The following is a 57,671-nucleotide window of genomic DNA, read 5'->3' as shown; positions in this document are numbered from 1 at the left end:
CGTAGCGCCACTGAGGGCCGCGCCCTCTTCACTATTCAGAAAACATTACAAACATGCTCAAGAAAATCCGTGATCACTTCTTCAAGGAAGACGAAATCGAGGCTACGCCAATCCCCAACGGGAACCAGCCGACGTTGGACTTCCTTTCCGACCGGGACATTCTGGACTACAGATCGTTCTGCAATCACGGTAGTGAGGTCGACGAGCCTTTCAATCTTCAGCATTTCAGCGGCAATGCGCGCTCCGCGATGCTGGACGGCAATCCCGTGTTTACTTTCAATGGTAACGCGAGCGTTTACCAGCTTCGTTTCAAGATGCCACGGAGCTACCACGGTAACGGCCTGCACCTCAGGTTCCGCATATCGGACTGGGAAAAGCTGAACTACATCGGTGTTGGTTACACAGTCGAGGGCAGCTACCGCCATGTGAAAATCGTGAATGCCGCCCGAGGCGAGTGGATCGATTTCACCATTGGGCACAACGACCTGGCATTCGGTATTCAAAATGACTGGGCTGTGCCCCCTGCCTGCGACTTCGAAGAAATCAAGCTCTATTTCAAAGGACAGCCTCGAGAAGAAGGCTCGACGCTGGAAATCGAGCGCCTCACCTGCTGGCATGAAAACGACAAGCCCGCAGCCTGGCTGACCGATAATTTTGCAAGAGCGCCTCTGCCCGAAGCGCTTCGCGACTCCCTGTATGCGTACATGGAGAAATGCTTCAAGGATGTCCCCACTCAGGCGAATGACTACCTGCAGAAGGGCGTTTGCCCACTTTATGGAAACATTGGCCTGGACTGGGACTGGCAACTGACGCTGCCGGACGACCTTGACGCTGTTGGCACCTATCGTTTTTCGTGGCACTCGCTGCATCCGGCAATCATCCTGATGCTGCATGCTCGGCAGGAAGGTAGCGTAGCCCCTCTGTTCCCGGCGCGTGAGTTCACCAGTAACTGGCTTGAGCGAAGCTATTTCAATGCTGACGAGGACCGGAAGTTCGCCTGGTATGACCACGGCACCGCCGAGCGCCTGCTGGCGTTCCTGATGATCTGGGATATTGGTGTACTGCACCAGTTCGACACCCGCTTCATGGTGCGTCTGCGCGCAGCCATCTTCAAGCATGCCCAGTTGCTGGCTTCGGAGATGTTCTATGCCTCCCACCAGGCATCCCGCTATCACAACCATGCCTGGTTCCAGGATATGGCGCTGCTGGCGACCAGCCTGGCCATGCCTGACTTCCCGTGCTCCGAACGCTGGCAGTCGCTGGCCTTGTCACGCCTGAGCGATCAGCTTGACACCTTGATCGTTCGCGACAACGGTTATGCGGTGTTTGTGGAAAACTCCATCGGCTACCACCAAGGTGTACAACGGCTGATCGCTTTTGCCGGCGAGCTGGCGGAGCAGAGCTCGCACATCACGACCATTCCAACCGTCGCTGAAGAACTGCTCAGGTTCTCTGACTTCTTGCGCTACCCGGATAATCGTTCCCCTGCGCAGGGCGACACTTTCCGCCGCGCCAATCCGGACCTGGAAACGGTACGTAGAAGCCAAAACTACCCAACTGCCTCCGCGACTATCCTTCCGACAGCGGGGTACGCGATTATCAAGGGCAACCATGCACAGACCGCTTACATGCTGAGTATGTTTGCAACCTCGCTGTGCAAGACCCATAAGCATCAAGACAATCTGTCTTTCACTTTGTTCATGGATGGTATCGAGTGGTTGATTGATCCAAGCTTCTACTCGCATGAGTACCTCAAGCCAGTACAAAGCTTCCTGCGAGGTGCCTACTCGCATAACAATCCAGTTATTGGCGATGTGCCATACAGTATTGAACCTGGCCACGCCCAACTTGCCGGGGAGGTCATCGCCAACAGTTTTACCCTGCTGGGCTCGCATGATGCCTTCGCAGACACCCTGGTCAAACGTTGCATTACAGGTCATCTGGATCGCCTGCAACTCGATATCAGCGATGAGATTCATACCACGGTGAAAGACAAGCCGATGTTCAGCCTGTTCCACTGCGGTGACGGCACCCAGGTGACAAAGACTCCAGATGGCGTGGAGATTCATCACCCTGCGTCCAGTTATCGAATTACCATCGCTTCCAACAGCCCCTGCACGATCGTCACTGGCTGGAACGACGATCAACTTGTTAAAGGCGTCAGCGGCCTTGGATTCATGCAACAGATCGAGACCACGATGGTTGCATTTGAAATGAAAAATGCTCTGAAAGCGCAATTCACCATCACAGCACATCAAATTTGAATTAATCTCGGAACAAACATGAAAAAAATTGCTCTGTATTCGATCCTGGCCCTTTTCTTGACCGCGTGCGATGCTCCAAACACGACCGACTTGAATCTCCAGGAAGGCAACAAGATCTCTTTGAACAATGTCAAGAGCACGAAAAGCTACATGGCAACCAAGGACGATAAAGATCGGCAGTTCCATTACTTCGAAACCACTGCCGACCTGAAGACTGTATATCAAGATTTCAGCCAGGCACTAGAAAAGAGCGGCTACAAGCCAAGCATTAAAACTCAAGACGACTCAACGATTCAGGCATACTTCAGAAAGCCGAAATCCGCAATGATTGTTGCCAACTTCAAACAATCCAACCCTAACCAGGCAGTCACACAAGCAGTACTTTCCTGGGCGGTAAACTAAAACAGAAGCCCCGGAAATTCAGTTGAACCCGTAACAAGGCAAGTTATTATGAGCGAAGCAAAAAGCGCAAATCAAAATTCAGGCCGCTGGATCTACTCCGTTGCTTCCAAGGTAACTCGCAACATCCCGGGGCTTACGTTAACAATCATAATCTGCACTTTAGCCGCGCAGATCAGCTTATTGGCAGCATCGTACCTGCCCTTGAAGGCAATCATTCTTATTGGATCACCTTCCATTCCCTCGTACTTCCCTGAATATTTCAAGGCGTTCGAGCAACGGGAACTATTTGTAGGGCTTTGCCTTGCAGCGATCGCCTTCTATTTGCTTTATCTCGCTTCGGAGTCGATCACCAAGAAACTGACGGTTCTTGGAAGCGAAAAGCTGGTGAGCAACAGCAGCAAGTTGATTGTATTCGATGGGCAGGATGATGTCGCTCGCAAGGCGTATCTTCGGCTTACAAGAAGTTTAGCTGCGGTTGTGTTTCTCGCGCTAACCATCGCAGCGCTTGGATTTATATACTTAGAACTCTCAGTCGCAGTCATTTCGTTTTGGCTTTTGATGGGGGTTGTCGCCAGAGCGATAACGGCATTAAAAAAAGGCCATTCATCATCAACGAGTGAAGCCACTTATGAATTAGTGAATTCGATGGGATCATTTGGCTTCCTCGCTGCGTTTTCCTATCTCGCCTATGATCTGCTCTCAGATACGCCACCCAGCCTGCTTCCCGCAATAATCGGCGTGTTGCTCACACGTCAGATCATGCAGCGGGCTACTTTGCTAATCCAGGATGTAATCCTGCTTAAAGAACAGCGCTTACAGATTTCAGCGCTGTTCTTCAGCGGTCATAAATTAATCGGCGAAACAAAGTCTAAAGCAACACGTTTCTGGAACATTTTCACTAAAACCCAAATCGATAATTGGGTGCCAGCCTTAGTTAACAGTATCGCGCAAAAACCCTATACCGAACATTGTGTAAACTGGCATCAAAGTGGCGTGCACGATGTTTTTGCGCTCGAAGTAAATAGTAAAAACAGCCTAGGCGCTACAGACACCTATCTTATCAAAATCTTCAACACCACGCGCAGCACGTTAGCTATCAACGAAGCCACTTTACTGTCCGAACCGCATATTCTAAACCTTTGCACCATTCCCTTTATTCATGCAACCATCATGGATGGCTTCCATTGTCATATCTTCCGACCAGAGCATCTGAATAAAGTACCCGCAATTGAGTTTGGCACACACCAACTTGAACTCACCAAGCGCCTCATGAGAAGCATCCCTTCTCCATCACTTGTGCAAAAATATACCCGCTCGCGACCTCTACTGTGGGACCGTCTAAACGACTCCGCGCTGGCCAACCTTGGCGAAGCACTCGAAATCAGCAAACACCAAGAAGCATTCAGAGCCTTCATGCGTGATATAGAAAATACTCGCTATCTGCTTCGTACCCTTCCTCTTCATATTTGCAACTCTCAGGTAGGTAAGGATCAGATTTTCATTTCGAGCACTGGCGCCTTGACCGCAAGCTACTGGGGCAACTGGAGCCTTGAACCCATCGGCGCCAGTCTGCACATTTCCAAAAAGCTGGAGCCGTCGCTACCAGCATTGCTGCTCGATCTCCAAGCGCAACGCGACGACACGCAAGCAGTGACGGCTCAACATTTATATCTTTCGGCATTGTGTTTTCAACTCGATCAGCTGCTCGTGAGACAAAACTACATATCGGCCGCGGAAATCCTCCCCCAGATCTCAAATCTGACAAGTGCTCTCAATCGACCCGTTTTAGAGGTGGCCATATGCAACGTGTAGCCATGATCGTCTGGAATGAATTCCTGAATGACGCCCGTGTCCTGAAGGAGGCTCAGACACTTCAACACGCAGGCTATGAAGTTACGGTCTTTGCTCTGCACACCCCTGGCGTAACGCGTCAGCGCGAACAGCTAAAGGACGGTATTGGTGTGTTCCGTGTTGCTCGTAGTCCGCTGTGGCGCTGGCGTAAGGGAAAGGCAGAGGCGACCAAGGCCACCCACACCAGCAAAACCCAAGGCCCCATTGGAAAACTCACATTCAAGCATCAGCTTTTGCGCCTCATCGCCCGGGCTTGGACGCATACCGCTCTTCTTTGGCACATGATCCGGCATCGTCCCCATCTAGTGCATGCCCACGATGTGAACACTCTGCCTACGGCCTGGTTAGCTGCTCGTTTCAGCCGAGCACGTCTGGTATATGACGCCCATGAAATCAGCACCAGCCGCGAAGGTTATGAGAGCTTCCGCCGCATGGTAGGCTTCGTAGAAAAACTGCTGATGCCCAAGGTAGATGGCAGCATCACGACCACTGACGCAAGAGCGAAGTACTTCGCTCGCGCTTATGGAGTGGTGCGCCCCACCGTCTTGCAAAACCGCCCTCGGCTGACTCATTGCGCTACTTCCAACCAAATCCGAGAAGAGCTTGGGCTGACCGCTCCTTGGCCAATAATTATTTACCAAGGCGGCTTGCAGCAAGGCCGGGGCCTTGAAAAACTGATCCAAACTGCCAAGGAGGTGCCTAATGCCTACTTTGTGCTCATTGGTGGTGGCCGCCTGACTCAAACTCTGATTCAGCTTCGCGACACGCTCGGATTGCAGCAACGTGTTCATTTCATTCCCACAGTCGCTTTATCAGAGTTACCAAAATATACCGCATCTGCTGACATTGGCGTGCAACCAATCGAAAATACTTGCCTCAATCATTACACTACCGACTCCAACAAACTTTTTGAGTACTTGATTGCTGGCTTGCCAGTCGTGGCAACTGACTTCCCGGAAATTCGTCGAATTGTGCGAACTAACGATGTCGGGATGCTGGTACCAGCCAATAATTCGCCAGCACTGGCGCAGGCATTAAACCAGTTGGTTACCGACTTACAGCTACGGAAAAGACTTGCCCACAACGCGCGCGTAACCGCAGGAACATTGAACTGGGAAGAGCAGGAGGCTCGTTTGGTAAATCTTTACCAACAAATACTCCCAATTGCCACTCCCAGAAAACAGGCTCGATAATGACCACCCGAATTCTTCTGCTAAGCTTTTACTACCCACCGGATCTCTCGGCAGGTTCATTTCGTGCAGAAGCGCTGGTCGACGCACTACGGGCTGAGTTAGGTGAGCACGTGGCTATCGATGTGGTCACGACACACCCTAACCGCTATCACTCCTTTACAGCAAATGCGGTCAGTCTTGAACACTCCCCACTTCTAACAATCAGGCGTATTGATATACCGGCACATCGAAGTGGGATCAGAGATCAGGCAAAAGCCTTCATCAGTTTCGCCATCAGCGCGCTAAAAATCACACGAAATCAAAACTACGACCTAGTGTTCGCCACCTCGTCGCGTTTAATGACAGCCTCGCTCGGGGCCCTCATTGCGAAACGAACCGGCTGTGGATTGTATTTAGATATTCGCGACATTTTCGTTGATACCTTGCGAGACCTCCTGCCCGCTCAGTGGGGACGCTTTGCAGCTCTCATTTTTTCACCCGTTGAACGTTGGACCATAAACAACGCGACCCGTGTAAATTTGATATCGCCAGGTTTCCTGCCTTACTTTAATACTCGCTATCCAGGCCGAAAGTTTACTCTTTACACTAACGGCGTAGATGACTTATTCATAAACCAAAACTCGATATCACTCACAGCAGAGCCTGAAACAGCACCCGCTCGCATTAAAGTGGTTTACGCAGGAAACATTGGCACCGGGCAAGGTCTGCACCAGATACTTCCCGAACTGGCGAAACGGCTTACTGGCCAGGTAGAATTTCACTTGATCGGCGCTGGAAGCACGTTAAGCCACCTCAAGCTTGCACTTGAACAGGCCGAGGTTAATAACGTTCGAATTTCTCCGCCAATGAAACGAGATGAATTGCTTCAAGTTTACCACCAAGCCGACGTCCTTTTTTTGCACTTGAATAATCTAAAAGCATTTCGTCGAGTCCTGCCTTCTAAGCTATTTGAGTACGCCGCAACCAATAAGCCTATTTGGGGCGGCCTTTCTGGTTATGCCGCTCGCTTTGCAAAAAAACGGATTAAAAATACTGCACTGTTCCGGCCATGCGATATTGAAGGGGCCATTGATGCCTTACAAAACCTGAAGTTGCAGCAAACTTCCAGATCTGATTTTGTCGAGCAATTCTCTCGAAGCAATATCAAGAAGGAAATGGCCAAGGACATATTAAAGCTTTCGCCAAAGTACGTGGCTCGATCAACATTCTATGATACAAATAGCTAAGACAGCGGCCTCCTAAATAAGCAACTGTCCACTCATACCAGGCAAATCTATTTCAGCTTGACCACTCATCATCCAAGGCGCATCCACTTCAGAAAAAATTGAACTCTCTGCCCTAAAGCAGGGTCATAGGTTCAAGTCCCACGCAGCACATCGACATCAAGCCCGCCCCGTGCATGAGCAGGGGTTCGCAAGGATTTCATTCTTGTGACGCACTACGGATTAGAGCGCTTGGTAGCCGCCGCATGGGCGTTGCATTCCCCTCCCTTGCTCGGGATAATGCTATTAGCTATCCCTGAAAAAGGCATGAATTGGATCCTATATGATCGCCACTACTAACCGTCCCATGACTATCGAGCCTCATCGGCGCTTCCTGAAGATAATCAAATCGGTTACGCCCCTAGTAGTTGCGGGCTTTGTGGTCGCGCCATTTGATGCATTACCAAATTGCATCACTCCAGAAGGCTAAAATAAGACAGTGACTAAGAATCTAATTATCTATGGCAGCTGCGTCTCCCGAGACATATTCAACCTTGAGGAGACCAGCGACTTCAGTCTGTTAGAATACTATGCAAGATCCTCTATGGCTTCACTTTGCAGTGCAGCCTATATTAACGAAGAGGCATTAGCACGCATACCTTCAGCCTTTCGTCGCCGCATGGTTGCGTACGATTTCTCAAAGGCGATGTTTTCCGAGAACAACCAATTCAATAACTCGGATATAATTCTAATAGACTTGATCGATGAACGATTCGACCTGGTCGCATTGCCTTCCGGACAAATAATCACGCTGTCAAATGAACTTACCGAGAGTGGCTTGCTTGAAGACCCATCCATAGCCGGTTTCAGAATAATCCCTCAAGGTTCGATGGAGCGTCGCAAGCTCTGGTTACAGGGAATGCAAAGACTGTTCGCTTTCTTGAGGGACCGCAACAAGCTAGACAGCGTGCTCATCAACAAAGTTTTTTGGTCGTCGAAGTTTGATAAAGACAGCGAAACCAATTTCCCTGTAGCGCCTGCTTTAATTGACAAGGCAAATGCCGAATTGAGCTGGATGTATGATGTATTGAGCCACGAGTTGGCCGAGCATCAGTTCATAAGCTTTTCTCCCTCTCTTTTAACGGCCGACGAAAAACACCGCTGGGGTATATCTCCTTTCCATTATTCTGAGGGCTACTACGCAGAAGCCCTCTTACAGATAAGGAAAAAGGCTGAGAGTCTAGATGAGACGGATGCCGAAGCCCCGTCAACACCTTGCCCTTATCCTCCACTTGTCTCCTCCGGTGCAAGACTTACTGTAGCGGCATTTAAAGCAGACCAAGAAATATTTGCCCACTGCTCTTTGGCTACTGGTGGAAATATTCAAAATAGCGGAAATGTCGCTTTTTATCTGGTAGTAGACGGTGCCCGTCGCGATGTGCGCTGGTACAGCACCTCACGAGATGCCCGATTCCCTGTCCCGACTTCATACGAGACATTAGAGGTCATTGCTTTTTACAAAGATACACTGGAAGAACAGCTATCCGCGAAATGTAACGTTGAAGAAATGGAAAACCTGTTGTAAGCGTTCATCGTCTATAAACAATGGGCAGGTGCATACCCGCCCATTCTTCTAAAACAAGAGTGACAACAGCCCATTACATATCTTTAATGCTGCCGCTATCCGCGAACGATTCCGGGTTATTCGAGAGCGCTCGTAATAATTCCAGTGGCAACGAGTTTGTTCGCAGCGCTTCCTCACCTAGCATTTCAGAGCCGGGAATGCTCAAATGACCCTCATCATAATATAGCGGAATGCCTTTCATATAGGCTGAACATGTCCCGTTCTTGCAGATGAATTCTCGCAAGCCAAACACGCTGACTCGTTGATAATCTTTAGCGACATCAACGATCAGCTTGTTAACCGCGATCTCACCTTTATCTGCATACGAAGATTGCTTCTCGCATGACATGAACGGTATCTTGAGCTGTTTCTTGCTGCAGTCACGATCATAGCCAATGAACCCTGGCGCTCGAAGAGCAACAACGACGCTTTTACCGGAATCGACAAGTAGCTTCAAAGTCTGCCTGAAGTCAGATTCAAAGCTCGGCTCCCTCGCATATGCTTGCCAACTTGCGCCCAGCACAACAGTCTCATAGTTCTTGAGTTCACTGCGCACCATTTTGTTGAACGCAACACAGCTTTTCTTAGCAGCGGGCAAGACGTATTTTTGACTAAGCTCTCCAGGAAATGGCGGGCAAGAAGCGTGCTCTATGTTCCGCAACGTGTAGCCATAATGCTCCGCAAGAACCTTCAAATAGCCCATAAAATGCGCGGCATTAGAGTCGCCAAATAGAATCGCACGCGGTTCTTTAGACAGGTCCCCGACGACACATTTTTTATCGCTCAAAAACTCGGCCTTGGCTCCGACCTGACATACATATCGGTAGCTAAAAGCGGGCCCTGTGTTATCGTTAATATTCGTTAATTTCTCTACGTAGCCTTTGGGTGAAAGCAGTTCAATCACCCCGTTGAAATACAACGCAACACCCGAAAGCATGCAAGTCGCCGCGAGCAACCCGGAAAGGGCAAACGCTTTGGGGGAAGAGCCCCCATGCCTGAAGGGTTTTTCCACAAAGAAATACGAGAATAATGTCATCGTTACAATAATGACAAGACACAGCCCGCCGCCAAGCAGGTCAGGTTCACCCATTGCATAACGATAAAACGCCAGCACCGGCCAATGCCACAGATAGAGAGAGAATGATACCAATCCGATCCCTACCAAGGGGCGTAGAGAGAACAGTTTACCGATGTACGTTGGGCTGAATGTGCCGCCTGCAATAAGCAGTGCAACACCAACGGTAGGCAGTATCGAGATAAGGCCTGGGAAACCATCCGACTCACGAATCAATATCAATGACCCGGTCGTAATCACAAGGCCGACAGCAGCCATCAACTCAGCATGAATCCGCTGAGGTTTATAATTGGTATTTTGGCATATGAAATAAGTAGCAGCACCAATCAACAGCTCACCAGCACGTGCTGGCAACATATAATAAGAAAATTTCTGATCCGCGGCCAATGTTAATTGCCCACAAATAAACGATAGAGCTGCCAAAAACACTGCAACAATTATCAGCCATCGCTTTCCACCCAAAACAAACGCAGAAAATAGAAAAGCAGGCCACAGCAGATAAAATTGTTCCTCAACGCCGAGAGACCACATATGAAGCAACGGAACCATATCTGAAGAAGCCGCAAAATAGCTTACATCCAGATATTTCCAGAAATATATATTCGCTACCGATAAAAGGGAGGCGAGCGCCGAACCTGATAAATCGCTGACATCCTTTGGAAGCATCAGAACGACGCCCGCCAATACGGTCACGAAGATCATGAAAGCAGCAGCGGGTAAAATACGCCGAATTCGTCGCAGATAGAAATCTGTAAACTTGAATTCGCCTGCAGCTAACTGCCTTGCTACGATACCTGTAATCAGATATCCAGAGATGACAAAGAAGACATCAACGCCTACGAAGCCGCCTGGCAACCATTCCTTGTTGAAGTGAAAAATCACTACTGCCAATACGGCCAAGGCGCGCAACCCATCAATATCAGGACGGTATGCAATAATTTTATTATTCATGACTTCCCTTTCATAGGGCATCGCCCTTCACAAGGTATGTAGAACGCGACATATGGAACTCCCCTACAAATTTAGCACTGGTATAAACTATTTAAATGCCATAGCTATCGAGATGGAGGCGACAGCATGTTCGCCTCATCAGGCTCTATTTTTGAGAAAAGCAATCCGGGCCTGTTTTTCTCGGCAATCGATAGCTGTCCAATCTGCTCAGATCCAGCCATGCTCAAATGACCGAGATCGAAATAGATGGGTTTCCCTCGCAGATAGGCGGAGCAAGTGCCGTCAGTACAAATGTAGTTTCTTAGCGTGAACGTCTTGACGTTGCTATACTTTTGCGCAATAGCGATGATCTGATTATTTATTTCCGTCTCACCAGGGTCAGCATACACGCCTCGTTCGGCACAGTGGATTCCTGGGATCTTGATGGCTTTAAGATCACAGGCTCTGTCGTAACCTCTGAAAATCGGCACCTTAAGTCCAATGATGATATTTTTGCCTGTAGCCGACAGCTCTTTGACCAAGCCCTCGATGTCTTCTACATAGTTCTTGGTTCTGTACTTGTAGCCTTCCCAATCTGCGCTAACGATCAGGGTGTCAAAACTGCCAAAGCTCTCTCGAACCAATGTATTGAACTTTTGACAGGAGTCCCGACTCGCCACTTTCACATACGGTCGGCTTTTTTCACCCGCGAACGGCACACAAGAATCATGCGCAATATTGCGCATTGTGACACCCCGATTTTCCGCCACCACCTTCCAATAGCCAACGTAGTGGGCCGAATTCGAATCACCAAAAATCAAGACGCTTGGTTTCTTGTTACCGGGGCCAATAAGGCAGCGATCCAACGTCATCAGACTGGCATCGGCACGTGAAGTTTGGCAGTTATACTCGTAGCGGTATGCGGCTTTAGTTTGATTAAAATGCTCCGTAACTTTAGCGTGATAACCTTCCGGCGACAGCTCTTTCACTAAGCCTTTGGTACCTATGGCGTAGTAAGAGACGGTTACGGTCAATATAGCCGTCAAAGCAACTGCAACGCCTTTAACGCTCAAAATTTGCTTCGCTGGTCGTCTGAAAGGCACTTCCACAACGTAATAAGAAATCAATGTTGTGGCGAGTAGCAACGCGCTGCAAATCCAGTAACCATACCCTGTGGGTTGACCATACGCGTAGCGGTAATATGCCAAAATCGGCCAGTGCCACAGATAAAGAGAGAATGAGACAAGCCCGATAAAAACTAGAGGCCGAAAGGACAAGCACGAACTCACAACATTCTTACCAACCGCCCCCGAAAAAATCACAGAAGCAACGCCTACCACCGGCAACAACGAAATAATTCCCGGAAACCCTCCGGACTCGCTTATAAACGCAATTGAATAGCCGACAGCGGCCATACCGGCGAGTGCTATAATCTGCGCAACACTTTTACTGATACGGCTTTTCCAACTCTCACTTGCAAAAAAGGCGAGCGCACCGATCAGCAGTTCACCAGCTCGCGAAGGAAGCATGTAGTAGGAAAACTTAGGATCAGAGACCAGCTTGCTTTCGCCATACAGCACGGATGCCAGAGATATTAGCACCGCCGCAAAAACCAATGTTTTTCTTCCGCCAACTTTATATAGACCGACAAGCAAAGCCGGCCACACCAAGTAAAACTGCTCCTCTACACCTAGCGACCACATATGCAGCAGCGGAACCATGTCAGAAGACGCGGCAAAATAACTTACATCCAGATATTTCCAGAAATATACATTTGAAACCGAAAAAATGGATGCTACTGCCGAGGAAGCCAAGTCCTTCGCATCCATCGGCACCATGAAAGCCAACCCAAAAATCACAGTGACAAAAATAAGCAAGAAGGCAGCGGGCAAGATTCTTCGAGCTCTTCTTATATAAAAATCTACAAAGGAAAACTCTCCCTTGGCTGCCTGTTTAAAAATAATACCTGTGATCAAATATCCTGAGATGACAAAAAATATGTCGACACCGACGAATCCACCAGGCAACCATTGCTTATTGAAATGAAATATTACTACCGCTAACACCGCCAGAGCTCTTAATCCGTCTATGTCTGGACGATAGGACACTTTGCTGACTTGCATCTCTGAATTCCCTGTCATGGGGCCCTTGAAGAAACGGTGGATGATACCGTTTTGCTAGCCCTTGCGGCCTTTTTTTCGTCGGAGTTCTCTATTTTCTCAAAAGCAAGCCCCACTGATGGGGCTTGCCTCAGACGCGCCTGGATAGCTAGGTAAATTCGACCACCTCCAGGTAGCCCCGAACAGGCTCCGCCAACCTTCTCCATGCGGATTTCGATCGGCGAATCTTTATGATCTGAATTAAAAAACCCACCTTAAGGTGGGTCCATGAAGTGCGCCGAAAGGGGCGTGTAAATGCTGCGGTATCGTATCAGCGTTAGGCTAATAGCCGCGCTACGATCACCATTTTCAGGTAGCCTGCACTGTGTTGCACGCCACAGATTCGTGATTGCGATTGAGAGGAACAAAGGGTCCAGATGCAGCTCATGCCCTCTCAATAAACCCTATCCCCCACCAACCGCTTCAAATACTGCCCATACCCATTCTTCGCCAACGGCTCAGCCAGCTTCAACAGCTGCTCCGCCCCAATCCACCCCTGCCTGTACGCCACCTCTTCCGGGCAAGCCACTTTCAACCCCTGCCGCCGCTCAATGGTCGCGATATACCCACTAGCCTCCAGCAACGAATCATGCGTCCCGGTATCCAGCCAGGCATACCCGCGCCCCATGATTTCCACCGACAGGCGGTTCTGCTCCAGATACACACGGTTCAGATCAGTGATTTCCAGCTCACCCCGCGCAGACGGCTTGATACCTTTGGCAATCTCGACCACGTCCTTGTCGTAGAAGTACAACCCGGTCACGGCATAGCTGGACTTCGGCTTGGCTGGCTTTTCTTCCAGGCTGATCGCCTTGCCCTTCTCATCGAACTCGACCACGCCGTAGCGCTCCGGGTCGTGCACGTGGTAGGCGAACACGCTGGCGCCCTCGCCACGTTCCATTGCGTTGCGCAGCAGTTGCTGGAAGTCGTGGCCGTAATAGATGTTGTCACCCAGCACCAGCGCCGACAGGTCGTTGCCGATAAAGTCTTCACCAATCAGGAAAGCCTGTGCCAAACCGTCTGGCGAGGCCTGCACGGCGTAGCTGATATTGATGCCCCACTGGTGGCCGTCGCCGAGCAGTTGCTCGAATCGCGGGGTGTCCTGCGGGGTGGAGATGATAAGGATGTCCTCGATGCCCGCCAGCATCAGGGTGGTCAGCGGGTAGTAGATCATCGGCTTGTCGTAAACCGGCAGCAGCTGCTTGGAAATAGCCAGGGTCGCGGGGTGCAGACGGGTACCCGACCCGCCCGCCAGAATGATGCCTTTACGCTTCATAGTGGTCATTTCTCGTGTATTTCCGTAAGCATGCGAGCCACACCCAGGCGCCAGTCTGGCAGGGTCAGGGCAAAGGCTTGCTGCAGTTTATGGGTGTCCAGACGCGAGTTGGCCGGCCGCTTGGCCGGGGTCGGGTAGGCATCGGTGGTCAAAGGGTTGACCTGTTCGGCGTGGGCTTTCAATGGCACGCCCAGCGCCGTAGCTTGCTCCAGCACGTAACGGGCGTAGCCGCACCAGGTGGTTTCGCCGGCCGCCGCCAGGTGGTACAGGCCGGCCAGGGCCGGCTCGCGCCGGGTGGCGATGATGGCGTGGGCGGTGATGTCGGCGATCAGTTCGGCACCGGTCGGGGCGCCATGCTGGTCATCGATCACGCCCAGGCTGTCGCGCTCCGCAGCCAGGCGCAGCATGGTCTTGGCGAAGTTGTTGCCACGTGCGGCATACACCCAGCAGGTGCGGAAGATCAGGTGCTGGCAACCGGCAGCCAGGATGGCCTGTTCGCCAGCCAGCTTGCTTTCGCCATAAGCATTCAGCGGGCCGACGCTGTCGTCCTCGCGCCAGGCCTGGGTGCCCTGCCCCGGGAACACGTAGTCGGTGGAATAATGCACCAGCAGTGCGCCGCAGTCGGCGGCGGCGCTGGCCAGTACGCCGACAGCGTCGGCGTTTATCTTGAAGGCTTGTTCGCGGTCGCTTTCAGCTTTATCCACAGCGGTGTAGGCGGCGGCGTTGACGATGACATCGGGAGCATAGGCGCGCACGGTTTCGGCCAGGCCTGGCAGGTTGGCCAGGTCGCCGCAGTGCGGCTGGCTGCGAGCGTTCAACGCCAGCAACTGGCCCAGCGGGGCCAGGCTGCGTTGCAGCTCCCAGCCGACCTGGCCGTCCATGCCCAGTAGCAGAATTTTCATGCCGAGCGCCCTGCGTAGTTTTTTTCTACCCAGTCGCGGTAGCTGCCGGACTGCACGTTCTGCACCCACTCCTGGTTGTCGAGGTACCAGGCCACGGTCTTGCGAATGCCGGTTTCGAAGGTTTCGGCAGGCTTCCAGCCCAGTTCGCGCTCGAGTTTGTGGGCGTCGATGGCGTAACGACGATCATGCCCGGGGCGGTCGGTCACGTAGGTAATCTGCTCGGCGTAGGGCTTGCCGTCGGCGCGGGGGCGCAGTTCGTCCAGCAGGGCGCACACGCGGTTGACGATTTCCAGGTTGGGCTTTTCGTTCCAGCCGCCCACGTTGTATACCTCGCCGGTCTTGCCGGCCTCCAGCACGCGGCGGATGGCGCTGCAGTGGTCCTTGACGTACAGCCAGTCACGAATCTGCTGGCCGTCGCCGTACACCGGCAGCGGTTTGCCGGCCAGGGCGTTGACGATCATCAGCGGGATGAGTTTTTCCGGGAAATGATACGGGCCATAGTTGTTCGAGCAATTGGTGGTCAGCACCGGCAGGCCGTAGGTGTGGTGGTAGGAGCGCACCAGGTGATCGCTGGCGGCCTTGCTCGCCGAGTACGGGCTGTTCGGCTGGTACTGGTGGGTCTCGGTGAAAGCCGGTTCGTCGGCGGCCAGCGAACCGTACACTTCGTCGGTGGACACATGCAGGAAGCGAAACGCCTGGCGCGCCGGCTCATCCAGGCCGCCCCAGTAGGCGCGTACCGCTTCCAGCAGGCGGAAGGTGCCGACGATGTTGGTTTCGATGAAGTCTTCCGGGCCGTGGATCGAGCGGTCGACGTGGGACTCGGCGGCAAAGTTGACGATGGCGCGCGGCTGGTGCTCCTGCAGCAGGCGGGCAACCAGCTCGGAATTACCGATGTCGCCGTGCACGAAGATGTGGCGCTGGTCGCCTTGCAGGCTGCTCAGGGTCTGCAAGTTGCCCGCGTAGGTGAGTTTGTCGAGGTTGACCACGGCCTCGTCATTATCGGCCAGCCAGTCGAGCACGAAGTTCGCGCCAATGAAGCCCGCACCACCAGTTACCAGAATAGTCATCGTTCAGTTCTTCCCAATTTCGCGTTCAAACTTCACAACGTTTGAAGTTCATGTGGGCGTTGCACTGCCGGCAACGCCTGCTTTTACAAGTGAGCAGCGTTCAGGGCTCCATGCGCCGGCGCTGGTACAGCCAGTCCACGATTTCCCCACCTGGCACATAGCCGCTCACGGTGTCGCGCAGCAGCTGGCGCACAGTGGCGAAGTCATCCTCTGCGGTCGCTGCGCGCAGGGCGTCAAGGCGCTGCTTCAGCACTTCCCAGGGCAGATAGTCTTCGTGGGCACTCATGATCATGGGGTGACGCGTGGCAATCACGTTGTCACCGATCAGCAGCTCTTCGTACAACTTTTCGCCCGGGCGCAGGCCGGTGAAGTTGATGGCGATGTCGCCCAACGGATTGCGCTCGGAGCGGATGCTGAAACCGGACAGGTGAATCATCTTTTCCGCCAGCTCGACAATTTTCACCGGCTCGCCCATGTCCAGCACGAACACATCACCGCCCTGCCCCATGGAGCCGGCCTGGATCACCAATTGCGCGGCCTCGGGGATGGTCATGAAGTAGCGGGTGATTTTCGGGTGAGTCACTGTCAGCGGACCACCTGCCTTGATCTGCTTGTGGAACAGCGGTATGACCGAGCCCGACGAGCCCAGCACATTGCCAAAGCGCACCATGGTGAAGCGGGTCTTGTTGACCTGCGAGACATTGCCGGTGTCACCCATCAGTACCGGCGCCAGCTCGCGGCTGAGGGCCTGCAGCACCATTTCGGCAAGGCGCTTGGTACTGCCCATCACGTTGGTCGGGCGCACAGCCTTGTCGGTGGAAATCAGCACGAAGTTGGCAACCCCGGCCTGCAGGGCTGCCTGGGCGGTGTACAGGGTGCCAAAGACGTTGTTCGACAGGCCTTCGGCAATGTTGTGTTCGACAATGGGCACGTGCTTGTAAGCCGCGGCATGATAGACGGTGTCTACTTGCCAAGCGCGCATCACATCGAGCATCTTCGCCTGGTCACGTACCGAGCCGAGGATCGGAATCAACTGCACGGCCAGGCCTTCACGGACAATGCGCTGCTCCAGTTCGCTGGCAATGGTGTACAGGTTGAATTCGCTGTGCTCGAACAACAGCAGGGTGCGCGGCGTCTGGCCGAGGATCTGGCGGCACAGTTCGGAGCCGATAGAGCCGCCAGCACCGGTGACCATCACTGTCTGGTCGATGATGCAGTGCTGTAGCAGGTCGCCTTGCGCCGGTACCGCATCGCGGCCCAGCAGATCGGCGATGTCCACTTCCTGAATGTCGTCCACCTTGACTCGGCCGCTGGCCAGGTCCATGAAGCCGGGCACACTGCGCACGTGCAGCGGGTAACCTTCCAGCAGGTTGAGGATTTCGCGGCGGCGGCTACGGCTGACCGAGGGCAGCGCCAGCAGGATTTCTTCAGCGCCGGTGTCGTCGATCATGCGTTGCAGCTTTTCCGGCTGATACACCTGCAGACCAGCGATCACCCGGTCGGTGATGCTGGTATCGTCATCAATGAAGGCGACCGGGCGCATGGCCTTGCCCATGCGCAGCGCCGCCACCAACTGGTTTCCGGCCGAGCCAGCACCGTAAATGGCCACCCGCGGCAGGCCGTCGTCGCGGTTGGCAAAGGGCACGTGCTGCACGGCCGTGGCAAACCAGTCTCCAAGGAAGTACTGGCGCATGGCCAGGCGCAGGCCGCCGACCATGATCAGGCTCAGCCACCAGTAATTGAAGGTGATCGAGCGCGGCACCACGTTCTGATGGTTGCTGGCCCAGTAGATGATGAAGCCGAGGATCAACGCCGACAGGGTCACCGCCTTGATGATCGCGATCAGCGCGTCATTGCCGAAATAGCGCATCACCGCCCGGTACAGGCCGAAGCGGATGAACAGCGGAATCGAGATGATCGGCGCGGTGACGAACAACCAGGTGTGGTCACGAACAGGGTTGGCCAGGTCATCGATGCCCAGCCGCACGACAAACGCCAGCCACAGTGCGAACCAGACCAGAAGCACGTCGGTCGCTACCTGAATCAGCCGTTTGTGGCGTCGAGGTAGTCCTAGCAGTCTTGAACGCAGCTTATCCATAGAGCCTCTGAGAGCTTTCCAAAGTGACATGTCCAGCGTGTTCTTCCTATCACTTTAGCTAGTGTTCGAGTTCACCGGCGCGCCAGCGCACGGCCAGAAATGCCAATGGCAGGTAGGCAATGATCACGCCCCATACGCCATCCAGGCCCAGCAACAGCACACACAGTGCTACCGGCAGCAGCCAGAACAGGTTGAGCGCAGCCACCGCCAGGGTCACCGGCAAGTGTTTGCCATAGTGACGCGAAGCGAACTGATAAGCGTGGCTGCGGTGTGCTTCGTACACCTTGTCACCGCGCAACAAGCGGCGCATCAGGGTGAACGTGGCGTCGACCACGAACACGCCCAGCAAAATCAGCCAACACCAGAACAGCTGTGGCGAGGCCCAGGCCGCTTGCAGCGACAGGCCTGCCAGAACGATACCGAGGAAACCGCTGCCAGCGTCACCCATGAAGATCTTGGCCGGCGGAAAGTTCCAGTACAGGAAGCCGAAGGTGGCTGCCGCCAGCAGCAGTGGCAGCGCCATCAGCTGCGGCGCCCCGGCCAGCGCCGAAAGCAACACCATGCCGAGGCTGGCGGTTACGGCTTCGACACTGGCGATGCCGTCGATGCCGTCCATGAAGTTATACAGGTTGAGCATCCATACGCTATAGAACGCGGCCAGGATGTAGCCGAACCACTGCAGGTCGAGGGTGAAGCCGAACACCTGCAGCGGCGCCATGCCGCCCAGCCAGTACAGCATCCAGGCGGCTGCAGCGAAGTGGCCGAGCAGGCGCCAACGGGCGGCGATATGGCCGTGGTCGTCCATGAAGCCGATTACCGCGATCAGCGCCCCGGCCCCACCGATGGCGACCAGCGTCGGCAGCGGCACTGCCCCGGCCAGGCCCAGCAGCGGCAAGCAGCCCAGGAAGCTCAGCACAATGGCCACGCCGCCGCCCCGTGGGGTAGGCACGGTGTGCGAACTGCGCGCGTTGGGCACATCGATGATCTGCCTGTTCAGCGCGTATCGCCGCAGCGCTGCGGTCAGCAGCAGGGATGCCCCTGCAACCAGGGGAATTAGCCACCATGCCGTCATTTGCCTTGCTCTTTCAGAAAGTTGAGTGCCGTTGCCCGCAGTGCCTGATCGACATCCAGCGGGGGCTGCCAGCCCAGCAGTTCACGGGTTTTGCCGATATCTACCTGTAACGAGCCGCACAAGCGCTGCGCCAGCCCGCCTTTGCCGGCCAGGCTGGCCGCGCCCTTCAGCCAAGCCGCGGGCAGAGGCAGCAACCTGGCTGGTTTGCCTAGCGCGTTGCCCAGCCGTTGTAGCAATTCGGTGGTGGACAGGTCATGGCCATCACTGGCCAGGAATGTCTGGTTGGCAGCGGCCGGGTGGTCGATGCACGTCACCAGCAGGTCCACGAGGTTGTCCAGCGCCACCAGGCTGCGTTTGTTGTGGATAGCGCCAAACGGTAGCGGCACGCCTTTGCGCAACCAGTTCATCATGCTGCGGAAATTGGCTTTCACACCCGGGCCATACACCAGCACCGGGCGCACGATCACCACTTCAAGCCCAGTTTCAGCCGCCAGTAGCCGCAAGCCATCCTCGGCTTCGCGCTTGGAGATGCCGTACGGGTCGGATGGCGCAGGCGATTCGTCGGCGGTGAAAGGCCGGCGACCGTCGGTGGTTTCGCCGTTCACCTTGATCGAGCTGACAAAAATGAAGCGCCGCACACCGGCCTGGACGGCAGCGCGGGCCAGGCAGAGGGTACCTTGCACGTTTACCCGACGGAACTCGGCCAGCGGGTCGGCAGCGGTTTCATGCATGACGTGCACGCGGGAAGCCAGATGGATCACGGTATCGACCTGGTCGAAATGCCCGGACGCCACATCCACGGCTGCCAGCTCGCCGAACAGCCGGTACTCGACGCCCGCCAAGCGCTGCCCTGGCAGTTGCCGCACCAGCGCGCGGGGCGCCCAGCGTGCTTCCTGACCAAGCCTCTGCAGCAGTACTTGGCCGACAAAGCCGCTACCGCCAGTGGTCAGGACGCCCGTGCGTTGTGCGTTGCCTTGAAGCGCCATCAACCCCTCCCCGCCCGGCCCAGCAGGCGCAGGAACACGCTGCGGTACTGCTCCGCCACTACCGACCAGCGGTAACGGCGGTTGGCAATTTCATGCAGGCGCGCGGACAGCCGCGCCCGCCCGCCTTCATCGGCAAACAACGCCTGGGCATGGTTGCGCAGCGAGGTGCTGTCGGCAAAGTACAGTGCCTGGTCTTCGGTGGTGGCGCGGTTGAAGGATACATCGAAGGCCACTACCGGCAGGCCCAGCCACATGGCTTCGACCAGCGACGGGTTGGTTCCGCCGGCACTGTGGCCATGCAGGTAAACCGTGGCATTGCTGCGCAACGGGCTCAGTTGCTCGACGTCGTAGATCGGGTCCAGCAGGTGAATGTTGCCTACCCCTTCGTACTGCTTGCGCAGTTGCACGCCGTATTCACTGTGGTTCCAGTTGCCGATGATCACCAGCGGCATGCCAGAATCGGCAAACGCCTCAAGGATGACATGGATGTTGTTCTCCGGCTCGATGCGGCACACCGTAAAGGCATAAGGCGCATCAAGAAACGCGTACGCCTGACGGGCTTGCACGCTTGGCTGGCCGGCCTGGGCCTGATCGCCACCATAGGCAATCAGTTCGCTGGGCTTGTTGTACTCGGCGGTGACGTATTCCTGCAGTACCTTGTTGTCGGTAATGACGGCGTGGGCAAAACGCACGGCCACCGCTTCGGACAACTTCAGGAACCAACGGGCGAAGTTGGACCACTTGGCGCGCTTCCATTCATAACCGTCGATGTTCACCACGATCGGTTTGCGGCTCAACAGGCGCATGAACGGCAGGGCAATACAGCCGGAAACCCCCAGAACCAGCATCAGATCATGCTTGCGGTAGGCGTGCAGCATGCTCAGCACATCGTACGGGATACTTTGCACGCCATTGGCCTTGAGGTTCAGGTAGACCAGACGGGCACGTTCGAAAAACTGCGGGCGCTGCGGGTAGTGTGGCGCGCTGCAATACACGGTGAGTTCGCAGTCCCCCGGCAGGTTGCGCACCAATTGTTCGGTCAACGTTTCCCAGCCACCATATTGAGCAGGTAAACCTACCGTACCAATCACTGCAATCTTATAGGTCATCAAACACCATCACGATATTTTTCTGGAAGTTGGCGGTGGAAAACTCACTCGCTTTGTTACGTGCGCGCTCGGATAGCGCGTGGCACAGCTGTGGGTCCTGCGACAGCTGCGTAACAGTGCGCACCAGTTGTTCATGGCTCTTCGAGTCGATCTGGTAACCCTCTACCCCGTCGCTGACCAGCTCGACCGGGCCACCTACCGGGGGCACGATGGTCGGGATGCCGAAAGCCATGGCCTCGAGAATAGTCAGGCCGAAGGTTTCGACCCAACCATCCACATGGGACAGGTTCAACACCAGGCTGGCGTTGCGGTAGAACTTCGCCACCTCGGCACTGGCCGGACAGAGCATGAGGTTTTGCGGCAGCATCCTGCCTGCGAAGTAGGCCTCTACTTCCTGCGGGCTGGCATTGAGCACCAAGGTGAACTTGAGCATGGGATCGCTGGCCAGTGCCGTGGCCAGGGCGACGAATTCGTCCACACCCTTGTAGCCCTTCAACGAGGCCAACATCAGCACATTGAAGCGGCCGTCGTGCAGGTGCTGGTAAGGCGTAGCCCTCGCCTGCTGCTGGAAGCTTTCGGCCAGGCCGTTGTATACGGTTACCGCCGGCACACCGGCCACGCCCTCCTTCACCTGCAGGTACTTCGACACGTACACCACCTTGCTGGCACAGCCGGCAATCACCCGACGCAAAAATGCCTTGAGTAGCGCAGGCCGGATAGAGGTTTCATGCACGTGGTAGACCACTTTGGCACCGCGCAAGCGGGCGGCCAGGGCAGCACCAAAGGGCAGCATGGTGTTCACCAGCACGATCGACCCCGGCTGCACCTGGCGCAACAGGCTGAAGAACAGCGCCAGTTGCGAAACGGCATACGCCAGCAAGGTCAACCAGCGGTTATCGAAGCGTTTGTAGGCAAACTTGCAGGTACGTACCTGCAGTTCGTCGAGCACACCGTGACCGCTGCTGCCTACATGCAGGATGCAGTCGTCGCCATGTTGCTGCAGCGCGGTGATGGTCTGGTTCAGGACCCGGGGGCTGCCACTGTAGTCATTCAGTAGATGGACAAAGTGCAACGTTTTCATGCCATCCCTTCTTCTGCTACGCGCGCCTTGATGAACTTGGCCGGCACGCCGCCATAAATAGAGTTCTTGCGGTACACGCCGGCTGCCACCACCGCCCCCGCAGCGAATACGCAACCATCTTCGATCACTGCGCCATCGAGCACGGTCACCTTGGCACCGATCCAGCAGTTGCGGCCCACCTTGATGCCCTGGCGACTCACGCCTTGCAGGCGGATGGGTTGCAGCGGGTCTTCGAAGTTGTGGTTTTCCGAATGGAAACTGACGAAGTTGCCAATGATGGTGTCGCTGCCAATCTCGATACCGCCGGCGCAGCCCAGGAAGCAGCCAGCACCCAGGCCGACGTTGTCGCCAATCACCAGGCCCTTGCCGATGTTGGCCAGGCTACCGGTACATTCGATGATGATGTGCTTGTTCAGCGACACGGCGGTGCCGAAGCGTATGCCATCATTGGACAAGGCATCGACGAAGCAGCCCTGGTCGATCACCAGCCCCGGTCCGTACTCGATCTTGCCCACTTCCTTCAGGGTGACCCCCGCGCCGATGAACGCCAGGCGCCGCCGACGCAGGCGGATGGCGCCGCGACAGGCCATCAGCAACTTGGTCACGAACAGCCCCAGCAAGTAGCCCGACGAGATGCGCCGGTCGACCACCAGCGTGCGCTTCTTGACCAGCAACACCAGTTTTTCGAGCAAAGCATGCATCATTTCACGGCCCTCACCTGGGTAAACAAGGCCTTGACGAAAGCCGGACGGCGGTAAGCCACCGCTTTGCGAATGGCCGCATAGACCAGGTACAGGTCAAGCAGGCTCCGTTCCAACAGGCCGCGGGAATGGAAGCTGATACGCAGGCCGTGGATCATTTCCTCAAAGCGGAACAAGGCACGCTCGGGGGTATCCGCGCTGTGCTCGGACAGGTCGTGGGCAATTTCCACATCGAGTACACAGGCCTTGGGAAAATAGTCTTCGTAGCGGATGAAAAAGTCGGTATCGGTGGCATAGAAGCGCAGCCGCTCGTCATAGAACGGCGTCATGCGCTGGAAGCATTCACGGGTGAAGATCAACCCGCTGTTGATGCCCAGCAGATTCCTGGAGTCCACCAGCCCGACGGCCACATTGGGTGCAAGGCGGCCAATGAACAACCAGCGCTTGCCGGGGCTGACCAATTGCCCGTGGCTGACCAGCCGCGGCATGAACACGCCCACCTGATCACCAGACGGCGAGCGGCGCACACGGTCGATCTGCGCCAGGCAGCTGGACAAGCGAATGTTCGAGTAGTTGGTGTCGTCATCCGAGATCATGAACAGCTCGACCCCGGCGGCAAACACCTGTTCGGCCACCGTGTTATAGACCACTGACAGCCGCTGGTTGTCCGCCTCGTACCAGTGGACGCCCGGGCACGGCTGCGCCACGCCGGGTGAGTTGTTCCAGACGTACAGCTGCAGGTCGATACCCTCTTCACGCAGCAGCGCCTGCTGCGCAAGCAGCGACTGCAGGGCAATCGAGTCCTGGCTAGCTTTCCGATACAAGACGATCAGTACTGCCAAGCTCAATTTTTGTTCTTCTGTTTTCACCAATGATCACCATCACCACGATCGCGAAAATGTAGAGGACAACACTGTTCGTATAGGACTGGAAAAAGAACGAGCTCAGAAAAAACGGATAGCTGGCAATCACGAAATTGCCCATGCCATTCTTCCACGAGCTGGCATTCGCCCGGTCCCGGACGATGATCGCCACCAGTTTGTGATACCAAAGGATCAACCCGGCCATGATCAACAGGCCGACCCAGCCACAGGTAGCCAGCAGGTTGAGCCAGAACGAATCGAACCAGTGCGGCTGGCCTGGGCCTACCGCGCCAAAGCCATAGCCCATGGGGTGCACACTCAGCACCTGGTACATGTGCAGCCACTGCCGCTCACGGTCCAGTGCCGACAAATCCTGGGTGTAGCCCATCGACAGGTAGGCGAAAATCGCCACCGTCAGGCCAACGAACTGCAGGTAGCCCAGCAGCGAAATCAGCCAGGCCGTACGTAACACCCGGGCCACCACCAGCATCGAACAGATACATACCAGGCCGATCATGGCCGTGCGTACCGAACCAATCACCACCAACCCGCACAGCAGCAGAAAGGCAGCCGTCAGCAACAGTCGCCGAGGCAGCGACCAGTTGCGCCCGCTGAGCAACACGGCCAGCGTCATGGCGGCGGTATTGAGGATGACCGCAGAAAACTCCAGAGTGCCGGTAAAGAAGCCGGAAACTCGCGGCAGCCCGTCACGCATCGAGTTGTAGGGTTGCAGTTCATAGCCTTTGGCGGTAAGCAGTGGCCAATACCAGAACTGCTCGGCCGAGGCGATTGTCAGGTACTGATACAACGCATACACACCGGTGACCACACTCATGGCCAGCACCGACCAGTACACATGGCGTAGCTTCTTCTCGGTCGGCACAGCCTGGGCCCAGATGGTCACCGCCATGCCGATGAACACCGGCACGGCCAATGCACGGAACATGCGCACCGAAGACGCGCTCAGATCGCCGAATAGCAGGTACAGGAAGACGAAGAACAGCACGACCAGCAACCACCGCCCGACCTTGAGGTTGAGCTTGCCGCGTACCGTGACGCTGGCCAGCGCCCGCAGCAGCAGCCAGCTGATCATCAGCAGGCTGATCATTTCTCGCCAACCGGCAAACACACTGCCCAGCCCCAGCGTCAACACGACGAAGTCGCTGAAGAACAGCAGGCAGAACAGCACGCCGATAAAGATCCTGATCACACTCACCCTCGCGCTCTGGGGAGCCTGGCCAGCCGATACAGCGTGACCTTGATCAAGAGCTTGATTCTCGGCACCCAGGCGTAGGAAAGCAGAGTACGCAGCGCCAGGCGCGTATCGATGCGGCCCAGGGCGTCTAAGACATCCGCAGGTATCATGCTAGTGACCTTACCTGTCGGTTTCATGAAATCGAGATTGCCCGTCCAAGGCAGCAAGGCAGCCAGTTCATTGTCGCTGTACTCGCCCCGCTCGATACAGGCCAGGTACCGCGCTTTCACGGCCTCCAGCGAGTTGACTCGTTGCACCGCTTCCACCACGGGGGCGCTGGGCCGCGGCTGTTCAATACTGGTCAGGAGCTGGTCGATGCTGGCCACCTTCAGGCTGTCCGCAGGGGAATAGCCCTGGATCGGCGCAACCAGCCCCACGCAACGCTGCCCCTTGAGCAGCTGCTCGGCGAACGCCGTGCCACCGGGTATAGGGTAACTGTCCAGATAGAAGTCGGCTTGCTCCGCAAACGCCAGGTAGTCCTTGTACGGCAAATGGCGGCGAATGAAAAAGCGCGTGGGATAACGCAGCTTCACGGTCCACCACCAGGTGTTGGTCAGGGGGTTGGCGCCGATGATCCAGCACTCGGCAGTGGGGAAACGCTCGAGAATGGCGATAATCGACGGGCGCATGTCCAGGCCGCGGTGTGGCTTGTACTTGGCAGCGGAGGCCGCGCTGAACACTTTGATCCGCTCGTGGACCGGCACGGCATCCGGCACTTTGGCGCCGCTGGTCTCGATCGGAATCGCCAGGAAACTCTTCTGGCAGGCAAGGTGCTTCTTCTTGTCCAGATGGTGCCCGTAGGCGCTGATCTCGAAATACACATCAGCCACTGCCGCGCCAAAGCTGAACACGTGGTCGGCATGATTGACGAAATACACCGTCAGCGCGGCGCCACGCTGCTGCTTCAGCAGGCCGCAGGCGACGGTGGTGATGATGTCGTCCGGGTGGATGTGCAGCACCACCTTGTCGTACCGGGCCAAGGTGTCGATGATCGACTGCAGACGGGCACACGCGTCATCGCCGCGCGCCACCTCGATATGCTCGAAATAGCCTGCCAGGCGTTCGAGCACCTCGGGTTTGGCGCTGCGTGCCACCAGCAGGTCTACCGGCTCTTCGTGCATGCGCGCCAGGCGCTCCATCAGCCGGGTGTGCCCGCCTTGCATATAAGGTTCGCTGACTACGTGCAGACAACCGCGCACTTCGCCCCCGGCGGCCGGCAGCGTGACCTGGCTCGCGCAGCGGTCCACCAGATAGCGTTCAAGCCCTACGGCATCGTAAATACCCAGGTCTACCGCCCAGAGCAATGCCCCATAAACCTGCGCCTGCACCAATGCCGAGGCAGGTTCAGCGTCCAGAATGCGTCCCTGTAACTGCTCGATGACGTCCTTCATCTCTGCTCAGCTCCGCGCCGTATCGCTAACAATGATGTGCAAACGACGGAATACCGAGAAATACATGACGATTCCGTACAACAGGTAGTTTGCCGCATAAGCCAGGGTAACTTGTTCATACCCCCACAGCTGGGTGAAATAGACAGTCAGTGCATACAGCGAAAGTGTCGAGAGAATCTCGGTAACCAGGTACAGACGGGTAAGTGCCTTGCCGAGCATGAGGTAGGCCATCAGCCAACTGACTACCTTCAGACTGTCCCCAACCATCTGCCATGCAAACAGGTCGCGCATGGGCAGGAATGACTCCGAAAACAGCACATGGATGATGAAGTCTCTCAGCAGGTAGATAACCAGGCCGGCAGCAACGGTTAGGGGCAGGATGAGCTTGTACCCCTGGATGATTTCCCGACGCAATTCATTCGCTTCGCAAAGCTCCGAGAGCCTTGGCAGATAATAAACCGCAAGCGTGGTCGTGATGAGCATCAGATAGGCCGTGCTCAGGCGCCACATGGCCTCCCAGTAACCTGCGTGATCCCAGCCAAATTCAGTGCCCAGGTAATCGCGGATGAACACATGGCAAACGGGCAGCGAGCAAGCCGTGACAACGGCCATGAGGGCGAACTTTGCAAGCCGAGAAAGGGACTGCCGGTCCAGCGCCCCGATGAAATCGCCGGGGCGGAACCATGACGTGCGCATACAGATGACCAAGGTGGCCACGAAGCTCAACGACTGGTATACAGCCAACGAAACCAGCGCACCGTAAAGCCCCAGCCTGATGGTCAGGGCACAGGTCACCACCAGCGATATCAGGCTGCCGAGGATGTTGGCAAGCACATAGCGCTGAACATCTTTCTTTCCGTTCAGAATGCCCAGCAACAACGAATTGAAGGCAAAAAATACCAGGGTGGCGGCAAACCACACCAGCACAGGTGCAAGCGCCTGGTCATTGAAGAACCAACCTGCCAAGGGAGCTCGCAAGGCCACGATCAATATCGCGAGCACACACGAAACCAACAGTGACAGCGTCCCTGCGGTTCGCCAAAGCCTGTGTTGTTCGTCCGGGCGATCGGCAAACTCGGCCGTGTACTTGGTTACCCCTGTGCTGACCGCGCCGCTGGCCAGTGTGGTGAACATGGTCACGGCGTTTTGCAGTTGCCCGATCGCTGCGTAACCCGCCGGCCCAACATAAAGGGCCAGTACCTTGTTGAGCCCTAGCAATGTCGCCATCTTTACAAAAACAGCAATCGCGTTCAGCAGACTGGTCTTGATCAGCGTCATGAATTACTGACCGGCCGGGGTGAAGCTGTTGCAGGCATCAATGACCGTCTGAATATCCGCGTCGCTCATGGTGGGGTCTACAGGCAGGCTGATCACTTCATCATGAATCTTTTCAGTCAGCGGCAAGCTCAAACCGTTGTACTGGCGGTAAGCCTGTTGTTTGTGAGGCGGGATCGGATAATGCACCAGCGTCTGTATACCCTGCCCACGAAGGTGTTGCTGCAGCTTGTCTCTGTAGGCGGTGCGCACGACATACAGATGCCAGACATGCTCCTCTGCTGCACCGTTGTGCGGTTGGGCGATATGCCCATTTTGAATGCCGGCGTGGTAGCAGGTGGTGATATGCCGGCGGCGACTGATCTCTTCATCAAGGTACTTGAGCTTCACATCCAGCATCGCCGCCTGGATCTCGTCCAGACGGCTGTTCACACCGACGTACAAGTTCTTGTACTTCTCATGGGAGCCGTAGTTTCTGAGCGCCCGCAGCACTTCCGCCAATTCGCCATCCGAGGTGGTGATCGCCCCGGCATCACCGAGCGCACCCAGGTTCTTGCCCGGATAGAAGCTGAAGCCTGAGGCGTTCCCCCAGTTGCCCGCGCGCCTGCCATTGATCGAGGCGCCATGCGCCTGGGCCGAGTCTTCGAGCACCAGCAATCCGAATTCGGCGGCAATTTCGTTGATTGCCTTCATGTCGGCGATCTGCCCATACAGATGCACCGGCAGGATGACGCGAGTCTTGGCGGTGATCGCCTGGCGTATGAGAGACGTATCGATATTGAACGTCCTCGGGTCTGGCTCGACGAGCACTGGCTCCAGACCACTGGCGGTGATTGCCAGGATACTCGCAATGTAGGTATTGGCCGGAACGATGACCTCATCACCCTGCTTCACCCGCCCTAGCTGCTTCCAAGCGGTCAGGGTCAGCGTCAAGGCATCGAGGCCGTTGGCCACACCAATGCAGTGAGCGGTACCGCAATAAGCGGCAAAATTGCTTTCAAAGCGAGCCAGGGCGCTACCGCCGATGTACCAGCCGGAGTCGATGACCTCGGCGCAAGCCTGCAACAGCTCCTCGCGGTACTGTTTATTGACAGCTTTCAGATTCAGGAAATCAACCATGCGCTAGCTCCCTTGTTATTTTTGCCGGATTACCCACTACCACGCAGTAATCAGGCACATCCTTGGTCACGACAGCACCGGCCCCCACCATGGCATGTCGACCAATCGTAATGCCGGGGAGCAATGTCGCATTCGCACCGATGCTGCAGCCTTCCTTCAGCACGGTGACTTCGTAGGCTTCGGGATAGCACTTGGAGCGCGGCACCCTGTCGTTGGTGAATGTAGCATTGGGACCGATGAAGACATTGTCCTCGATCACCAACCCCTCCCACAGAAACACACCACTTTTCACCGTGACGTTGTCTCCGACTACAACCCCTCCCTCGATCAGGGTGTGCGCGCAAATGTTGCAGTTGCTGCCAATTCGCGCGCCTTTGAGGATGACCGCGTATTGCCAGATTCGGGTTTTCTCGCCAATCGCATCGGTTTGCACATCGGCCAGGGCATGGATACTAGGCATGGGCGATCAACCTCTGGAAATCTTCATAACTGCGGATGTAATCGCGCTCATCATAGGTTTCGCTGGCGATCACCATGAGCACACAGTCCTCGCTGAAATCATGCATTTCACGCCAGACCATATTCTTGATCAGCAGGGCTTTCTGCGGCGCATCAAGCATATGGTCAACCGGGCCGGTACCGTCATCCAAGGTCATGCGGCAACTGCCAGCCAGGCAGATGATCAGTTGCTGAAGGTCGCGGTGAGCATGAAAACCACGGCTGACACCGGCCTTGGTACCGAAGATGTAGTAAACGCGGCGGATGGCAAACGGAATGTTCAGGGCCTTTTCAATGCTGATAAGGCTTCCACGATCATCACCAATGATCGGAAGGAGCAGATCCTCCGCCTGCCCCTTGAGGATCAAGGGTGGCAGGTCAGCCTCGGCAAGGCTTGGCGCTACCGCATCCTTGTCGCTGATCAGCAGCCCTTCGAGCTGTGGCCACTCGATAGCCAGATCCGGGTCATTCCAGGCAATGCTGCGCTCATGCTCTTTGGAATAGACATTGGTCGTGCGGTACTGGAACACCGTATCTTCTTCCAGCGCGATGAAACCATGGGCGAAGCCTTCAGGCACCCACATCATCTTGCGGTTAGTCGCCGACAGCTCCATGCCTACCCACTGCCCGAACGTGGGAGAGCCTTTGCGAATATCCACCGCCACATCGAATACGGCGCCCTGAACCACACTCACCAACTTGCCCTGGGCAAACGGATAAAGTTGATAGTGCAGACCACGCATGACGCCTTTTTTGGACAGCGAGCAGTTTTCCTGAACGAAAGACGGTGGAAGGGTAATACCTTGCGCGCTGAGTAGCGCATGAAACTTAGGCTCGCTATAAGACTCATAAAACCAGCCTCTGTCGTCCTCGAAAACAGTAGGTTCAAAAACGACTACATCCGAGATATTAGTTTCTATGAGTTTCACGCAACCAGCCTCTTGTTAAAATTCATTACTGTGGATTCGACGCTCCCGCAGTATGCAGACCCGCGGGCTGGTAGATCAAACGCGCTCCAGGCGGCGCCCCCTTTCAGAGGAAACCAGATGGGTAAATGCGGCCACGAGCACACCAAGCACCAAACCTGCAAACACGCCCCCTGCAACAATGAGCAATCTGCCAAGCCGGACCGGGCTATCAGGGACTTCGATGGCACCATCCTGCTGAAAGACCTCGATCACCGCCGGGTTCAGCTGCAGGTTGCGGTAGAAGTCGAGCTTCTCCTGAACCTCTCGCAAATCGGCAACGAAGGGGTCATCGGATTCGCGCGCGCGAAGGTTTGCGAGCTCTGCCTCAATAGCCTGGCTACCCCGCATATAGGTCAACGTACCCTGCATGCCACCCGACACTTCGGCGTTCATGCCACTGGCGATGATAGGGGGCTTGCTCAGGTTCACTGCCTTGGCGACCTTCAGCGCCTCTTGCAAGCGCGCTATCTGGTCTTCACGCTGCTTGCGCGCTGCCTCCCGTGCGCTACGGATCTGTTGTTCAAGGTTCTTGATCAGTACCTTGACTTCCGTATCAGCATCTTCAACCAAAGTCTTCTTGGCGGTGTCGCTGGCCATTTCCGTAAAGCGCGTTACCCACTTCACACTCATCTGTGGGTCATCACTCAAAGCCCTGATCAAATAGCGCCCGGCACTATCTCCTGCCACCGGACCTACAGTCAACACCTTGCCAAACCGGTCGTAAAGTGCATCTTGAGAACCCTGGCGGGAGCCCTCAGGCAAATTAGGCAGATAGACCGTACGAAAGAACTTGCGGCGCAGGGATTCGGACTGCAGGGCACGCAGGTATATTTCATAGACATCCTTGGGTTTGAACACTTCGAGGCCGCTGTTTTCGGTACGACCATAATTCAACTGAGCAATATCGTTCTTGGTCGGCGGCAGGATAAAAGACTTGGCCTCGTACATAGGTGTTTTGAGCGAGACGTAAACAAGCGCTGCGGCAGTGATCAATACAATGCACGAAAGAATCAGCAGTTTGCGACTCCACAAGACCTGCCAGAGCTCGAGAACATCAACTTCGTCCGTTTCGATTCCGGGGCTACGTTCTTTTTGCATTTGTTCTCGTTTTCCTTAGATCCGACCATTCGCATGATTCCTATGCCAGCGAGGCTAAGCCTGGCTGCAGCGGGACTCCATAAAGACCTGCTGAACCTCAGCGTAGCGGCATTTTGCTCATCCACCGCAGACCGCACGAAACGGCCTACAGCTTTAGCACGCATCCGATCTAAGAGGAAGATGCCGTCAACAAGTTCCACAGCCACCTTGCGAGCCGACGGCCTGTGCCTCGCTATCGAGCAACCGCGACATCAATCTCCCTGCCGCCACGCTTGCGTAGCGCCCGGTCCAGCGCTGCCTTGGCCCGCGGTTCGCCGTGTACCAGCACCACCCGCCTGGCGGCGCTGACGCCATCCAGCGCGAAGCTCACCAACCCCTCCTGATCCGCATGGCCAGAGTAACCTGGCAACGTGACGACTTTTGCCCGCACCTCATACATCTCCCCATCCAGGTCAATCTGCACAAACCCTTCCGCCCCTTCACTGGCCTGTATCACCGCCCCCGGCGTGCCCTTGGCCTGATAACCGACAAACATCACCTCATGCCGTGGATCGCGCAGCATGGCTTTGAGGTAATTGACGATTCGCCCACCCGAACACATGCCATTGCCGGCAATCACGATCGCTGGCCGCCCGGTACTCTTGAGGTAATTGACCACCTGCTGATGGCGGGCGTGGGTATCCACACTGATCAGCTGGCTGAAACCCAGCGGGTCGCGCCCTTCGGCTAGGCGCGCCCTGGCCTCGGCATTCCAGTAGTCGTGCAGTTCGCGATACACGCCGGTGATGCGCTGGGCGAGCGGCGAGTCGAGGATGATAGGCACTTGCGACCAGTCGAACGGACCGCCATCGGTGGCCGGGGCGGCTTTGTTCAGTAAGGCCTTGCGGTGCAGGATGCCTTCCAGTTCGTACAGCAGCTCCTGTGTACGGCCAAGGCTGAACGCCGGAATCAGCAGCGTGCCCTGGTCGGCCAGGGCACGGTCGATGGCCGCTTCCAGGCGCTGCTCACGATCGCCGGCAGGCGGGTGCAGGCGGTCGCCGTAGGTGCTTTCGAGCACCAGCACATCGGCCCGCTCCGGGGGCTGCACGGGGCGCAGCAAGGGGCTGTTGCAGGCACCGAGGTCGCCGGAAAACACGTAGCGGGTGTTGGTTTGCTCATGCTGGATGTCGCACTCGACATACGCCGAGCCCAGCAGGTGGCCGGCGCGCTGCAGGCGAATGCGACAGCTGAGACCAGGGTGCTCGACCAGCGCGTGCCACTGCTCGAAAGGCAGGGGCACAATGAGGTCACGCAGGAAATCGAGGTAACGCGCCACATGGGCGGGCTCGCTGCTGATGCTCAGCTTGTAGGCGTCCTCCAGTATTAGCGGCAGCAACCGCGCGGAGGGCTCGCTGCACAGGATGGGGCCACGGTAGCCGGCAGCCAGCAGTGCGAGGATACGGCCTACGTGATCGAGATGAACATGGGTGATGACCAGGGCCTGGATACCCTGCACATCGAAACCGAGCTCGGCGGCGTCCGGCGCCGCCTCGGCGCCCTGCTCCAGGCCGCAGTCGATCAGCAGGCTGACGGACGCATCAAGGTGCAGCTGGTGGCAAGAGCCGGTAACGCCGCGGGTGCCACCGTGATGGGAAAGGACGGGAAATTCCATGCTGCACACACTCGCCTGGGCCGAAAATGAAGTGCGCTATTACTCCATGACGGCCGGTATCGGCATAGGTGAGACTTTCCCAAACGGGTGTAGGAATTGTCCTTATATATGTCAGTTGCCGCTCAGCGCGGCCTGACGGGCAGAAGCCCTGATCTTGCGCTTGCTGCGCAGCACGCCGTACGCACCGAGCAACGGCCCGACTGCCAAACCGATGACCAGTGCGGCCAGGACCAGCACGGCGACCGGCATGGCCGGGGCCACCCAACCGAACAGGACCAACGAGACGGTTTGCTGGTTCTCCAGCACGAAGAACAGCACCACAGCCGCCAACAGCAGCACGAACACCGCCGCCAGGGCGCGCTTGAGGTTACGCATCAGATTGCTCCTTGTGGAATCAGGTGTGGGCCTCATCTTCTTCATTGACCCGGTCGCGCAACTCTTTGCCGGGCTTGAAGTGCGGCACGAACTTGCCTTCGAGGCTGACCGACTGGCCGGTCTTCGGGTTACGGCCCACGCGTGGGGCGCGATAGTGCAGCGAGAAGCTGCCAAAACCGCGAATCTCGATGCGATCGCCAGTGGCAAGGCATTGTGACATCTGCTCAAGCATGGTCTTGATGGCCAGCTCCACATCCTTGGACGAGAGCAGCCCCTGATGGGTGACAATACGTTCGATCAGCTCCGACTTCGTCATATTTTTCCCTTCGTTATCAAGCAGCTAGATCATTGCTTAACCAGTTTGTAGCACGCTGGAAGGGATTTGAACAGGGCGGTTCTTGACTTAATAAAAAAATTCAAGATTGAAGTTTTGCTGGAATGGTCTAGCCAGCGGCACCTGGAAGGCGCCGAACCGGCTGACCTGGCGTTCGCGCCCCCCCTGCGGGAGCGGGCTTTAACCACGGGGGAAGCCCGTGCCTGCCCCACCGGGTCAGGCCAGCTGCTGTTGGGGGTTGGTTTTGGAAAAGCGCTTGCGCATCGCCAGGGCTGGCTTTTCCACCAACTCCCACGACACATACCCTGCCAACCAGGACGCCGGCACGGCAGCCAACATCAGCCAGTAAGGCCCGGCCCACGGCATCGCCCCCGCCAGGACCTGCTGGATCGGAAAGGCATACAGGTAGATGCCGTATGAGTAATCCTGCACCCATGAAGGCAGCTTCAGCTGCGGGCAGTAAGCGAAGTACAACGTGCCGTAAAGCGTCAGGGCAGCACAGGCGAACACCTCGAAACGCCCACCCTTGCTCAGTAACAGCAACCCGGCACACGCTAGCAGCCACCACCACCCGTACGGGATCAGCGCCCGGCACGAATAGAACGCCGAGCCCGCCAGGAAACACACCACCAGCTTGAACGGGTACTGCGCATAAGCCGGGTGCAGGGTATGCAGCCCCAGCGCAATCAGCAGCGCCGTAAGCGTCAGCCCCGCCATCGGCCATCGGCAAACCCTGGCCACCAGCACCAGTACTCCCAGCACCAGGTACATGCGCATTTCCAGCGGAATGGTCCACAAGCTGCCATTGACCGAAACCCCGTATGTCCGTGGAGTAAAACTCACCTCCGGCAGCACGAACTGGGCATCCTTGAGGATCAGCAAGGGGCTGTAGACGTACCGGTAGACCTGGCGCTGAGAAAAATACTCGGCCAACGGCAGCGAGGTCGCCAACGGCCCCAACACGAAGGCCATCAGCAACAGGCATACCAGCAAACCGGGAAATATTCGTAGCGCCCGCGCCAGGTAGAAATTGCGCGCGCTGTTGCTCACGCCACTGGCTGTGATCAGCAAGCCGCTGAGCATGAAGAACACTTCCACGCCCAGGCTGTGGACAGGTACTGGCAGGCCGAGCCACAAGGCTGGGTCGCTACAACTCGTGCATTCCTGATAGGACAGTGCGTAGGAGTGGCCGACCACCACAGCGGTCGCTGCCAGCAGCCGAATGACCAGGAAATTGTTGTCGCGACCACGCCCGCTCATAACGTCGGCGAACATCAACATCACCCAATCCCCCACAGCTATGGCTTATTGATAGCACAAAAAAGGGCGACCCGAGGGTCGCCCTTTTTACCGATCAAACAGAACTCAGTTCTGCTTGGCCATTGCTTCGCGCAGCAGCGCAGCCATGGTGGTATCGGCAGCCGCTTCCGGAGCGTTTTTCAGGCTCTGGATGGCTTCGCGCTCTTCAGCATCGTCCTTCGACTTGATGGACAGGCTGATAACGCGGGACTTGCGGTCAACGCTGATGATCTTGGCTTCGATCTCTTCGCCTTCCTTCAGAACGTTACGCGCGTCTTCAACGCGGTCACGGCTGATTTCGGAAGCTTTCAGAGTAGCTTCGATGTCGTCGGCCAGGGTGACGATGGCGCCTTTGGCGTCAACTTCTTTCACGATGCCCTTGACGATAGCGCCCTTGTCATTGACAGCAACGAAGTTGGAGAACGGATCGTCTTCCAGCTGCTTGATGCCCAGGGAGATGCGCTCGCGCTCTGGGTCGACCGACAGGATGACGGTTTCCAGCTCGTCGCCCTTCTTGAAACGACGTACGGCTTCTTCGCCGGTTTCGTTCCAGGAGATGTCGGACAGGTGAACCAGACCGTCGATGCCGCCATCCAGACCGATGAAGATACCGAAGTCGGTGATCGACTTGATGGTACCGGTGATCTTGTCACCCTTGTTGAACTGGCCGGAGAAGTCTTCCCATGGGTTGGACTTGCACTGCTTGATGCCCAGGGAGATACGACGACGCTCTTCGTCGATGTCCAGAACCATGACTTCCACTTCGTCGCCAACCTGAACGACTTTCGACGGGTGGATGTTCTTGTTGGTCCAGTCCATTTCGGAAACGTGTACCAGACCTTCAACGCCTTCTTCCAGCTCAGCGAAGCAGCCGTAGTCGGTCAGGTTGGTAACGCGAGCCTGTACGCGAGTACCTTCTGGGTAGCGGGCAGTGATAGCTACCCACGGATCTTCGCCCATCTGCTTCAGACCCAACGAAACGCGGTTGCGCTCGCGGTCGAACTTCAGAACGCGTACGTCGACTTCGTCGCCAACGTTAACGATTTCCGATGGGTGCTTGATGCGCTTCCAGGCCATGTCGGTGATGTGCAGCAGGCCGTCGATACCGCCCAGGTCCACGAAGGCGCCGTAGTCGGTGAGGTTCTTGACGATACCTTTGACCTGTTGGCCTTCCTGCAGGGTTTCCAGCAGGGCTTCGCGCTCGGCGCTGTTCTCGGCTTCCAGCACGCTGCGACGGGAAACGACAACGTTGTTGCGCTTCTGGTCCAGCTTGATGACCTTGAATTCCAGCTCTTTGCCTTCCAAGTGGGTGGTGTCGCGCACAGGGCGGACATCAACCAGGGAGCCCGGCAGGAACGCACGGATGCCGTTAACGTCGACAGTGAAGCCGCCCTTAACCTTACCGTTGATAACGCCCTTGACCACTTCTTCGGCGGCGAAAGCTGCTTCCAGAACAATCCAGCACTCGGCGCGCTTGGCTTTTTCACGGGACAGCTTGGTTTCGCCAAAGCCGTCTTCGACCGCGTCCAGCGCAACGTGAACTTCGTCACCGACCTTGATGGTCAGCTCGCCAGCTTCGTTGTAGAACTGCTCGAGCGGGATGACGCCCTCGGACTTCAGGCCAGCGTGTACGGTAACCCAGTCGCCGTCGATGTCGACAACGATACCGGTGATGATCGCACCCGGCTGAAGATTGAGGGTTTTCAGGCTTTCTTCAAAGAGTTCTGCAAAGCTTTCGCTCATTTTAATTCCTGTAGATTCGGGCGAAACAGACGCCCATCGCCACATTCCAGACAATGTGGGTTTGTTTTAAGTAAAGGAAAGCCGGCGGGACGTTGACTGGTGCCCCCGCCTGCTCTCCTGGCTATCAGAGGAGGTCGCGCAGTGCGATCTCGCTCCTGATACGTTGCAACACCTGCTCGATGGACAACTCGGTAGAGTCCAACTGAATGGCATCGGCCGCTGGTTTCAGCGGGGCCACTGCACGTTGGGTGTCGCGTTCATCACGCGCACGAATCTCATCCAGCAGACTCGACAGACTAACATCTTCACCCTTGCCCTTCAACTGCAGGAAGCGGCGACGTGCCCGCTCCTCCGCGCTGGCGGTGAGGAAGACCTTCAATGGCGCGTCCGGGAACACCACGGTGCCCATGTCGCGGCCATCGGCGATCAGCCCCGGGGCATCGCGGAATTCGCGCTGGCGTACCAGCAGCGCATCGCGCACGGCCGGCAGCGAAGCGACCATCGACGCACCGGCGCCGACGGTTTCGGTGCGGATGACGTTGCTGACGTCCTCACCCTCGAGGATGATCTGCTGCAGCTTACCGGGCTCGGCGGCAATGAACTGCACATCCAGATGGGCGGCAAGCTTGGTCAGCAGCTCTTCGTTGGTCAGGTCGACGCCATGGTTGCTGGCATTGAATGCCAGCAAGCGGTACAGCGCGCCGGAGTCCAGCAGCTTCCAGCCCAGCTCGCGGGCCAGCAGCCCGGCGACGGTGCCCTTGCCCGAGCCGCTTGGCCCGTCGATGGTGATGACCGGCGCCAGGGCACTCACGACTTGCCCTCTTCCGCCACGCGGATGCCCACTTCGGCGCACAGCGCCAGGAAGTTGGGGAACGAGGTGGCGACGTTGGCGCAGTCGTGGATGCGGATCGGCGCACTCGCGCGCAGCGAGGCAACACTGAAGGCCATGGCGATACGGTGGTCACCGTGGCCATGCACTTCGCCGCCGCCCAACTGGCCGCCGTCGATGATGATGCCGTCCGGGGTCGGTTCGCACTGGATGCCCAGGGTGATCAGGCCATCGGCCATGACCTGGATACGGTCGGATTCCTTCACCCGCAGCTCTTCGGCGCCTCGCAGCACGGTACGCCCTTCGGCGCAGGCAGCGGCGACGAACAGCACCGGGAACTCGTCGATGGCCAGCGGCACCAGCTCTTCGGGAATGTCGATACCTTTCAGCTTGGCGCCACGCACGCGCAGGTCGGCAACCGGCTCGCCACCCACTTCACGCTGGTTTTCCAGAGTGATGTCGCCGCCCATCAGGCGCAGGATGTCGATCACGCCGGTACGGGTCGGGTTGATGCCGACATGTTCCAGCACCAGTTCGGAGCCTTCGGCGATGGACGCCGCCACCAGGAAGAACGCCGCCGAGGAAATGTCGGCCGGCACTTCGATACGGGTGGCGGTGAGCTTGCCACCGGACTGCAGCGAGGCCACCGGGCCGTTGCTCTCGACGCTGTAGCCGAAGCCACGCAGCATGCGCTCGGTGTGGTCACGGGTGGGTGCCGGCTCGGTGACGGTGGTCTTGCCCTCGGCATACAGGCCGGCCAGCAGCAGGCAGGATTTGACCTGGGCGCTGGCCATCGGCAGCGTGTAGGTCAGCGCCTTGAGTTTGTGGCCACCCCGGATGGTCAGCGGCGGGCGGCCTTCGGGGCCGGTCTCGACCACCGCACCCATCTCGCGCAGCGGGTTGGCCACACGGTTCATCGGGCGCTTGGACAGCGAAGCGTCACCGGTCATGGTCACATCGAACGACTGACCGGCCAGCAGCCCCGACAGCAGGCGCATCGAGGTCCCCGAGTTGCCCACATAAAGCGGCCCGGGTGGCGCCTTGAGGCCGTGCAGGCCGACGCCATGAATGGTCACGCGACCGTGGTTGGGGCCTTCGATGACCACCCCCATGTCACGGAATGCCTGCAGGGTCGCCAGCGCGTCCTCACCTTCGAGGAAACCTTCGACCTCGGTGGTGCCTTCGGCCAGCGAGCCGAGCATGATCGAGCGGTGGGAAATCGACTTGTCGCCCGGTACGCGGATCCGCCCGGACAGGCGGCCACCCGGTTGGGCCAGGAAAATCAGATCGTTGGCGTTCATAGCGTCCACATAGGCCCGGCGGGCCAGGATTTTACTGAAATGCTCGCGGGCCACTCGAGCGCGGGTGAATACACCCAGCAACTGGTGCCCGTCCCCTTCAGCGATCGCGTCGCGCAAGGCGTCGAGATCGCTGCGATATGTATCAAGCGTGCGCAGGACAGCATCGCGGTTGGCGAGGAAGATGTCGTGCCACATGGTCGGGTCACTGCCGGCGATTCTCGTGAAATCGCGGAAGCCTCCCGCAGCGTACCGGAAGATCTCGAGGTTTTCATTGCGTCTGGCCAGCGAATCGACCAGGCCAAAGGCCAGCAGGTGCGGCAGATGGCTGGTGGCGGCCAGCACTTCGTCGTGGCGCTCGACCGACATGTGCTCGACATCGGCGTCCAGCGCGCGCCACAGGCGGTCGACCAGCGCCAGGGCGGCCGGGTCGGTTTCCGCCAGCGGGGTGAGGATGACCTTGTGGCGGCGGAACAGGGTAGCGTTGGAGGCCTCTACTCCGCTCTGCTCGGAGCCAGCGATGGGGTGGCCGGGGACGAAGCGCGGCAGGCGGGCACCGAAGACGGCTCGCGCCTCACGGACGACGTTGCCCTTGGCACTGCCGACGTCGGTAATGATGGCGGTGCCGAGGTCGAGTTGAGCCAGGCGGGCCAGGACTTTTTCCATCGCCAGGATCGGCACGGCCAACTGGATGACATCGGCACCGACACAAGCGCTGGCAAGGTCTTCCTCGCAGCGATCGACCACGCCCAGGGCCACGGCCTGCTTGCGCGAGGGGGCGTCCAGGTCGACACCGACCACTTCGCGGCACAGGCCGCTTTCACGCAGGCCCTTGGCGAACGAGCCACCGATCAGGCCGAGACCGACCACCACCAGGCGGTTGATGATTGGCGCGGGTTTGGTTTTTGCTGCTTTTACCACTGGTGCGAACCCTGTTCAGAAATCTAGGCAGCCTGGGAAGGCCATTGGGGCTGCTGTGCAGCCCATCGCGACACAAGGCCGCTCCCACAAGGGATTGCGTACTCCTGTGGGAGCGGCCTCGTGTCGCGATGGGGCGCGAAGCGGCCCCAACCCTGTCAAATCAAAGCACCGCCTTCGGATACGACCCCAGCACCTTCAGCGCCACAGCCTCCTGGCTGATCTGCTCGAGCACCGCCTTGATCAGCGGGTCGCGGTGGTGGCCGACGAAGTCGATGAAGAACACGTAGGTCCACTTGCCGCTGCGCGACGGGCGGGTCTCGATGCGGGTCAGGTCGATGCCGTTCTGGTGGAACGGCACCAGCAGCTCGTGCAAGGCCCCCGGCTTGTTGCTCATCGAAACGATGATCGAGGTCTTGTCGTCGCCGGTCGGTGGTACTTCCTGGCTGCCGATCATCAGGAAGCGCGTGGAGTTGTCCGGGCGGTCTTCGATCTTCTCGGCAAGGCGGGTCAGACCGTACAGGTTGGCCGCCATATCGCCGGCGATCGCCGCCGAATTCCACTCGCCCTTGACCCGTTTGGCTGCCTCGGCATTGCTCGACACGGCCACGCGTTCCACGTTCGGGTAGTGCGCGTCCAGCCACTTGCGGCACTGCGCCAGCGACTGGGCGTGGGAATAGATGCGGGTGATGCTGTCGGTCTTGGTGTTCTCGCCCACCAGCAGGTGGTGGTGGATACGCAGCTCGACTTCGCCGCAAATCACCATGTCATGCTCGAGGAAGCTGTCGAGGGTGTGGCTGACTGCGCCTTCGGTGGAGTTTTCCACCGGCACCACGCCGAAATTGACGGCACCGGCCGCCACTTCACGGAACACTTCGTCGATGGCCGCCATCGGCCGGCTGACCACCGCGTGGCCGAAGTGCTTCATGGCCGCAGCCTGGGTGAAGGTGCCTTCAGGGCCGAGGTAGGCAATTTTCAGAGGTTCTTCCAAGGCCAGGCACGACGACATGATTTCGCGGAACAGCCGCGCCATCTCTTCGTTGTCCAGCGGGCCCTTGTTGCGCTCCATCACGCGCTTGAGCACGGCGGCTTCACGCTCGGGGCGGTAGAACACCGGTTTTTCACCCTCGGCCAGCGAGGCGGTCTTGACCTTGGCCACTTCCTGGGCGCAACGGGCGCGCTCGCTGATCAGCTCGAGAATCTTCTCGTCGAGGCTGTCGATGCGAACGCGCAGCGCCTTCAGTTCGTGCTCGGACATCAGCCGTGCTCCTTCTCGAATTCGGCCATGTAGGCCACCAGGGCTTCGACGGCGTCCAGGCCCAGGGCGTTGTAGATGGAGGCGCGCATGCCGCCGACCGAACGGTGGCCCTTGAGGTTGAGCAGGCCACGGGCATCGGCACCGGCGAGGAAGGCTTTGTCCAGGCGCTCGTCAGCCAGGCGGAACGGCACGTTCATCCACGAACGGGCGTTGTGGCTGATCGGGTTGGTGTAGAACTCGCTGTTGTCGATGAAGCCATACAGGCGGTCTTTCTTGGCGCGGTTGCGCTGCTCCATGGCGTCGACGCCACCCTGCTCTTTCAGCCACTCGAAGACCAGGCCCGAGAGGTACCAGGAATAGGTGGCCGGGGTGTTGTACATCGAGCCGTTGTCGGCCGAGACCTTGTAGTCGAGCATGGTCGGGCAGCTGCTGCGGGCGCGGCCGAGCAGGTCTTCACGCACGATCACCACGACCAGGCCGCTCGGGCCGATGTTCTTCTGCGCACCGGCGTAGATCAGGCCGTACTGCGACACATCGATCGGACGCGAGAGGATGTCGGACGACATGTCGACCACCAGCGGCACGTCACCGGTCTCCGGCACCCAGTCGAACTGCAGGCCACCGATGGTTTCGTTGGACGCATAGTGGACATAGGCCGCGCTGCTGGTCAGGTTCCACTCGTTCTGGCCCGGGATCGCCAGGTAATCGTAGGGCTTGGCGCTGGCGGCGACGTTGACGTTGCCGAAGCGGCGCGCTTCCTCGATGGCCTTCTTCGACCAAATGCCGGTCTCGACGTAGTCGGCGGTGCCGTTTTCCGGCAGCAGGTTCAGCGGGATTTCGGCGAACTGCTGGCTGGCGCCGCCCTGCAGGAACAGCACCTTGTAGTTCGAGGGGACGGACAGCAGGTCACGCAGGTCCTGCTCGGCCTTTTCGGCGATGGCCACATAATCGTCGCTGCGATGGCTCATTTCCATCACCGACAAGCCCTTGCCACGCCAGTCCAGCATCTCGGCCTGGGCGCGCTGCAACACAGCGTCAGGAAGCGCGGCAGGGCCTGCGCAGAAGTTAAAGGCTCGTTTGCTCACATCCACTCTCGCTCTAATTAGATCTAAACAGCTAGTTCTGCGGGAACCCTGTGGGAGCGGGCTTGCCCGCTCCCACAGGGCCAGGCATTGCCCGGCCTAATCAGTCAAACGGGGCGACCTTGGTCGCCCCGTTCGGGTTTTACGCTTACTCCTGCGGAGCCTCTTCGGCGCCGGCAGCTTCTTCATTGTCCGGCGCTTCAGCCTCGGCGCCTTCCTCGTCAGCCTCGATCACCTCATCGAGCTCTTCCTCGGACGGCTCCTGGATACGCTCCAGGCCCACCAACGTCTCGTCAGTCGCCAGCTTGATCAGGGTCACGCCCTGGGTGTTACGGCCCAGGCTGGACACCTCGCCAACGCGGGTACGCACCAGCGTGCCCTGGTCGGAGATCAGCATGATCTCTTCGCCTTCCTGCACCTGGATGGCGCCAATCAGCAGGCCGTTGCGCCCCTTGGTGCCCATGGCGATCACGCCCTGGCCACCACGGCCGCGACGCGGGAACTTGGACAGCGGGGTGCGCTTGCCGAAGCCGCGCTCGGAGGCGGTAAGGATCTGCGCGCCGGATTCCGGGATCAGCATCGAGATGATCCGCTGGCCCTTGCCCAGCTTCATGCCACGCACGCCACGGGCGTTACGGCCCATCTCGCGCACCACGCTTTCCGCGAAGCGGATGACCTTGCCGGCGTCGGAGAACATCATGACTTCCTTGGCACCGTCGGTAATGGCCGCGGCGATCAGGGTGTCACCTTCCTTCAGTTTCAGGGCGATCAGGCCGTTGGAACGCGGACGGGCGAACTGCACCAGCGGGGTCTTCTTCACGGTACCCGAAGCGGTAGCCATGAAGATGTAGGCGCCGGTCGGCTCAGCCACCCACTCAGGGGTGTCGCCCTCCTCCTCGTCCACTTCCTCGGCCTCGACCACTTCACCTTCGAGCACGGTGTCGTCCGCGTCCTCCAGCTCTTCGTCGGCATCAGCGCTCTGCTGCAGGGCCTCGAGGTCGATCTGCAGCATGGCGGTGATGCGCTCACCTTCCTCCAGCGGCAGCAGGTTGACCATCGGCCGGCCGCGTGCGGCGCGGGACGCTTCGGGAATGTCGTAGGTCTTCAGCCAGTACACCTTGCCCTTGCTGGAGAACAGCAGCAGGGTGGCGTGGCTGTTGGCAACCAGCAGGTGCTCGACGTAGTCCTCGTCCTTCACCCCGGTAGCCGACTTGCCTTTGCCGCCACGGCGCTGGGCCTGATAGGCGGACAGCGGCTGGGTCTTGGCGTAGCCACCGTGGGAAATGGTCACCACACGCTCTTCTTCCGGGATCATGTCGCCGTAGTTGAGGTCGTGGCGCGCATCGAGGATTTCGGTGCGGCGGGCGTCGCCATATTCGGCGCGAATGGCTTCCAGTTCCTCGCGGATCACTTCCATCAGGCGCTCGGCGCTGCTGAGGATGCGGATCAGCTCGCCGATCTGCTCGAGGATTTCCTGGTACTCGGCCAGCAGCTTTTCATGCTCCAGGCCGGTCAGGCGGTGCAGGCGCAGGTCGAGAATGGCCTGGGCCTGTTCCGGCGACAGGTAGTACTTGCCTTCGCGCAGACCGTACTGCTCCGGCAGGTCCTCGGGGCGGCAGGAATCGGCGCCGGCGCGCTCGACCATGACCTGCACGGCACTGGACTCCCAGGCGGTGGAAATCAGCGCTTCCTTGGCTTCGGACGGGGTCGGCGAGGCCTTGATCAGGGCGATGACCGGGTCGATGTTGGACAGCGCGACCGCCTGGCCTTCGAGGATGTGCCCGCGCTCACGCGCCTTGCGCAGCTCGAACACGGTACGGCGGGTCACCACTTCGCGGCGGTGACGGACGAACGCTTCGAGCAGGTCCTTGAGGTTGAGCAGGCGCGGACGGCCGTCGACCAAGGCCACCACGTTGATGCCGAACACGCTCTGCAGCTGGGTCTGCTGGTAGAGGTTGTTGAGCACCACCTCCGGCACCTCGCCGCGACGCAGCTCGATGACGATGCGCATGCCGTCCTTGTCGGACTCGTCGCGCAGCTCGGTGATGCCTTCGATCTTCTTCTCTTTGACCAGCTCGGCGATCTTCTCGATCAGGCGCGCCTTGTTCAGCTGGTACGGCAGCTCGGTCACCACGATCTGCTGGCGGCCGCCGACCTTGTCGATGTCTTCGATTTCGGAGCGGGCGCGCATGTAGATGCGGCCACGGCCGGTGCGATAGGCCTCGATGATGCCCTGGCGGCCGTTGATCAGGCCGGCAGTCGGGAAGTCCGGGCCAGGGATGTACTGCATCAGCTCATCGATGGTGACTTCGGGGTTGTCGATCAGTGCCAGGCAGCCATCGATGACTTCGCCGAGGTTGTGCGGCGGAATGTTGGTCGCCATGCCCACGGCGATACCGCTGGAACCGTTGACCAGCAGGTTGGGAATACGCGTCGGCATGACTGCCGGAATCTGCTCGGTGCCGTCGTAGTTGGGCACCCAGTCGACGGTTTCCTTGTGCAGGTCGGCCAGCAGCTCGTGGGCCAGCTTGGCCATGCGCACTTCGGTGTATCGCATGGCCGCGGCGTTGTCGCCGTCCACCGAACCGAAGTTGCCCTGACCGTCGACCAGCAGGTAACGCAGCGAGAACGGCTGGGCCATACGCACGATGGTGTCGTAGACCGCAGTGTCGCCGTGCGGGTGGTACTTACCGATCACGTCACCGACCACACGGGCGGACTTCTTGTACGGCTTGTTCCAGTCGTTGCCCAGTTCGCTCATCGCATAGAGAACGCGACGATGCACGGGCTTCAAGCCGTCACGCGCATCGGGCAGCGCTCGCCCGACAATCACGCTCATCGCGTAGTCGAGGTAAGACTGTCTCAGTTCGTCTTCGATATTGACCGGGAGGATTTCTTTGGCCAGTTCGCCCATGAGAAGCCTGATTCCTTTTTCTGGTGAAACTTCGCAGCTCCATCAAGGGCCGAACGAAGCTCGCCGCCGCAGCGCATAGGGTGCGACGACTTACGACAAATCAATGAGTTGTGCCATGGATCTGCGCAATGAAGGCCGCCATGATGGGCGGTCCTGGAAACTGCCGGATGTTATCACAAAGGCATGGGCGGTGGGGAGATGTGGCAGGTGGTCTCAGGCGGGTTTGAAACCTGGAATTTCCACTGGTCTCTTCGCGGGCTTGCCCGCTCCCACAGAGACACCAGCGCCATCAGACCTTGCGCTATCCCTGTGGGAGCGGGCGCGCCCGCGAAGAGGCCGGCACAGACAGCAAAAATATCAATGCAGCCGCTTGCGGCACATCAATTGCGCCAACTTGGCGGTATCCGGCCGTTCGACAATGCCGCGCTCGGTCACGATCACGTCGATTAGGTCAGCCGGGGTCACATCGAACACCGGGTTGAACACCTCGACATCCGCCGCCACCCGGGTACCGGCGATGTCCAGCAGCTCGTCGGCAGCGCGCTCTTCCAGCGGAATGTCCTCGCCGGTGGCCAGGTTCAGGTCGATGCTGGTGCTCGGCGCCACCACCATGAAGCGCACACCATGGTGCATGGCGCTGACCGCCAACTGGTAGGTGCCGATCTTGCTGGCCATGTCACCATTGGCGGCAATGCAGTCCGCCCCCACCACCACCCAGGTGATGCCCTTGCTCTTCATCAGGTGGGCCAACGCCGAGTCGGCGCACAGCGTCACCGGCACGCCTTCGTTGGCCAGCTCCCAGGCCGTCAGGCGCGAACCCAGCAGCCAGGGGCGGGTTTCGCCGGCATACACCCGCTCGACCATGCCCTCCAGGTAACCGGCGCGGATCACCCCCAGCGCGGTGCCGAAGCCACCACTGGCCAGGGCGCCGGCATTACCGTAGGTGAGCAGGGCCTGGGCGTTGCCCTGGTGGCGGCGAATCAGTTCGATGCCCTGCTGGGCCATGGTCAGGTTGGCTTCGCGGTCGCTTTCGTGAATGGCCACCGCTTCGGCCTGCAGCGCCGCCAGCACATCTTCATCCGGGCGCAGACGCTGCAGGCGCTCGCGCATGCGGTTCAGCGCCCAGAACAGGTTGGCGGTGGTCGGGCGCGCTTCGGCCAGGGTGAGGAAGTCTTCTTCCAGGTCCATTTCCCAGTCGCCGCCCTCGGCCAGCCGCTCTTCCAGGGCCAGCGCCAGGCCATAGGCCGCGGCAATGCCGATGGCCGAGGCGCCGCGCACGGCCATGTCGCGGATCGCCGCCGCCACCTGCGCGACATTGTCGCAGGCCAGCCAGCGCTCTTCCGACGGCAACAGGCGCTGGTCGAGCAGGTGCAGGACGCCGCCGTGCCAGCGGATCCCGGTCACCTTCTCCGCCGCCAAAAGTTGCTCGCGCATCGCCTCTCCCCGTCGTTCGGATATCAAAAGCCGGCGATTATAGCGACCCTCGGGGCCGAGCGCTCGGGTATACTCCGGCGCAATTTTGCGAAGTTTCAGAGGACTGTTCAATGAGCAACGTCGACCGCGCCGAAATCGCCAAGTTCGAAGCGCTGGCCCACCGCTGGTGGGACCGCGAAAGCGAGTTCAAGCCGCTGCACGAAATCAACCCGCTGCGCGTCAACTGGATCGACGAGCGCGCCAGCCTGGCCGGCAAGAAAGTGCTGGACGTGGGTTGCGGTGGCGGCATCCTCAGCGAAGCCATGGCCCTGCGCGGCGCCACGGTCACCGGCATCGACATGGGCGAGGCGCCGTTGGCCGTGGCCCAGCTGCACCAGCTGGAGTCCGGCGTGCAGGTGGAATACCGGCAGATCACCGCCGAAGCCCTGGCCGAGGAAATGCCTGAACAGTTCGATGTGGTCACCTGCCTGGAAATGCTCGAGCACGTGCCCGACCCGTCCTCGGTCATCCGCGCCTGCTACCGCATGGTCAAGCCCGGCGGCCAGGTGTTCTTCTCCACCATCAACCGCAACCCCAAGGCCTACCTGCTGGCCATCGTCGGTGCCGAGTACATCCTGAAGATGCTGCCGCGCGGCACCCACGACTTCAAGAAGTTCATCCGCCCGTCCGAACTGGGCGCCTGGAGCCGGGTGGCCGGCCTGCAGGTGAAGGACATCATCGGCCTGACCTACAACCCGCTGACCAAGCACTACAAGCTGAGCAGCGACGTTGACGTCAACTACATGGTCCAGACCCTGCGCGAGGAATGAGCATGCGTTTGCAAGCAGTACTCTTCGACATGGACGGCACCCTGCTCGACACGGCGCCGGACTTCATCGCCATCTGCCAGGCCATGCTCGCCGAGCGCGGCCTGCCGCCAGTGGACGATGCACTGATCCGCGGCGTGATCTCGGGCGGTGCGCGCGCCATGGTCGCCACCACCTTCGCCATGGCCCCCGAAGCCGAGGGCTTCGAGGCCTTGCGCCTGGAGTTCCTCGAGCGCTACCAGCGCGACTGCGCGGTGCACAGCAAGCTGTTCGACGGCATGGCCGAGCTTCTGGCCGATATCGAGAAGGGCAACCTGCTGTGGGGCGTGGTCACCAACAAGCCGGTGCGCTTCGCCGAGCCGATCATGCAGCAACTGGGCCTGGCCGAGCGTTCGGCGCTGCTGATCTGCCCGGACCACGTGAAGAACAGCAAGCCCGACCCCGAGCCGCTGATCCTGGCCTGCAAAACGCTGAACCTGGACCCGGCCAGCGTGCTGTTCGTCGGCGACGACCTGCGCGACATCGAGTCGGGCCGCGACGCCGGCACCCGCACGGCGGCGGTGCGCTACGGCTATATTCATCCTGAAGACAACCCCAACAACTGGGGCGCCGATGTGGTGGTGGACCACCCGCTGGAACTGCGCAAGGTTATCGACAGCGCGCTGTGCGGCTGTTGAGTTGCAACGGCTGACTACCGACCCTGTGGGAGCGGGCATGCCCGCGAAGCAGCACTGAGGTGGATGGCACCGGCTTTGCCGGTGTTCGCGGGCGCGCCCGCTCCCACAAGGGTATGTGTCGGCCATAAATAGGGAATAGACAATGTTCGACTACACCGCCCGCCCCGACCTGTTGCAAGGCCGGGTCATCCTGGTTACCGGTGCCGGCCGCGGCATCGGCGCCGCTGCCGCCAAGGCCTATGCCGCGCTGGGCGCCACCGTGCTGCTGCTGGGCAAGACCGAAGCCAACCTCAACGAGGTCTACGACCAGATCGAGGCTGCCGGGCACCCGCAACCGGTGGTGATCCCGTTCAACCTGGAAACCGCCCTGCCCCACCAGTACGACGAGCTGGCAGTGATGATCGAAGAGCAGTTCGGCCGCCTCGACGGCCTGCTGAACAATGCCTCGATCATCGGCCCGCGCACGCCGCTGGAGCAGCTGTCGGGTGACAACTTCATGCGCGTGATGCACATCAACGTCGATGCCACTTTCATGCTCACCAGCACCCTGCTGCCGCTGCTGAAGCTGTCGGAAGACGCTTCGGTGGTGTTCACCAGCAGCAGCGTCGGGCGCAAGGGCCGGGCCTACTGGGGCGCTTATGGCGTGTCGAAATTCGCCACCGAGGGGCTGATGCAGACCCTCGCCGACGAGCTGGAAGGCGTTGCGCCGGTGCGCTCCAACAGCATCAACCCGGGCGCCACGCGCACGGCGATGCGCGCCCAGGCCTACCCCAGCGAGAACCCGCAGAACAACCCGCTGCCCGAGGACATCATGCCGGTGTACCTGTACCTGATGGGGCCGGACAGCAAAGGGGTCAATGGGCAGGCGTTCAACGCGCAGTAAGCCTTTTGCCTGTACTGGCCCTTTCGCGGGTAAACCCGCTCCCACAGGTGCTGCGCTACCCTCACGGGCAGTGAACACCCTGTGGGAGCGGGTTTACCCGCGAAGAGGCCGGGGCAGGCGAATACTCAGCCCGCCGCCAACGCCGGGCGCATACGCCCCTGCTGGCGCCCTTCCAGCTGCATGCACCGTTCCAGGAACAGGTACATGCAGTCATAACTCTTGCAGATCGCCCGGCGCAGTTCGTTGCGCAGCCCCAGGGTCGGGTTCTCGCCGGCCAGGGTGCAGATGATCTCCAGCGCCTCCCACGGGTGCGCATCGTCATACTGGGCATGCATCTTCAGCCACTTCATCGCCCGCTTGCGCTGATCCTCCGGGAAACCCAGCGCATAGGTGTCGGTGGAACACACCACTGCCGACCATTCGCCGGTCGCGCCTTCGATGGCATAGTTGGTCGCTGCCATGGAAATGGCCAGGTTCTCGGTGGCGCAAACCCGCCAGCACCAGTCGTTAAGGCCGTTGAGCTCTGGCGGCACTTCCTGGGCCTGCAATTCGTGCAGGTGCACGCCGTGCGCCTGGCACCAGTTCACCCAGTAGTCGGCATGGTTGAGCTCGACGCGGATGTTGCGCATCAGCCAGCGCCGCGCCATGTCTTCGCCCTGATGGCGGCCATAGCGGGTCTTGGTCAGGTTGTGCGCCATGTACAGCGAGAACTGCTCCACCACCGGCCAGCCACCGATCAGGTACTGGCGAATGGTCGATTGCTTCAACTGGCCATCGCGCAGGCGCGCGTAAAACTCGTGCTCGACCACCCGGCGCTTGCTCTCGCGGCAGTCTTCAATCAGTTGCTGGGCCCATTGAGGGTAACTGGCGGGGTCCATCAAAGGCCCGATACGAACGAATGCATCAATCACTTTGAGCTCCTTGATCCTTGTGATTTCCAGCTAGCGAAACGTGCCAGGTGCCCGCTGCAACAGAGGCCGGGCGGCGATCCGTTGGCGCTGCAGACTGTCACAGGTGAACACCTGAGGGCGTTCGATGAGATAGCCCTGGGCGTAATCCACGCCAATTTCCTGCAAGGCTTGCTCGATCAAGGGTGTTTCGACGAACTCGGCGATGGTGCGTTTGCCCATGACGTGACCGATGTGGTTGATGACCTCGACCATGGCCCGGTTGACCGGGTCGTCGAGCATGTCCTTGACGAAACTCCCGTCGATCTTCAGGTAATCCACGGGTAGATGCTTGAGATAGGCGAACGACGACATACCGGCGCAGAAATCATCGAGCGAGAAACGGCAGCCCAGGCCTTTCAGCTCGTTGATGAAGCGGATGGCGCTGCCAAGGTTGGCGATGGCGCTGGTTTCGGTGATTTCGAAGCAGATCATCCGCGGCGGGATGGCGTATTCGACGAACAGGCGCTGCAGGTATTCGAGGAACTTGTCGTCACCAATGCTCGAGCCCGACAGGTTGATCGCGCAAATCGACAGCGGCCCCTCGCGCCCTTCGTCCAGGCACTGGCGAATGACCAGAAACACATTGCGCACCACCCAGCGGTCCAGCGCGGTCATCAGGCCGTAGCGCTCGGCCGCCGGGATGAAGCTGTTGGGCAGGATGGTGCGGCCGCTTTCGTCGTGCAGGCGCAGCAGGATCTCGATATGGCCCGGGCCTTCGAAGGTTTTCAGCGGGGCGATTTCCTGGGCGTACAGGCAGAAGCGGTTTTCTTCCAGGGCCACGTGCAAGCGCTGGATCCAGGCCATTTCGCCAAAGCGCATGGACAACTCGCTGTCGTCGGCGTGGTACACCTGCACGCGGTTGCGGCCTTTTTCCTTGGCCATGTAGCAGGCCATGTCGGCGGCGCGCAACGAGGCCTCGAGGGTGCCGGGCGCCTGGGCCATGTGCACCAGGCCGACGCTGACCGTGGTGACGAACGGCCGCCCCTTCCACACGAAGTGCAGGCTCTGCACCAGCTGGCGCAATTGTTCGGCAATGCGCTCGGCCTGGTCGGGCGGGCAGTTTTCCAGCAGTACACCGAATTCGTCGCCGCCCAGCCGGGCCAGGGTGTCGCCTTCGCGCAAACCCGATTGCAGCACGGCGCAGATGTGCCGCAGCAATTCATCACCGGCCGCGTGCCCGCAGGTGTCGTTGACCAGCTTGAACTGGTCGAGGTCGAGGAACATCAGCGAATGCCGCCCGGCCTGGCGCACCAGGCCATTGAGCGCCTGCTCCAGGCGGTACTCGAACTCGCGGCGGTTGGCCAGCCCGGTCAGCGCGTCATGGGTGGCCTGCCAGGACAGGTTGGCAATGTACTGGCGCTCCTGGGTCATGTCGTGCAGCACCAGCACGATGCCGCTGACCTGGCCGTCATTGACGATCGGCGAGCCGACCAGGTTGACCGACACGGTGCTGCCGTCCAGGCGCTGGATCAGCCGGGCATGCTCGGCGCCGCCTTTGAGGCTGCCGCTGAGCACCTGTTCGACCAGGCTACGGCCCTCGCCTTCGGCGTGCTCGTCGACCAGACTGAACAGCGCCGACAGCGGCAGGCCCTGGGCCGGGCCGGCCTGCCAATGGGTCAGGTGCTCGGCGGCCGGGTTCATGTAGCCGATGCTGCCTTCCACATCGGCGGTAATCACCGCATCGCCGATGGCCTGCAGGGTGATCTGCGCGCGCTCCTTTTCTTCCTGCAGGGCGCTGGCAAACGCCTGGCGCTGGGCCAGCAGCTTGCTGGAGCGGCGCCAGGCAATGGCAATCAGAAACATCGCGGTCAGCAGGTTGGTGATCAACAGCACCCGCAGTAGCATGCGCGAGCCTTCGCCCAGGGCATCGCTGAACGCCTTGGCGGCCGGGGTGACGCCTTCGTTGATGGTGACGATGCGCGCCTTCCAGTCGCTGACCGTGCGCGCGTCGACCTGGCCGGCAGCGAAGCTGCTGCGCATCTCCACGGCCAGCAGATCCAGCTTGGCCAGGTAGTCGTCGCCGATGTCCCAGTAGTCGATGGCCGTCTGCATGTAGCTGATGTTGCGAAAGTTGCGGTAGAACCAGATGATCCGCTCGACATCGTCGGGGTGGTTGCCGCCCTGCAGCACGGCCTGGCGCGCGGCATCCAGGTCGGGGCTGGGCTGGTCCATCACCTCGCGCAGCTGGTGGTCGCCCTGGGGCACAGTGATGGCCTGGCGATAGCGCTGGTAGGTGGTGTCGTCGCGGGTTTCGCTGTACAGGTTGAGGTAGTAGATGGCGTCTTTCTGCGCCTTGGACCACAGGCTTTCGCCCGCGACATAGGCACGCACGGCCGAGAGCGTATAAAGGCTGAGGCTGCCCAAGGCGACCTGGAAGACCACGACGGCGATGAAGGGCCAGGTGATGCCGAGCAGCTTTGGCGCTTCTAGAGTGCGATTTCCCTTCATGGAGTCCCTGTCACAGAGCAGATAAGGCGCAGATCAACCCAGACAAGCACAGCGTAGGCCATTTGCCATACCCGCGGTTGGGTTTTTTATGACAAGGATCTCAGGGATTTGTACAGCCTGTACCGGCCTATTCGCGGGTGAACCCGCTCCCACAGATGCCGTACAGACCTCCAGCCCTGTGGAGGCCTTGTGGGAGCGGGTTTACCCGCGAAGAGGCCCGCACAGGCTGCCAAAAATTCAGCTCTGCTGCAGGTGCCCATACAGCTTGGCATACAACCCACCTTCGGCAATCAGCTGCTGGTGGTCGCCATCCTCGGCCACATGCCCGCCATCGAACACCAGCACCCGGTCGGCCTGCTTCACCGCCGACAGGCGGTGGGCGATGATCAGCGTGGTGCGGCCGCTGAGGAAACGCGCCAGGGCCTGGTGCAGGTTGTATTCGGTGGCGGCATCGAGCGCCGAGGTGGCTTCGTCGAGGATTACCACCTTGGGTTCGGCCAGGACCATGCGGGCAATCGCCAGACGCTGGCGCTGGCCACCGGACAAACGCACGCCAGAACGGCCCACCACGCTGTCCAGGCCCTGCGGCAGGGCCGCGATGGTGGCATCCAGCTGGGCAATGCGCAGCGCCTGCCAGCAGGCCTCGTCGCTGCAATCGCGGCCCATGGTCAGGTTGGCGCGCACGGTGTCGTTGAACAACGCAGGGTGCTGCAACACCACTGCGACGTTTTCGCGCAGGGTTTCCAGGCCGATTTCCTGCAGACTGGCACCGCCAAAGCGAATGGTCCCGGCCTGGGCGCCGTACAGGCCCAGCAACAGCTGCACCAGGGTGCTCTTGCCGCCGCCGCTGGCACCGACGATAGCCACCTTCTCGCCAGCGGCGATGGACAGGTCGAGGTGCTCGAGCACCGGCTCTTCGGCATAGGCAAAGCGCAGGTCGCGCACTTCGATGCCGACTGTTTCGCGGCCGGCGAACGGGTCGCTGGCGGCCGGGTACTGCGGCTCGTCGGCGCGTGCCAGCAGCTCGTTGAGGCGGCTCAGCGCCCCGCCGGCGGCGTAGTAGGCATATTGCAGGTTGAGCAGCTGCTCCACCGGGCCGATCATGAACCACAGGTAGCTGAACACCGCCAGCATCTGCCCGATCGACAGGTCGGAGAACAGCACGGTGAGCATGGCCGCGGCGCGGAAAATGTCGATACCGAACTGGAACAGCAGCCCGCTGGCACGGCCGCTGGCATCGCTCTTCCATTGCGAATCGACGGCGTAGTCACGCACTTCGCGGGCGCGCAGGCCGAGGCGGCCGAGGAAATAGCCCTGGCGGTTGCCGGCGCGGATTTCCTGGATGGCGTCGAGGGTTTCCGTCAGCGCCTGGGTAAACCGCGCAGTGCTGTCGTTCTCGAGCTTTTTCAGGTGCTTGACGCGCTTGCCCAACTGCACGGTGAAGTAGATCACCAGCGGGTTGAACAGCAGGATCAGCAAGGCCAGCTGCCAGTGCATCCAGATCAGGATGGCCGCCGTGCCGGTCAGGGTCAGCATGGCCACCAGGAAGCGGCTGAGGGTTTCGCCGACGAACTTGTCGAGGGTGTCCAGGTCGGTGACCAGGTGGGTGGTCACCGTGCCGCTGCCCAGGCTTTCGTATTCCTTAAGCGAAATGCGTTTGAGCCGCTCGATCAGGCGTATGCGCAGGCGGTAGACGATGTCCTTGGCCAGGCCGGCGAACAGCTTGGCCTGGACCACGTTGAAGGCCAGGGCGGCCAGGCGCAGGCACAGGGTCAGCAGCAACATCAGGCCGATGTAGCCGCTCGCTACCTGCCAGCTGGACGGCAGCAGGTGGTTCATCCACTTCAACGCGGCATCGCCATGGCCAAGCAGCACTTCGTCCACCAGCAACGGCAGCAGCAGCGGGATGGGCACGCTGCAGCAGGCGGCCAGCACGGCAATCAGGTTGGCGGACCAGAGGCGCTTCTTGTGATGCAGGGCCAGGCGGCGGATTTCCACCCAGCTCAGGCGGTCGGCCGCAGTGTGAGGCTTGCCCGGCACCGGGTCGGGTGACCCAGGCAGATCAAGCACAGGCGGCCTGCTGCAGCCAGCGGCCGAGCAACGGTTGCAGGCGCTCCAGCGGCTGGTAGCCGTTGGTCAGCAGGGCCAGTTGGCCATTGCGCTCGGCGAGCAGGGTCGGGAAGCCGGCAATGCCCAGGTCCTGGGCCCAGCTGAAATCGGCTGCGGTGGCAGCGCGGGTGTCAGCCGCAGTGAAGGCCTCGGCGAACGCGGCACGGTCGAAACCGGCCTGTTCGGCCAGCTCGACCAGGTGCGGGGCGAGGGTCACATCCACGCCCTGCTCGTAGAACGAGCGCTGGATCAGCGCCAGCAGCGGCCAGACGCGCTCGGCGTTCAGCTCGCGGGCGGTGACCAGGGCCCGGCAGGCCGGTTCGGTGTCGTAGACGAAGCCGTCAGGCATGGCCCCCTCGAAGCGGAATGGCTGGCCGGTGGCTTCGGCCACCGCCTGCCAGTGTTCGAGGATGTACTTGCGGGTAGAACTGTCCAGGGCGCTGCCGCCGGTACGCAAGCCGCCTGGCACCAGCCGGGTCGGCACGCCCGCCTCGCGCGCCTGGCTGATCAGGGCCGCGGCCACGGGTGCGAAACCCCAGCACCAGGAGCACATCGGGTCCATCACATAGATCAGGCGTGCAGACATGCTTCAAGCCTCGGCTTTGTAGTTGTAACCGATCGGGTGGGGCAGGTTGCGGGCCTTGGCCAGCTCGATCTGCTTCTGCCGGTCGATGGCGCTACGCCGGGTCTTCTCGCTCAGGGTGTCCCAGCAATGCGGGCAGCTGATACCTGGCGAATAGTGCTCGGACGCGCGCTCCTCTGCATTGATCGGGTGGCGGCAGGCGTGGCACTGGTCGTACTCGCCCTCGCTCAGGTCATGGCGCACCGTGACGCGGTTGTCGAAGACGAAGCAGTCGCCGTCCCACAGGCTTTGTTCCTGAGGCACTTCCTCGAAGTATTTCAGGATGCCGCCCTTAAGATGATAGACCTCCTCGAAGCCCTCACCGAGCATATAGCTGGAGGCTTTTTCGCAACGAATGCCGCCGGTGCAGAACATGGCAACCTTCTTGTGCTTGCTGGGGTCGAAGTTGGCCTTGATGTAGTCGGGGAACTCGCGGAAGGTCTCAGTCTTCGGGTCGATGGCGCCCTTGAAGGTGCCGATGGCCACTTCGTAGTCATTGCGGGTGTCGATCAGCAGCACCTCGGGGTCGCTGATCAACGCGTTCCAGTCCTTGGGCTCGACATAGGTGCCGACCGCCTGGTTCGGGTCCACGCCCGGCACGCCGAGGGTGACGATCTCTTTCTTGAGCTTGACCTTAGTGCGGTAGAACGGCTGTTCGTCGCAGTACGATTCCTTGTGGTCGACATCGGCCAGGCGCGGGTCGTTGCGCAGCCAGGCCAGCAGGCCGTCGATGCCCTCGCGGGTGGCCGAAACGGTGCCGTTGATGCCCTCGTGGGCCAGCAGCAGGGTGCCTTTGACGTTGTTGTCGAGCATGGTCTTGAGCAGCGGCTCACGCAGCTCGACGTAGTCTTCCAAGGTGACGAACTTGTACAGCGCCGCGACGACGATGGCTTGGGACATGAAGCAGGTTCTCCAGGTGGTTGCCCTCGTAAGGGGCGGACCGGGTTACACAATGAACAGGGGGCCGCTGCGCGCCCCATCGCCGGCAAGCCAGCTCCCACAGGTTGTGCACCGCTTTCGGGACGGGTGCTTTACCGGTGGGAGCCGGCTTGCCGGCGATGGGCTGCACAGCAGCCCCCTTTTGGGATGAAGCGGATTCTACCAGAACAACCGAAGGGTTTCAGTGCCCGCCGCCCGCGCACACCGGCGAGGCCGGTGCAACGCCGACCTTGGCCCACTCTTCGCCGGTGTAGGTATGAATGGCCAGGGCGTGGATCTCGCCCATCAGCTCACCCATGGTGGCGTACACCTTCTGGTGGCGCTTGACGCTGTTCAGCCCGGCAAACTGCTCGCTGACGATCACTGCCTTGTAGTGGGTCTCCTGACCACGACTGTGCATGTGGCTTTCGTCGAGCACTTGCAGGTGCTGCGGCGCCAGCGCCGCCAGCTGCTGTTCGATACGCTGTTGCATGGTCATTGCGGCTTACTCACTTCTTCGCCGGGGCGGCGGCCTTGCCAGCGTTCGGGTCCAGCTCCTTGGTCATGTCCTCGAGCAGCTTGTTCACCACCGGCACCGCCGGTTCCAGGCTCTGCTGGGTCAGCTGGGCCGACTGCTGGGTGACCTTGGGCATCTCGCGCAGGACTTTCTTGCCCAGCGGCGACTCGTAGAACTTGACCAGGTCCTTGAGTTCCTGCTCGGTGAAGGTCTGGGTGTACAGGTCGACCATCTTCGGCTTCAGCTTGTTCCAGCCGATGGCGTTGTCCAGCGCGGCGTTGGCCTTGGCCTGGTAGCTTTCCAGCACCGGCTGCTTGGTAGCCGGGGCCTTGGTCTGGGCGAAACGCTGGGCGAACATCTGCTGGACCTGCATGTACACCGGGGTGCCCAGCTTGTCGGCGTTGGCCAGGGTCAGGAATTTCTCGGCAGCAGCGTTGTGGCTGGCGGTGGCAGCGAGCACCTGGCCGCTGGCGCAAGCCAGGGCAACGGCGGCACAAAGGACACGGAGACGGGTCATTGCATTTCCTTCGGAAGAGAGGGAGGCGGGTACCTCAGAAGTAGAGCATTCTGCGCCGTGGTGGCGATGTGCTCAAGTAGCACGACGAGCGACGGAACCGCTCGGTCGAATCAAGGCCTAAACTGCGATTTCGAACTACACAGGAGTGCGTACAGAATGAGCCGTATCGAGACAGACAGCCTGGGCCCGGTCGAAGTTCCTGAGGACGCCTACTGGGGTGCGCAGACCCAGCGTTCGCTGATCAACTTCGCCATTGGCAAGGAACGCATGCCCATCGCGGTGCTGCACGCCCTGGCGCTGATCAAGAAGGCCGCGGCACGCGTCAATGACCGTAATGGCGACCTGCCCGCCGACATCGCCCGGCTGATCGAGCAGGCCGCCGACGAAGTGCTGGGCGGCCAGCACGACGACCAGTTCCCGCTGGTGGTGTGGCAGACCGGCAGCGGCACCCAGAGCAACATGAACGTCAACGAGGTGATTGCCGGGCGGGCCAACGAGCTGGCCGGCAAAGGCCGTGGCGGCAAGGTGCCGGTGCACCCCAACGACCATGTCAACCGCTCGCAGAGTTCCAACGACTGCTTCCCCACCGCCATGCACATTGCCGCGGCGCAGGCGGTGCACGACCGGCTG

The 57,671-nt window shown here is 59.2% G+C and carries 47 protein-coding genes and 1 pseudogene (1 of these 48 running past the window's edge); 10 read left to right on the top strand and 38 right to left on the bottom strand.

Annotation, left to right across the window (positions count from 1 at the left end):
- Positions 1–53 precede the first annotated feature (53 nt).
- The 6 genes from C6A77_RS03545 to C6A77_RS03520 all read left to right on the top strand — a co-directional run bounded on the left by C6A77_RS03545 (position 54) and on the right by C6A77_RS03520 (position 8,497).
- A complete protein-coding gene (locus C6A77_RS03545; RefSeq protein WP_241507380.1) occupies positions 54–2,264 on the top strand; it encodes a heparinase II/III family protein in 2,211 nt (736 codons plus the stop codon).
- Positions 2,265–2,282: 18 nt separating this feature from the next.
- Positions 2,283–2,666, top strand: coding sequence for a hypothetical protein (locus tag C6A77_RS03540; protein ID WP_114168037.1), 384 nt, complete (start codon positions 2,283–2,285; stop codon positions 2,664–2,666).
- Between the two features lie 48 nt (positions 2,667–2,714).
- Entirely contained in the window at positions 2,715–4,478 is a 1,764-nt protein-coding gene (locus tag C6A77_RS03535; protein WP_114168036.1) for a hypothetical protein, read from the top strand.
- The gene (locus tag C6A77_RS03530; protein WP_114168035.1) at positions 4,466–5,710 is read left to right on the top strand and encodes a glycosyltransferase family 4 protein; all 1,245 of its coding nucleotides are present in this window, start codon (positions 4,466–4,468) and stop codon (positions 5,708–5,710) included. Before C6A77_RS03535 ends, C6A77_RS03530 begins: the two co-directional genes overlap by 13 nt.
- Entirely contained in the window at positions 5,710–6,936 is a 1,227-nt protein-coding gene (locus C6A77_RS03525; RefSeq protein ID WP_114168034.1) for a glycosyltransferase family 4 protein, read from the top strand. Before C6A77_RS03530 ends, C6A77_RS03525 begins: the two co-directional genes overlap by 1 nt.
- Before the next feature lie 475 nt (positions 6,937–7,411).
- A complete protein-coding gene (locus tag C6A77_RS03520; RefSeq protein WP_114168033.1) occupies positions 7,412–8,497 on the top strand; it encodes a DUF6270 domain-containing protein in 1,086 nt (361 codons plus the stop codon).
- Positions 8,498–8,570: 73 nt separating this feature from the next.
- Here the strand turns inward: C6A77_RS03520 and C6A77_RS03515 are convergent, their stop codons facing one another.
- From C6A77_RS03515 to mtnA, 31 genes and pseudogenes are all read right to left on the bottom strand, one after another.
- The gene (locus C6A77_RS03515) at positions 8,571–10,562 is read right to left on the bottom strand and encodes an acyltransferase family protein (RefSeq protein ID WP_114168069.1); all 1,992 of its coding nucleotides are present in this window, start codon (positions 10,560–10,562) and stop codon (positions 8,571–8,573) included.
- Between the two features lie 104 nt (positions 10,563–10,666).
- Complete coding sequence (locus tag C6A77_RS03510; protein ID WP_161959643.1) at positions 10,667–12,664, bottom strand: acyltransferase family protein; 1,998 nt, start codon at positions 12,662–12,664, stop codon at positions 10,667–10,669.
- A gap of 430 nt (positions 12,665–13,094) precedes the next feature.
- Positions 13,095–13,976 carry a glucose-1-phosphate thymidylyltransferase RfbA gene (rfbA, locus tag C6A77_RS03505; protein WP_114168031.1) on the bottom strand — a complete coding sequence of 294 codons (882 nt, stop codon included), beginning with the start codon at positions 13,974–13,976 and terminating at the stop codon, positions 13,095–13,097.
- 5 nt (positions 13,977–13,981) lie between these two features.
- Positions 13,982–14,878, bottom strand: coding sequence for a dTDP-4-dehydrorhamnose reductase (gene rfbD, locus C6A77_RS03500; protein WP_114168030.1), 897 nt, complete (start codon positions 14,876–14,878; stop codon positions 13,982–13,984).
- Entirely contained in the window at positions 14,875–15,945 is a 1,071-nt protein-coding gene (gene rfbB, locus C6A77_RS03495) for a dTDP-glucose 4,6-dehydratase (protein ID WP_114168029.1), read from the bottom strand. Before rfbB ends, rfbD begins: the two co-directional genes overlap by 4 nt.
- A 100-nt stretch (positions 15,946–16,045) precedes the next feature.
- Positions 16,046–18,043 (bottom strand): nucleoside-diphosphate sugar epimerase/dehydratase, encoded by a 1,998-nt coding sequence (locus C6A77_RS03490; RefSeq protein WP_114168028.1) that lies wholly within the window; start codon positions 18,041–18,043, stop codon positions 16,046–16,048.
- 58 nt (positions 18,044–18,101) lie between these two features.
- Positions 18,102–19,115, bottom strand: coding sequence for a glycosyltransferase family 4 protein (locus C6A77_RS03485; RefSeq protein ID WP_114168027.1), 1,014 nt, complete (start codon positions 19,113–19,115; stop codon positions 18,102–18,104).
- Positions 19,112–20,101 (bottom strand): SDR family oxidoreductase, encoded by a 990-nt coding sequence (locus C6A77_RS03480; protein WP_114168026.1) that lies wholly within the window; start codon positions 20,099–20,101, stop codon positions 19,112–19,114. Before C6A77_RS03480 ends, C6A77_RS03485 begins: the two co-directional genes overlap by 4 nt.
- Entirely contained in the window at positions 20,101–21,210 is a 1,110-nt protein-coding gene (locus tag C6A77_RS03475; RefSeq protein WP_114168025.1) for a DUF1972 domain-containing protein, read from the bottom strand. The genes C6A77_RS03480 and C6A77_RS03475 overlap by 1 nt, the downstream gene beginning before the upstream one ends.
- Positions 21,200–22,291, bottom strand: coding sequence for a glycosyltransferase family 4 protein (locus C6A77_RS03470; protein WP_114168024.1), 1,092 nt, complete (start codon positions 22,289–22,291; stop codon positions 21,200–21,202). The genes C6A77_RS03475 and C6A77_RS03470 overlap by 11 nt, the downstream gene beginning before the upstream one ends.
- Positions 22,288–22,995 carry an acyltransferase gene (locus tag C6A77_RS03465; protein WP_114168023.1) on the bottom strand — a complete coding sequence of 236 codons (708 nt, stop codon included), beginning with the start codon at positions 22,993–22,995 and terminating at the stop codon, positions 22,288–22,290. The genes C6A77_RS03470 and C6A77_RS03465 overlap by 4 nt, the downstream gene beginning before the upstream one ends.
- Entirely contained in the window at positions 22,992–23,840 is an 849-nt protein-coding gene (locus C6A77_RS03460; protein ID WP_114168022.1) for a hypothetical protein, read from the bottom strand. The genes C6A77_RS03465 and C6A77_RS03460 overlap by 4 nt, the downstream gene beginning before the upstream one ends.
- Positions 23,800–25,065: a hypothetical protein gene (locus tag C6A77_RS03455; protein ID WP_178082370.1), complete on the bottom strand. Its 1,266-nt coding sequence runs from the start codon at positions 25,063–25,065 to the stop codon at positions 23,800–23,802. The genes C6A77_RS03460 and C6A77_RS03455 overlap by 41 nt, the downstream gene beginning before the upstream one ends.
- A 2-nt stretch (positions 25,066–25,067) precedes the next feature.
- Complete coding sequence (locus tag C6A77_RS03450; protein WP_114168020.1) at positions 25,068–26,501, bottom strand: hypothetical protein; 1,434 nt, start codon at positions 26,499–26,501, stop codon at positions 25,068–25,070.
- Between the two features lie 6 nt (positions 26,502–26,507).
- Entirely contained in the window at positions 26,508–27,779 is a 1,272-nt protein-coding gene (locus C6A77_RS03445) for an O-antigen translocase (protein WP_114168019.1), read from the bottom strand.
- 3 nt (positions 27,780–27,782) lie between these two features.
- Positions 27,783–28,895, bottom strand: a complete 1,113-nt coding sequence (locus tag C6A77_RS03440) for a DegT/DnrJ/EryC1/StrS family aminotransferase (protein WP_114168018.1) — start codon at positions 28,893–28,895, stop codon at positions 27,783–27,785.
- On the bottom strand, positions 28,888–29,355 hold the full coding sequence (locus C6A77_RS03435; RefSeq protein ID WP_114168017.1) for an acyltransferase: 468 nt from the start codon (positions 29,353–29,355) through the stop codon (positions 28,888–28,890). Before C6A77_RS03435 ends, C6A77_RS03440 begins: the two co-directional genes overlap by 8 nt.
- Positions 29,348–29,761, bottom strand: coding sequence for an FdtA/QdtA family cupin domain-containing protein (locus tag C6A77_RS25865; RefSeq protein WP_241507382.1), 414 nt, complete (start codon positions 29,759–29,761; stop codon positions 29,348–29,350). The genes C6A77_RS03435 and C6A77_RS25865 overlap by 8 nt, the downstream gene beginning before the upstream one ends.
- Positions 29,762–30,322 (bottom strand): annotated as a pseudogene (gene rfbC, locus C6A77_RS25860) (dTDP-4-dehydrorhamnose 3,5-epimerase); the annotation flags it as partial.
- 75 nt (positions 30,323–30,397) lie between these two features.
- Positions 30,398–31,459, bottom strand: a complete 1,062-nt coding sequence (locus C6A77_RS03425) for a Wzz/FepE/Etk N-terminal domain-containing protein (protein ID WP_114168015.1) — start codon at positions 31,457–31,459, stop codon at positions 30,398–30,400.
- A gap of 232 nt (positions 31,460–31,691) precedes the next feature.
- Positions 31,692–33,110 carry an MBL fold metallo-hydrolase gene (locus tag C6A77_RS03420; RefSeq protein WP_114168014.1) on the bottom strand — a complete coding sequence of 473 codons (1,419 nt, stop codon included), beginning with the start codon at positions 33,108–33,110 and terminating at the stop codon, positions 31,692–31,694.
- Positions 33,111–33,221: 111 nt separating this feature from the next.
- Positions 33,222–33,485, bottom strand: coding sequence for a lipopolysaccharide assembly protein LapA domain-containing protein (locus C6A77_RS03415; protein WP_114168013.1), 264 nt, complete (start codon positions 33,483–33,485; stop codon positions 33,222–33,224).
- 19 nt (positions 33,486–33,504) lie between these two features.
- On the bottom strand, positions 33,505–33,801 hold the full coding sequence (gene ihfB, locus C6A77_RS03410) for an integration host factor subunit beta (protein WP_056807345.1): 297 nt from the start codon (positions 33,799–33,801) through the stop codon (positions 33,505–33,507).
- 234 nt (positions 33,802–34,035) lie between these two features.
- Entirely contained in the window at positions 34,036–35,094 is a 1,059-nt protein-coding gene (locus C6A77_RS03405) for an acyltransferase (protein ID WP_178082369.1), read from the bottom strand.
- Positions 35,095–35,184: 90 nt separating this feature from the next.
- Positions 35,185–36,861, bottom strand: coding sequence for a 30S ribosomal protein S1 (gene rpsA / locus C6A77_RS03400; RefSeq protein WP_003252673.1), 1,677 nt, complete (start codon positions 36,859–36,861; stop codon positions 35,185–35,187).
- Positions 36,862–36,985: 124 nt separating this feature from the next.
- Positions 36,986–37,672 (bottom strand): (d)CMP kinase, encoded by a 687-nt coding sequence (gene cmk / locus C6A77_RS03395; protein ID WP_114168011.1) that lies wholly within the window; start codon positions 37,670–37,672, stop codon positions 36,986–36,988.
- Positions 37,669–39,909, bottom strand: a complete 2,241-nt coding sequence (locus tag C6A77_RS03390) for a bifunctional prephenate dehydrogenase/3-phosphoshikimate 1-carboxyvinyltransferase (protein WP_114168010.1) — start codon at positions 39,907–39,909, stop codon at positions 37,669–37,671. Before C6A77_RS03390 ends, cmk begins: the two co-directional genes overlap by 4 nt.
- A 160-nt stretch (positions 39,910–40,069) precedes the next feature.
- The gene (pheA, locus tag C6A77_RS03385) at positions 40,070–41,164 is read right to left on the bottom strand and encodes a prephenate dehydratase (RefSeq protein ID WP_114168009.1); all 1,095 of its coding nucleotides are present in this window, start codon (positions 41,162–41,164) and stop codon (positions 40,070–40,072) included.
- Complete coding sequence (serC, locus tag C6A77_RS03380; RefSeq protein WP_114168068.1) at positions 41,164–42,249, bottom strand: 3-phosphoserine/phosphohydroxythreonine transaminase; 1,086 nt, start codon at positions 42,247–42,249, stop codon at positions 41,164–41,166. Before serC ends, pheA begins: the two co-directional genes overlap by 1 nt.
- A gap of 145 nt (positions 42,250–42,394) precedes the next feature.
- The gene (gene gyrA, locus C6A77_RS03375) at positions 42,395–45,160 is read right to left on the bottom strand and encodes a DNA gyrase subunit A (RefSeq protein ID WP_114168008.1); all 2,766 of its coding nucleotides are present in this window, start codon (positions 45,158–45,160) and stop codon (positions 42,395–42,397) included.
- A 357-nt stretch (positions 45,161–45,517) separates the two neighbouring features.
- Complete coding sequence (gene mtnA / locus C6A77_RS03365; protein ID WP_114168006.1) at positions 45,518–46,594, bottom strand: S-methyl-5-thioribose-1-phosphate isomerase; 1,077 nt, start codon at positions 46,592–46,594, stop codon at positions 45,518–45,520.
- A 110-nt stretch (positions 46,595–46,704) separates the two neighbouring features.
- On the opposite strand from mtnA, the gene ubiG reads away from it, so the two are divergent.
- From ubiG to C6A77_RS03345, 3 genes are all read left to right on the top strand, one after another.
- Positions 46,705–47,403 carry a bifunctional 2-polyprenyl-6-hydroxyphenol methylase/3-demethylubiquinol 3-O-methyltransferase UbiG gene (gene ubiG, locus C6A77_RS03360; RefSeq protein ID WP_112249313.1) on the top strand — a complete coding sequence of 233 codons (699 nt, stop codon included), beginning with the start codon at positions 46,705–46,707 and terminating at the stop codon, positions 47,401–47,403.
- 2 nt (positions 47,404–47,405) lie between these two features.
- Positions 47,406–48,077, top strand: coding sequence for an N-acetylmuramic acid 6-phosphate phosphatase MupP (gene mupP / locus C6A77_RS03355; protein ID WP_114168005.1), 672 nt, complete (start codon positions 47,406–47,408; stop codon positions 48,075–48,077).
- Positions 48,078–48,219: 142 nt separating this feature from the next.
- Positions 48,220–48,960: a YciK family oxidoreductase gene (locus C6A77_RS03345; RefSeq protein ID WP_114168004.1), complete on the top strand. Its 741-nt coding sequence runs from the start codon at positions 48,220–48,222 to the stop codon at positions 48,958–48,960.
- Positions 48,961–49,085: 125 nt separating this feature from the next.
- On the opposite strand, the gene C6A77_RS03335 is transcribed toward C6A77_RS03345, so the two are convergent.
- The 7 genes from C6A77_RS03335 to C6A77_RS03305 form a co-directional block, all read right to left on the bottom strand.
- The gene (locus C6A77_RS03335) at positions 49,086–49,871 is read right to left on the bottom strand and encodes an iron-containing redox enzyme family protein (protein ID WP_114168003.1); all 786 of its coding nucleotides are present in this window, start codon (positions 49,869–49,871) and stop codon (positions 49,086–49,088) included.
- Positions 49,872–49,901: 30 nt separating this feature from the next.
- Positions 49,902–52,358 (bottom strand): EAL domain-containing protein, encoded by a 2,457-nt coding sequence (locus tag C6A77_RS03330; protein WP_114168002.1) that lies wholly within the window; start codon positions 52,356–52,358, stop codon positions 49,902–49,904.
- A 237-nt stretch (positions 52,359–52,595) separates the two neighbouring features.
- Positions 52,596–54,428, bottom strand: a complete 1,833-nt coding sequence (locus C6A77_RS03325; RefSeq protein WP_114168001.1) for an ABC transporter ATP-binding protein — start codon at positions 54,426–54,428, stop codon at positions 52,596–52,598.
- Positions 54,421–55,053 (bottom strand): DsbA family protein, encoded by a 633-nt coding sequence (locus C6A77_RS03320; protein ID WP_114168000.1) that lies wholly within the window; start codon positions 55,051–55,053, stop codon positions 54,421–54,423. Before C6A77_RS03320 ends, C6A77_RS03325 begins: the two co-directional genes overlap by 8 nt.
- A gap of 3 nt (positions 55,054–55,056) precedes the next feature.
- The gene (locus C6A77_RS03315; protein WP_114167999.1) at positions 55,057–55,989 is read right to left on the bottom strand and encodes a rhodanese-related sulfurtransferase; all 933 of its coding nucleotides are present in this window, start codon (positions 55,987–55,989) and stop codon (positions 55,057–55,059) included.
- A 220-nt stretch (positions 55,990–56,209) separates the two neighbouring features.
- Positions 56,210–56,506 (bottom strand): BolA family protein, encoded by a 297-nt coding sequence (locus C6A77_RS03310; protein WP_114167998.1) that lies wholly within the window; start codon positions 56,504–56,506, stop codon positions 56,210–56,212.
- Between the two features lie 10 nt (positions 56,507–56,516).
- A complete protein-coding gene (locus tag C6A77_RS03305) occupies positions 56,517–57,041 on the bottom strand; it encodes a DUF2059 domain-containing protein (RefSeq protein WP_114167997.1) in 525 nt (174 codons plus the stop codon).
- A 156-nt stretch (positions 57,042–57,197) separates the two neighbouring features.
- Between C6A77_RS03305 and C6A77_RS03300 the strand changes: the two genes are divergently transcribed.
- Positions 57,198–57,671 carry the start of a class II fumarate hydratase gene (locus tag C6A77_RS03300; RefSeq protein WP_114167996.1) on the top strand. Its footprint extends 921 nt past the window's final position, so 474 of the gene's 1,395 nt are visible here — the first part of the coding sequence; the start codon lies at positions 57,198–57,200; its stop codon lies off the right edge, out of view.

The sequence above is a fragment of the Pseudomonas sp. AFG_SD02_1510_Pfu_092 genome (assembly GCF_003331055.1).
Lineage (GTDB): Bacteria > Pseudomonadota > Gammaproteobacteria > Pseudomonadales > Pseudomonadaceae > Aquipseudomonas.
The sequence above is the reverse complement of the archived record's forward strand: the minus strand, read 5'-3'. Positions and strand labels throughout refer to the sequence as shown.

Bases quoted from the DNA above. Each gene is read 5' to 3' on its own strand.
- C6A77_RS03545 (WP_241507380.1), top strand. From the start codon at position 54: ATGCTCAAGAAAATCCGTGATCACTTCTTCAAGGAAGACGAAATCGAG.
- C6A77_RS03540 (WP_114168037.1), top strand. From the start codon at position 2,283: ATGAAAAAAATTGCTCTGTATTCGATCCTGGCCCTTTTCTTGACCGCG.
- C6A77_RS03535 (WP_114168036.1), top strand. From the start codon at position 2,715: ATGAGCGAAGCAAAAAGCGCAAATCAAAATTCAGGCCGCTGGATCTAC.
- C6A77_RS03530 (WP_114168035.1), top strand. From the start codon at position 4,466: ATGCAACGTGTAGCCATGATCGTCTGGAATGAATTCCTGAATGACGCC.
- C6A77_RS03525 (WP_114168034.1), top strand. From the start codon at position 5,710: ATGACCACCCGAATTCTTCTGCTAAGCTTTTACTACCCACCGGATCTC.
- C6A77_RS03515 (WP_114168069.1), bottom strand. From the start codon at position 10,562: ATGAATAATAAAATTATTGCATACCGTCCTGATATTGATGGGTTGCGC.
- C6A77_RS03510 (WP_161959643.1), bottom strand. From the start codon at position 12,664: ATGCAAGTCAGCAAAGTGTCCTATCGTCCAGACATAGACGGATTAAGA.
- rfbA (WP_114168031.1), bottom strand. From the start codon at position 13,976: ATGAAGCGTAAAGGCATCATTCTGGCGGGCGGGTCGGGTACCCGTCTG.
- rfbD (WP_114168030.1), bottom strand. From the start codon at position 14,878: ATGAAAATTCTGCTACTGGGCATGGACGGCCAGGTCGGCTGGGAGCTG.
- rfbB (WP_114168029.1), bottom strand. From the start codon at position 15,945: ATGACTATTCTGGTAACTGGTGGTGCGGGCTTCATTGGCGCGAACTTC.
- C6A77_RS03490 (WP_114168028.1), bottom strand. From the start codon at position 18,043: ATGGATAAGCTGCGTTCAAGACTGCTAGGACTACCTCGACGCCACAAA.
- C6A77_RS03485 (WP_114168027.1), bottom strand. From the start codon at position 19,115: ATGACGGCATGGTGGCTAATTCCCCTGGTTGCAGGGGCATCCCTGCTG.
- C6A77_RS03480 (WP_114168026.1), bottom strand. From the start codon at position 20,101: ATGGCGCTTCAAGGCAACGCACAACGCACGGGCGTCCTGACCACTGGC.
- C6A77_RS03475 (WP_114168025.1), bottom strand. From the start codon at position 21,210: ATGACCTATAAGATTGCAGTGATTGGTACGGTAGGTTTACCTGCTCAA.
- C6A77_RS03470 (WP_114168024.1), bottom strand. From the start codon at position 22,291: ATGAAAACGTTGCACTTTGTCCATCTACTGAATGACTACAGTGGCAGC.
- C6A77_RS03465 (WP_114168023.1), bottom strand. From the start codon at position 22,995: ATGATGCATGCTTTGCTCGAAAAACTGGTGTTGCTGGTCAAGAAGCGC.
- C6A77_RS03450 (WP_114168020.1), bottom strand. From the start codon at position 26,501: ATGAAGGACGTCATCGAGCAGTTACAGGGACGCATTCTGGACGCTGAA.
- C6A77_RS03445 (WP_114168019.1), bottom strand. From the start codon at position 27,779: ATGACGCTGATCAAGACCAGTCTGCTGAACGCGATTGCTGTTTTTGTA.
- C6A77_RS03440 (WP_114168018.1), bottom strand. From the start codon at position 28,895: ATGGTTGATTTCCTGAATCTGAAAGCTGTCAATAAACAGTACCGCGAG.
- C6A77_RS03435 (WP_114168017.1), bottom strand. From the start codon at position 29,355: ATGCCTAGTATCCATGCCCTGGCCGATGTGCAAACCGATGCGATTGGC.
- C6A77_RS03425 (WP_114168015.1), bottom strand. From the start codon at position 31,459: ATGCAAAAAGAACGTAGCCCCGGAATCGAAACGGACGAAGTTGATGTT.
- C6A77_RS03420 (WP_114168014.1), bottom strand. From the start codon at position 33,110: ATGGAATTTCCCGTCCTTTCCCATCACGGTGGCACCCGCGGCGTTACC.
- C6A77_RS03415 (WP_114168013.1), bottom strand. From the start codon at position 33,485: ATGCGTAACCTCAAGCGCGCCCTGGCGGCGGTGTTCGTGCTGCTGTTG.
- ihfB (WP_056807345.1), bottom strand. From the start codon at position 33,801: ATGACGAAGTCGGAGCTGATCGAACGTATTGTCACCCATCAGGGGCTG.
- C6A77_RS03405 (WP_178082369.1), bottom strand. From the start codon at position 35,094: ATGTTCGCCGACGTTATGAGCGGGCGTGGTCGCGACAACAATTTCCTG.
- rpsA (WP_003252673.1), bottom strand. From the start codon at position 36,861: ATGAGCGAAAGCTTTGCAGAACTCTTTGAAGAAAGCCTGAAAACCCTC.
- pheA (WP_114168009.1), bottom strand. From the start codon at position 41,164: ATGTCCGAGCACGAACTGAAGGCGCTGCGCGTTCGCATCGACAGCCTC.
- gyrA (WP_114168008.1), bottom strand. From the start codon at position 45,160: ATGGGCGAACTGGCCAAAGAAATCCTCCCGGTCAATATCGAAGACGAA.
- mtnA (WP_114168006.1), bottom strand. From the start codon at position 46,594: ATGCGCGAGCAACTTTTGGCGGCGGAGAAGGTGACCGGGATCCGCTGG.
- ubiG (WP_112249313.1), top strand. From the start codon at position 46,705: ATGAGCAACGTCGACCGCGCCGAAATCGCCAAGTTCGAAGCGCTGGCC.
- mupP (WP_114168005.1), top strand. From the start codon at position 47,406: ATGCGTTTGCAAGCAGTACTCTTCGACATGGACGGCACCCTGCTCGAC.
- C6A77_RS03345 (WP_114168004.1), top strand. From the start codon at position 48,220: ATGTTCGACTACACCGCCCGCCCCGACCTGTTGCAAGGCCGGGTCATC.
- C6A77_RS03330 (WP_114168002.1), bottom strand. From the start codon at position 52,358: ATGAAGGGAAATCGCACTCTAGAAGCGCCAAAGCTGCTCGGCATCACC.
- C6A77_RS03320 (WP_114168000.1), bottom strand. From the start codon at position 55,053: ATGTCTGCACGCCTGATCTATGTGATGGACCCGATGTGCTCCTGGTGC.
- C6A77_RS03315 (WP_114167999.1), bottom strand. From the start codon at position 55,989: ATGTCCCAAGCCATCGTCGTCGCGGCGCTGTACAAGTTCGTCACCTTG.
- C6A77_RS03310 (WP_114167998.1), bottom strand. From the start codon at position 56,506: ATGACCATGCAACAGCGTATCGAACAGCAGCTGGCGGCGCTGGCGCCG.
- C6A77_RS03305 (WP_114167997.1), bottom strand. From the start codon at position 57,041: ATGACCCGTCTCCGTGTCCTTTGTGCCGCCGTTGCCCTGGCTTGCGCC.